A 57,671-nucleotide genomic window follows, 5' to 3' on the forward strand; every position below is an offset into this window, starting at 1 on the left:
GATGTGCGGCGTCGATGTGACGTCCAAGAAGGCGTCGGCCGTCAACTCAGCCCAAGCCATGAGCGACATGCTTGGTGACATCACGCGGACTGTTGAGACCATCAGTGGGTTCGCGCGACAAACGAGTCTCCTTGCCTTGAATGCCGGCATAGAAGCGGCTCGTGCCCAGGATGCAGGACGGGGATTTGCTCTCATTGCCGGAGAGATCAGGAAGCTGGCTGCGAGCGCTGGCGATGCAGTAACGGAGATAGATGCCCTGATCGCCGCAAGCCACGCGAAAGTAGAAGCGATGGGCGGGGCTTCTCCAAGAAGCAAAGTGGCCTAACCAATCCTGCCTGCACGAAACGAATTTAAATCAAGTCCGACGGCTGAGGCTCGTTCGCAACAGGGTAATTCCTTTGTCGAGTGACAAGAACGTCCTGCGGCTGGTCGGCGACAGGGCACGCCGCAGATCTCATTGTCAGGCATCGACAGACTTGCTCTTGCGCCAAGATCGAGGCACGTCACTTTCAAGCGGCCATGGGCCTCAAAGGCGGACGAGATTTCGCCCAGCTGACTTCGCTTCATAGAGTTTGATGTCGGCAATCTTGAAGATCTCTTTGTAGCTCTCCGGCTTGGAAAAACTTGCCCCGCCGATGCTGACGGACAGCACATTCTCACTGGTCCCCTCTGGGAAGATAATGTCACCGACACGGCGCCTGATGGTCTCTGCAAGTTCATAAGCACGCTCACTTTGAACATCCGGAAGGAATACGGCAAATTCCTCACCGCCAATTCGGCCTACAATTTGTGCACCAGTGAGCGTGCCTCTGATGGTGCTGGCAATCAGTTTGAGCGCCCGATCCCCCGATTGATGGCCGTATTCGTCGTTGATCTGTTTGAAGTGGTCCGCATCGACGATCAGCAGTGAGCCAACAGGAGAAAGAGATCCGGCTGCTGCTTTTTCCAGATAAGCCTCGACAAGCATCACGAATGCGCCGCGGTTCAAAACGGCGGTGAGGCTATCGGTTGACGCCAAATGTTGGAGCTCCAGTCTCGCGACCGCAAGCTGCCGTATTTTTTCCAACAAGAAATAGAAGAACGGTCCGCCAATGACGATCGGCAACAGGATGTCAGTTGCGAGCGCCCGCCGGAAATGATCCTTCGACATCTCGGCGAAGTTAAACGAATCTGCGAATACAGCGACTGCAACGCAAACAGCAGTGCCGATCAATGTGCCAGCATACACATGGACTTGCGAGGTCTCAGACCTGATCAGCCGAAGGATTGACAGCATGTTCGCACCTAATAAATGTTGTAGCGCATCCTATCCTGAGGCACTTAACAATTCACCCTTAACGCCAGGAAAGGGCGCTCGAAGCTCGCATCTGCGGTGTCCGATTCATAGTTTCCATGAGGACGCCATGGGCTCGGCGCTCGTACAAGAACAGCGGCCGATATTGTGAACTTATTTGCTCCCTGACAGATTGTCCGTGAAAGCGGATTTTAATGCATCGTCCCGACCCGTGAGGACTAGTAGCTTTTGAACGATTGAATGGTGGAGCGACAGCATGCTACTTGGATTGGAAAACACGGTAGTCTTGATCACAGGCGGCTCAAAAGGGATTGGCTTTGCGTGCGCCCGATTGTTTAGCGAAGAGGGCGCCCTCGTCGTGATCTGTTCCCGTTCTCAAGAGAATATCGACAGGGCACTCGAAACACTGCCGGGCGCGGTCGGCTTTGCTGCGGATGTATCGTCCGACGCAGATGCGCTCAACATGATTCAACACGTTGAAAGGCAGTTCGGAAAAATCGATGTCCTGGTCAATTCCGCGGGTGCCGCGAAAAGAACCGCGCCGGAGGATCTTACGCCGGCGACGTGGCGAGCGGCCATGGATGCAAAATACTTCACTTACATCAATGTGATCGACCCGGTTATCAAACTGATGGCAGCGCGAAAGTCCGGCGTGGTGATCAACATCATCGGAAATGGCGGGAAGACAGCGTCGCCGATCCATCTTCCTGGCGGAGCGGCCAACGCTGCACTCATGTTGGCAACTGCCGGCCTCGCGACAGCCTATGCCGAGCACGGCGTGCGAGTGGTTGGCATCAATCCTGGCTTCACCGAAACCGACCGTGTTACGGAGGGCCTGAAGACAGACGCGAAGCGAAATAATCTTACCGAAGCAGAGGCCCGCGATGCAGCGATCAAGAAGATTCCGATGGGCCGAATGGCAACCCCCGAAGAGGTTGCCCAGGTGACGGTATTCCTTGCCTCAAAGCAAGCAAGCTATGTTACCGGTGTGAACATCGGGATGGATGGTGCAAAGACAGCTACGGTTGTTTGATAGGCGGTTGATAGAGCGGCTGGAAAAAATCCAGCCGCCAATACCGGCATTATCAGCAGGAAAGCGATACCCCTTGGGCCCACAATATCCCCTCTGCTGTATTGGGGTGCGTTCGCAAAGGGGCGGCTTGCATCCGGTTGTCTTTGCTTTTGCATTGGGACATGGATGTCCGCCCCTTCAGAGCGGGGGAGCTATTCTTCCGAAACCTACCGTAGGCACCGGCCTTGGATCACCACGCGATGCTGTCTGGCTGCGCAGAAGCGAGCTACTCGATCAGCGCATCGATCTGAACGCGGCGCGCAGTTCCTCGGCGAAAACCTGCGGCTGCTCCCACGCCGCGAAGTGGCCGCCCTTTGCCGCCTGGCTGTAATAGACCAGAGACGGATAGGCCTGCCTGCTCCAGCTTTCTGGTGCTTTGTAGATTTCCTTTGGAAAGGCGGTGATGGCGACGGGGACTTTGATCTCCTTTGTCTTCTGCGTCTCCGAGCTAAAATTGTTATTGTTATTCTCCCAGTAGAAGCGCGAGGAGGAAGCACCAGCATTCGTCAGCCAGTAGAGCGTGATATCGTTGAGCATTTCGTCTCGGGAAAGCACTCGCTCAGGGACGCCGTCACTGTCGCTCCATTGCGCAAACTTCTCGTAGATCCAGGCCGCGAGACCGGACGGAGAATCGGCTAATGAGTAACCGATGGTCTGAGGACGAGTAACCATCATCGCGCCGTAGGCGGCATTTCGGCCAAAGAAAGTGCTGAGCGATTGATAAGCATCTCGTTCGGCCTGCGTTAGACCTTCGGGTGCTGCATCACCGGCATTGATACGCTTCATGAGGTCGCCCGGAACCGTCGCAGGCATATTGAGGTGAATACCGAGCAGACCTTGTGGAGCTTGCCGGGCCAGCGCATCCGAGATGACCGAACCGTGGTCGCCACCTTGCGAGACGTAGCGTGTGTAGCCAAGCCGCTTCATCAACACATCCCATGCCCTGGCAACGCGTTCAGGTCCCCAACCGAGTTTAGTCGGTTTGCCCGAAAAACCATGTCCGGGAATAGAAGGAATAACCACGTCGAAGGCATCTTCCGCGCGGCCGCCATAGGCAGTCGGATCGGTAAGCGGACCGATGGCTTTGATGAACTCGAACTGCGATCCAGGCCACCCATGGGTCAAAATGATGGGTAAAGCATTCGGATGGCGCGAGCGAATGTGGATGAACTGAATGTCTACGTCGTCTATCGTTGTGATGAATTCCGGCAGTGCGTTCAGTTCCTGCTCCGCCTTGCGCCAGTCATAGTCGGTTCCCCAATACCGAACCAGGTCCTGAACCCGTTTGAGCTGAATGCCTTGAGAGATGTCTTCGACAGTTTCCTCATCTGGCCAACGCGTTTCGGCGATGCGGCGGCGAAGGTCGTCGAGCTGCCACTGGTCCACATGGATCCGGAAAGGCCGGATACTTTCTTCGGCCGTCGGCTCGGTGGCATCGACTGCGACCGTTTCAGCGGCGTTTGCTTGCCTTAGCTGCAAAACCGGTAACAACATTAGGAAGGTCACCGCGCCAGCGGTCATACAGTGCAGATTGCGGCGAGATAAGCTGGTCAGCGAAGTCATTCAACCTCTCCTTTTAAAGTCGTCGGTGACGAAATCTGGGTGCGAGAGAGGACTTACGAGACCGAGGTATCCGGCATATTTCTTGATTGGCACAAATTGTATTTAGACTGTAGCGGGCCCTTTTGGCCGTTGCGGTCGAGCCATCGTATTGAATTCACCAAACGATCAGCCGCATTGGATTGCGTGTATGACAACGAAACCCGCGTTCTCCAGGATGGATAGCTTGGCTGCGCTTGTCACTTAAGCGTTCGGGAAACCCAATATTGGCAACCACTGTCCGTAAGACCGAGACTACAGTGAGATACATGAACGTGCAGCCGCTGAAATAGGCCGGATACGTGGACTGGCCACAAAGGCCCGATCGAAACCAAAACGTGAAGGCTGTCCTATGACAAGCGCATTTCAATACTCCATCGCACTGTCTTTTGCGGCGATTGGTATCGCGGCTCCGTACCCTGGCGCGGCTGAAAAGGGACACGAAAATGCCTCGCCTATTTATGGTGTCACTATCCCAGAAGGATATCGGGACTGGAAATTTATCGCACCGGCTGAGGAGGCGCCTCCACTGGACGAATTGCGAGCCGTGCTGGGGAACGACATTGCAATCAACGCCTACAAAAACGGAGCTCTCCCTTTCCCTGATGGCTCGATCTTGGTGAAACTTGCTTACAAGCGAAAGCAATCGGCCGAGTTCGCGCCAGCAACGGTTCCCGAAGGGCCGACCACGGTTCAAGTCATGGTGAAGGACTCAAAGAAGTATCCCGCAAGCCATGGATGGGGCTTCGGTCGTTTCGTCGATGGCAATCCGGTCGATGGCGCGCAGCATAAAACCTGTCTTTCTTGCCATGAAAGCAAGGTCAAAGATCATGACTACGTTTTCACGCGATACGCGCCGTGAACCATTCCACGCGTGCGGCACGGCAAGCCAGATCTATGTAGGCAACTGACGGGATGAACTGGAACGGATCCACCACCTCAATCTACAAGCGAGCGCATTTATTCGAGGGTGACTTAGCCGGACCGTCATTTGTGAGATATCTGTGGCTTCTACGCCGCATGCGAAGGGGCGGTGAAGATACAGGTCTCGCATTCCTTTCACGCTCAGAAGCTGAATCTCCTCTCTTCGCGATGAAGCGTCGGCAAAGCGCAGTATAAGCAATAGCTGCCGAGAGGACAGGTCCCGGTTCCGGCTTGCAAGCTTTCCGCGTCTGTTCCGACCCATGGTCGGCCAGCGCTCGTGGATTGGGTCACATCCCAAAACCGACGATACCGAGTGCAGCGCCCGCGGCGAGAGCCACGAGAGGATGCATCCGGGTCGTCAACATGGCAACCGCCACGCCTAGCGTGATGGCTGCCAACGCCCAGCTTTGTGCAGTTGCCTCGCCAATCACGATAGCGCTGGCGAGCACCAGTCCGGCGGTCACTGGAACAAGTCCAGCCTGCACGATGCGCCGCCAAGGTCGATCTTTAAACCGTTCCCAGGCCTTGATGACAAAGATGGTGACGAGAGAAGAAGGGACGAACTTTGCGGCCGATGAGACAAGCAGCCCCGCAAGCCCCGCGACATGCCAGCCGACCAGTGGCACGACCATGAGGTTCGGACCAGGTGCCGCTTGCGCCAGTGCGAACAGCGCGCTGAACTCTTGCGGCGTCATCCAGTGCTGAACCTCGACCACGCGCCGCTGCATCTCGGGCAGGATGGTGTTGCCACCGCCGAAGGCGAGCAGGGAAAGCTCCGTGAAAATGAGTGCGAGCGAGAAGAGAACGGATATCATGCCTTCAATTTCCAGGTTGCGAGAATGCCGATGGGTGCGAAAACGAGCATTGTCGGCAAAAGCGGTAGCTTGAGAATGCCGACGGCGATGGTGCACATTGCCGCAATGATGAGCGCCAGCGGTCTTTTTCGGAGTGGCCATGCGATCTTGACCGCCGTCGAGATCAGCAATCCGGCTGCCGCTGCCGCGAGCCCTGCAAACAGATGATGCAACAGTGGATCGTCCTGATAGCGGTCATAAACGATGCCGAGCGCAACCACGATGACCGTCGGTGCTGCGATCAGACCTAGGATGGAAGCAATGGCGCCCGCCCAGCCCCGGAATTTCAAGCCAACTGCAACAGAGATGTTGATGATATTGCCGCCTGGGAGAAACTGACAGAGACCGAGGAGATCTGTGAATTCCTGCCCACTCAGCCAGCGGCGATCCTCCACCATCATGCGGCGAGCGAGCGGCAACACACCGCCGAAACCTGTAAGGCCAAGCATGAGAAAACCGCGAAAGAGTTCGGCGATGGACGGCGGCTCATGTTGCTGCAACAAAGGACGAATATCTGAAGAGACTGCAGGAGAAGATGTCATTATCGACCTCGGGACGCTGATTTTTCATCAATCTAAACGCTCGGTATTCATATATCCAATATATTCATCCAACGATTTGCATATGATACAGATATATCATGATTGAACTCCGACACTTGCGTTACGCCGTAGCCGTTGCCGAGGAACGCCACATTACGCGCGCAGCCGAACGCCTTGGCCTGCAACAGCCGCCCCTCAGCCAGCAGATCAAGGCGCTGGAAGACCAATTGGGCGTCACATTGTTTCACAGGCTCTCACGCGGCGTCATTCCGACGGCGGCGGGAGAAGCCTTCGTTGCGCGGGCGCGCGCTATTCTCACTGATGTCGACAACGCGGTGGAGGCGGCGCGACGCTCAAGCCGCGGCGAGGAGGGTCGATTGGCCATCGGCTTTACCGGATCGGCCGCCTTTCACCCGCTCGTCACGGGCGTTGTACGGGAGCTGAGGGATCGCGCGCCACTGCTCAAGCTGACTTTGGAGGAGGCGAACAGCAGCGTGGCGTTTGAGGCGCTGCGTGCGGGACGGCTTGATGCGGCCTTCGTGCGCGCACTGCCAGAGGCACCCGAGGGGGTAAGTGCGCGACATCTGCTGGACGAAGATATGCTGGTCGCTTTTCCGGACTCGCATCCGCTTCTGGAGGGATGGCCGGAAAACCAGCGCCGACCGCTGGCTGCGCTGACGCAGGCTACATTCATCCTTTATCATCGTCCAAGCGGAGCCGGCCTTTATGATGCGATCATCGCTGCCTGTGATAAGGCGGGGTTTAGCCCGCGTGTCGGTCAGGAGGCGACACAGATGATCTCGACACTCAGCCTTGTCGCTGCTGGGCTCGGCATTTCTATTGTGCCCGTTTCGATGGCCCGTTTAGGGACGACTGGCATTTCGTATCGGCGGCTTAAACAAGAGGAAGGCCTATCCGCGCCGCTATTTCTTATCTGGAGACCCGGCGAAGAGAGCGGTCCGCTGGCGCGGCTGCTCGCGGACGTGCGACGTTACAACCAGGCGATGGGTTCGCGATAGACGTATGGGTGAGCGACGTGTGCAGGCAGGAAGGATACCATTCAGAATTCCTGCTTCCCCCAAAGAAATCGAACGTGCAAGCTGCCTTCAGGCCATGCGCGCGTGGCTGAATGACAATACGCTAGGGGGCAAACCACGCTATCGCACTCCTGGCCTTTCTGTCCCAAGTCTTGGGCTTTTCATGAATTGGCGACTGCCGCATCTCTCGTGAGAGTCTGGAACTCATGCGATTGAATTGCCCTTACATCACCTGCAGGCATGGCCGTTTAGGCGATTGGCATTCGTTTCCAATGCGCTGCTGCACGCCGAAGGGCGAACGTTTTCTTCATCCAGAACCTTATCAGAGTTCTTCTAAGCTTTCATTGAGCGCCTCGATGTTGCGCAACCGCTTGCGCCCTTCCACATCGGCCTTCTCCAGGCAGCGGGTGATCAGCAGATGGCACAGCGTCATGACTGCGGTATGATTGAAGAGCGGGCCGGGGGCGAGTGTCTGGCACTGGAAGTGCCAAGTCGCGCCAGTTTCGAACGCCGCGCCCTCGTCAGTGATGTAGAGAAGCTTGGCTTTCGACTTGCGGATCTGCGCGAGAATGACGTCCACTTGAGCAATTCGGCGACGCAGCGCGAAGAAAACCACTACATCTTCTTCCCTCAGGCTAACGAGATGTTCACCCAATGTCTGTCCCGCCCCGGGGATCGCGACAATATCCTCGATCACTTGCGTCAACTGCCATTGCAGGTAGGAAGCGAAGGGGCGGCTGCTGCGAAAGCCAAGCGCCCAGACCTTGCGGGCCGCCATCATGGCGTCCGCCACGGCTCTGATCTGGTTTTCAGAAATAGACAGAAACGTAGATTCCAGGTTGGATATGGCCTGCGCCACATGCGCTTGCATCGACCGGGCGGTGGATGTATCGGCCGCCTCCGTCAGGTACAGTCGCGAGCCCGTCTGCTTTTCTGCGCGCGCGTGACGGCGCGCTTCTTCATAGGTCTCATAGCCAAGGCGCTGGATAAAGCGCGTAACGGTCGCCTTGGAGACATGCGCAAGCGCCGCAAGTTCCTGCGCCGAATAGCTGGCGAGTTCCCCCGGAAAGTCGCAAACGAATTCGCCGAGCCGCTTTTCAGCGGGATGCAGATCAGGCAAAGCTTGCCTCACGCGATACAGGAACGATCTATCCTTCGGCACCGGCAACTCCGCCAAGACATCAGCGGGGGAGAGTTTCGCGTGGAGCTCTCGGACTTGCAACAGGAAATGTATTCCACCGGCGGCGTGAGGCACTCATCGGCTTGAGCCGGCAATACGGGACAGGAGGAGTTCGACCGCGGAGCGGATCGGTGCGATCACCGGCGCGGACATCAGTCGCTGCAGATCATCGGCCGCTTGTCCGAGCGGCCCGCCGCCAATGATGACGGCTTCGGCTCTATCCATTTCGAAACATTCGCGCACGGCGACCGAGAGTGAGGCAATGAGGCGTTCGGGATCGGAGGCGAGCGCAAACGGGTCTCCGCTCGTCAGCCGCGTACCGGTGAAGAGTTGGGAGATGCCCAGCGTATGGGCCTTCAATGCAAAACTCCGGACAAGTTCGGGCGTTACCGTGGCGATGCCGAACCGTCGTCCACCAGCTGAAGCTTCTAGCATGCTCGCCTCGCAGATGCCGACCGTTGAAATACCAGAAACCTCTCTCAGCCGTTCGACTCCAGGATCCCCGAATGCGCTGACGATCAGCCCATCCGAGCGACCGGCCGCCGCGAGCCCCATCTCTACGACCCCCTGCGATGCTGCCGAAAGCGCGTCCGCATCAAGAATCATTGGCACGCCCCGGGGGGCGGTAACGCCTTCGATCGTGAAGTCATTGGGAAGATATTTTTGCGCAATCTCGATCATCATCGCGGTTGTGGTGCGCGACGTGTTCGGGTTGATCAGCGTGATATGCTTCATTGTCTGGTCAGTACCTCAATGCCCGATTGCGTCCGTTGGCCGTTTTTGACCTCCCCAAACCTGTTCAGGCATACTGGACGCAGGCGACCTTGGAGGTTTCGGCAGTGACGAGTCGGGGAACTTCGGCCCGGCAAAGATCGGAAGCCTGCGGACAGCGCGGCGCGAAGGCGCAGCCTTCCGGCATATTGGCGAGATCGGGCGGTGCGCCGGGGATTGTGATCAGCCGGTCGCGGCCGCCGGCGAGTTCGACGCGGGCGCCGAGGAGGCCTTTCGTATAGGGGTGACGCGGGTTTCTTATGATGTCCGCGACCTTGCCTTCCTCAACGATCCGCCCGGCATACAACACGGCGATCCGGTCTGAGACTTCGGCGGCGACGCCGATATCATGGGTCACGAAAATGACCGACAAGCCATATTCCTTCTGCAGTTCGCGGATCAAGAGCAAGATCTGGATCTGTACCGTGGCATCGAGCGCCGTCGTCGGCTCGTCGGCAAGCAGAACCTTCGGATTGCAGGCGAGCGACATGGCGATCATCGCTCGCTGCAGCATGCCGCCTGACATTTCGTGCGGGTAGTTCTGTAGTCGGCGCTCGGGGGAGGGGATCTTCACCTTCTGGAAAAGCGCAAGCGCCCGCGCCGCCGCTTCCGACCGCGAAAGACTCTCGTGTCGGATGATGGTCTCTTCGATCTGTCTTCCGAGCGTATAAACCGGGTCGAGCGCGAGCCGCGGCTCCTGGAAGACCATTGAGACGACGGCGCCGCGCAAGTCGGACAGCTCACGCGAGGAAAGTCCCATAATGTCCTGGCCGTCAACAAACATGGAGCCGTCGACCTTGGTGTCCTTTGGATGCAGGCGCAGCAGCGAGCGCATGGTGACGCTTTTGCCGGAGCCGGATTCTCCGAGCAGCGCGACTACCTCTCCGGGCCGGACCGACAGGCTGACGCCGTTGACGGCTCTTAAGGGCTTGCGGCCGCGATTGAAGGTGACGGAGAGATTGTCGATATTGATCATCGCATCGCTCGACATCTTAGGCCTCCATAGGAGCGGGCGCGCGGCTATGGCCGGATCCCGGTATGGACATCAAGCAGGCGGCGGCCTGGTTGGCGGATATTCTTGCAAGTGGGGGCATCTTCTCGCTGCAAACGCTTTCGGCGACAGAACAGCGTGTGTGGAAACGGCAGCCGGACGGCGGATCGATCGGGTTGGGCGGGTCACCGAAAAGCGGCGGCGCGGTTGTCCGCTCAGAAGGATTCACCTTTGGCATCGAGGCGAGCAGCGCCGAAGAATAAGGATGCTTTGTATCGTCGAAGATCGCCTCGCGGCTCCCGAGCTCAGCCACTTTGCCGAGATACATGACCATCACCCTGTCGCACATGAAGCGCACGACGTTGAGGTCGTGGGAAATGAACAGATAGGTGAGGCCGAAATCTTGCTTCAGGTCGAGCAGCAAGTTCAGCACCTGTGCCTCCACGGACTTGTCGAGTGCCGAGACTGCCTCGTCAAGGATGACGAGCCGCGGTTCGAGCGCTAGGGCGCGGGCGATGTTGACGCGCTGGCGCTGGCCGCCGGAAAGCTCGTGCGGATAACGGCCGGCGAACCGAGAGGGCTCCAGTCCGACCCGAAAGAGCAGGTCGTGGGCTCTCGCGATGGCTTTCGCCGCGGGCACGCCATGCACCCGCGGGGCAAAGGCGATGGATTCCTCGATCGTCAGGCGCGGATTGAGCGAGGCGTAACTGTCCTGGAAGACCATTTGTACCTGCCGACGATACTCTCCTAGCGCTAGTGCGCCGCCGACCCTTTCGCCGTCGAACAGGATTTCGCCCTGATCCGGGACGATGAGTTGCATCAGGAGACGTGCGGTGGTGGATTTGCCACAGCCGCTTTCCCCGACGACGCCGAGAGTCTCACCCTTGAGGATGTCGAAATCGACACCATCGACGGCGCGGACCACTTTCTTCGGTTTCAGAAAGCCGCTCGCCTTCACCGGAAAATGCTTCAGCAAACCGCGGGCCGAGATTAGCGGTTGGGCCGGGCCGCCGCGTTCGCCGACGGGCAGGTTAAGGGCCGGTTCTTTAACGATAGTGATCATGATTTCACGTCCATGGCCGAGCGCAGCCCGTCTGAAAAAAGGTTGAAGCAGATCGACGTGATGAAGATCATTAAGCCGGGAAGGGCGGCGACATAGGGGTTGTTGTAGATCGCCGTCCTGAGCGTGTTGAGCATCAGGCCCCATTCGGCATCTGGCGGGCGCACGCCAAGGCCGAGAAAGGAAAGGCCAGACGCGAGGATCATCGAGACCGAGATGAGGCTGGTGGTAAAGACAAAGATCGGGCCGAGCACGTTGCCGAGAATGTGGACGCGGATGATTGTCGCCGGCGGGGCGCCGGAGGCTCTCGCTGCATCGACATAATCGAGCTTCCTGACTTGGGTCGTGACGCTTTCCGCAACGCGGGCGATCTGCGGGATAAACACGACGGTCAAAGAGACAAGTGCATTTGTAAGCCCGGAGCCGAGCGCGCCGGAGAGGGCGACCGCCAGAAGTACCGAAGGGAAGGCATAGAATATGTCGATCGTGCGCATGATTAGCGTGTTGACGATCCCGCCTGCATAACCGGCGATGATGCCAATCGCCGAGCCGATCACGAATGCAATCGGGACGGGGACCACGCCCATGATTAGCGACAGTCGTGCCCCATAGATCAGCCGGGAGAGCATGTCACGGCCCAGTTCATCTGTACCGAGAATATAGCCAGGCGTGCCGATTGGCTTCAGCCGGCGGATGACGCTGCCTTTCGAAGGATCGTAGGGCGCGATATAGGGGGCCAGGATCGCGATCAGGACGAGGATGATGAGGATCGCGAGCGCGGTAATCGCGACAGGGTCGCGACTAAGACGGCGCAGAACGCCGCTCCAAAAGCCGGGGGATTTGGCGATGAGGGGTGTCGAAAGGGGTAAGTCTGCGGTGACGACGGACATGCTCAGCTCCTCTGGATCCGCGGATCGATCGCGCTCTGGAGCACGTCGACCAGGAGGTTGAGGAAAACGAAGAACATTGCCAAAACCAGGATTGTGCCCTGCAAGATGGGCAGGTCACGGGTGAAGATCGCTCCGTTCAAAAGAAAGCCGGTACCGGGCCAAGAGAAAACGGTCTCAATCAGAATTGAGCCGCCCAGGAGATAGCCAAGCTGCAGGCCCATGACCGAAAGCGCCGTCGGCGCGGCATTGCGTACCACATGCTGCAGGATTTGCCGTTTCATCAGGCCCTTGGCGGCGAGCACCTGAGTGAAGTCCTGGGAAAGGATGTCGGCCACCAGCGAGCGGATGGTACGTGCGATGATGCCCATGGGGATCACCGACATGGTGATTGCCGGAAGGATGAGGAACTGGAGATAGGACCAGCTGAGGCTGCGCCCCGAAGATCCCTCCGGTCCGCCGCCCATTGCCGGCAGCCATCCGAGCGTCACCGAGAATGCGATCACAAGCACCATGCCGAGCCAGTAATGCGGTACGCTGACGCCGAGCATTGAAACCGCTGAGGCCAGCCGATCGATCCAGCCGCCCCGGAAGACGCCGGCAAGGAAGCCGAGCGTCGATCCCACCAGAAAACCGATGAAAGCTGCGGCAACTGCCAGGATTATCGAATTAACCGAAGCACCCAAGATCTCCTGGAGGACCGGACGGCCTGTGGCGATCGAGGTTCCAAGATCGCCGTGCAGTGCATGCCAGACCCATAGTGCGTATTGCACGGGCAGGGGCTGATCAAGACCATAAAAGGCTCGCATCTGAGCCTGCATTTCGGCAGAAGCGTCCGTTGGCAGGATGGCGGCGAGCGGATCGCCTGGCGCGATATGGATGAGCATGAAGCAGACGATGCTCACGCCAATCGTGACAGGGACGACGTGGAGCAGTCGTTTCAGGGCATAGAGCAGCATGGTGTCCTCACCGAGAAAGGCAATTCGAGCATCATCGGAAGCGACGCGCTGCCGTGGTTCAGCTGGCAGCGCGTTGCATGCTCGACATCATTCCATCGTGATCGGTGAAAAATCCTGGAACCAATTCTGTGCCTGCACGAAGCCCTTCACTTTGGCCGTCATGGCTCGCGGGTTGACATCGTGTGTCACCATCAAAAACAGCGCATCGTTCACATATTTCTCGTGAATTTGCTGCATCACCTTATCCTGTTCCTTGGCGTCAAAAGTATTGCGCACCTTGTCGAACAGCGCATCCATCTCCTTGTCGCAATAGTAACCCCAGTTGGTCCCATTCGGCGGAGCGAGGTTGCATTGCGACTGGCGGATCATTGCGGTGAACGGATCTTGAATAAAGTAGCTGTAGTTGATTGCCGTCGCACCCTTGGCACTCGGATCCTTGGCGCCTGCCCGCCATACATTGATGACCGTGTTCCAGTCCATCACCTCGTATTCAACCTTGATGCCAACTTCCGCGAGCGTCTGCTGGATGTATTCGTTCATCTGCAGCGGAAGCATTTGACCTGAGCCCGACGAGGAGATGATGACCTTTGTCGTCAGCGGTTTTTCCGGCGTATAGCCCGCTTCTTTCATGAGCCTTTTGGCTTCCTCGACATTGTAGTCAAGCTTGAAGGTCGGTTTGCCGAACCATTGGTGACCGGGCGGCATGTAGCCCTGGGCTGGGACCGAGAGGCCGCCAAGCAATTCGTTCAAGCCGGCTCGGTCGACCGCGAGATTAGCGGCCTTGCGGACGCGAATGTCGTTCCAAGGAGAACCCTCGATGCGAGACAGATGCCAGGTCCAGTTATGCGGATAGGAATTGGTGATGATTTTGAAACCTGCATCCTTTAGCGACTGCACTGAATCCGGTGCTGGCGCCTCGATCCAATCCACTTGGCCGGACCGTAGCGCGGCAACACGTGTGTTAGGCTCCGGGAGGGGGATAAGCACGAGCTTGTCGAGTTTCGGTACGCGCGCTTTGTCCCAATAGTCTTTGTTAGGCGTGAGTTCGGCCCGTTCGCGCGGAGTAAAGCCGTTTTCGAGCTTCCACGGGCCGGTGCCGGAGGGCTTTTGAGCGACGATGTCCCAGTTCTTGCCCTGCTTTTCCCAGTTCGCCGGCGAGGACATCAGGATCCAGCTCAGCTGGTAGGGAAGCGTGGCGTCCGGTCCTTTCGTGGTGATTTCCACCGTTAGCGGATCGATCGCCTTATAGGATGCGACGCCTGGTATACGCGACTTTCCCTGGGCCGACTGGCGCTTGTCGAATTGCGGCGCGTCGGTCTTCAAAAGCTTGTCGAGGTTCCAGACGACAGCATCGGCATTGAAAACACTCCCGTCATGGAACTTGACCCCGTCGCGCAACTTGAAAATCCACTTGGTTTTGTCGGTCGCGTCGACCTGCCAGGAAGTGGCAAGGCTCGGGATTAACACGGATGGCTTGTCGGCGCTCGACAGATCCCACTCAATCAGCGAGTTATAGACGGTGTAACCCATGAAGCGCTGGCCTTCGCCGCCTTGGTCGGTCTGACCGGTCGTGAGCGGAATATCGGAGGCCGTCATGCCAATGCGTAGCGTTCCGGCAGCAAATGACGGCCCGGCGGCAACCGCCGTCAGCGAGATGGCCGCAACGCCCGCCGCAATCATCGCCCTGAGGGTCGCAATCATGCCGGTCTCATGTCGGGCGTTCGATGATGGTGTGGTCATGCTGTTTCCCTCTGTTATCCACGACAGCCAAGCTTTCGCTCAGTCGGAACAGGAGAAGCAGATTTCATGCCACTTAATATGAAATTTGAATTTCATATAAATATCAATCTCGTCAGACGATTTTCTAAAATTGCAGCAGACAGATACCCGGCTGAGTTGCTGCTTTCCAAAGCGTAACAAATCCATGTGCTGAAAATTGTGACGCCAATGTCTTGTAGAGTGTCGGCTGCAATAGCTTTCTTCTGTGTTTGACTTCGTCGGCCATGGCGTGTCTTGCCGTCGTTTTAGATCTGCCGCGAAATTCAGTCGGGTGTCGATCAGCCAGTGCGGTGGTTCGTATGAGCGAAAAGTGACATGCTCAGGAACGACGTAGAGACGATTTTCCAGTCGTAGAGATTGGTACGCGCCCCCAACTCTCATAGTTGTTTGGATTTCCTGCTTTCCGATCGCATTGCAGGCGGCCGGCTTCTCGCACCTCCCTCTGTATCAAGCTTGTTCCGGCAATTTCTTTGACGTTGTTCCATGGTTTGGAGGGACGGATCCTGAGACATACACGGCGCGAAAGGAAATCTGTGCCTCGATACTTCAAGGATGGGCCTCCGATGATTTGCGGCGTTTGCTCTCGTGGCTTGGCTCGCTGTTACCTAACCTTTTCGATTGTCCTGCTGCCGATGCTGATGATCAACGGAGGAGGTTGATGCGATTTCGCGATTTGATGTCTTTCCGTCGCTTTGACTTTTATAACAAAATCCTTCGAGGCAGGTGACATCGCTTAGCCGGACTAAGTAGACTGCAGGCCGAGCCCCTGCGCACCGAACATTGCAGGGGGATCACGATGAGGAATAACGATGAGCGATACTTCCAACTACACGCCACCAAAGGTTTGGACTTGGGACCAGGCAAGCGGTGGTGCTTTTGCGAATATCAATCGGCCGATCGCCGGTGCTACCCACGAAAAAGAACTGCCGGTCGGGCGGCACCCATTGCAGCTTTATTCGCTCGGCACGCCCAACGGCCAGAAAGTGACGATCATGCTGGAAGAGCTTCTCGCTCTCGGTCATTCTGGCGCCGAATACGACGCCTGGCTGATCAAGATCAGCGATGGCGATCAGTTTGGCAGTGGTTTTGTAGACGTCAATCCGAATTCCAAGATACCGGCTCTCATGGATCGCAGTGGTCCAAAGCCTGTCAGAGTTTTTGAATCCGGCGCTATCCTTTTGTATCTTGCAGAAAAGTTTGATGCCTTTCTTCCGAAAGATCATGCGACTCGTGCCGAGTGCCTCTCATGGCTTTTCTGGCAAATGGGGAGCGCACCATATCTCGGCGGCGGTTTTGGTCACTTCTATGCCTATGCGCCCGTGAAGATCGAGTATGCGATCAATCGCTTTGCAATGGAGGTAAAGAGGCAGTTGGACGTGCTGGACCGTCGTCTGGCTGAAACCGAATATGTTTCTGGAAACGATTATACCATCGCCGACATCGCCATTTTCCCTTGGTATGGGGGTCTTGCGAAGGGTTTGCAATATAATGCGGGAGAGTTCCTGTCTGTGCAGGACTACAAAAATGTTCAGCGCTGGGCTGATGCCGTCTTGGATCGGCCAGCTGTCAAGCGCGGCAGGAAGGTCAATCGGTTGAGCGGCGATCTGTCAGACCAACTCCACGAACGGCATGATTCTGCCGATTTCGATCATAAAACGCAGGATAAGCTTCAGCCGCCAAAAGTTTGATGACAAGAAGATCGAAGCTTTGAGCCGCGGACATCGCTCGACCCGTGGGCGATGTCCGCCATCCCTACGAAGGAGGATCTATGGGCGCTGCTCCTGTCAGCCGCCCTGTTGGCGGAGCAGCTCACAGTCCAGGAGCTATTTGCTGCGGGGGTCGCATTGTCTGGCGTAGCGCTCATGTTGAGAGGTCCATCTGTCCGAAAAGAGCGCGCGCCGGGTGCAAATTAAACACGTGGTCAGCGAGCTCCCCGTCGATCAGCATCGAGGTCTTTCGCTCTGCGGTTTTTTACTCGCCTTTATTTCTTGAGAGATCATCCTTTGGCACCTATTCAGATCGCCATAGGCAAATCGGTGATAGCGCCGTCTTAAGATTTATCTCGAACCGTAGCTCTGCTTTGCTACTGCAGTCATATCCAGTTTAGCACGTGTTAGTTCCAGAAACTTATCCAACGGACACGCGCCATCTCGATCGAGCGTTTCGCAGCCCGGCAGGGAAATGTCAGCCTCTATCGGCGGCGTCGTTCGGGTCAAAGCGGAGGCATCGCGAATTTGATCGAGCGACGGCGCAATAAACTTCAGACGGACGTAAAATTTTCCTTCTGCATCGTGAAGCCGTTCGAAGACGAGTGTACCGGTTGGCGGCGTTTCGTCATCGAGGTATGGCGGGATGTGCCAATGAACACCCAGTATCGCGCCAATTTCCGCTTGCTGGGTGTCGGAGCCCGCAAAGAGAATAAACTTCCCGTTCGGCGGGCCATCTGCTGTCGTTGCGCCTGGGGCGCTAGCAACCGCGAGAAGCAGTTGGTTTAGAATATTGGAACCGTCACGGGCCGCGAGATAGGGGACACGCACGCTGAGATCGTACTTGATCTGCCTTAGTTCCGAGAGGCGGATGATGTCCTGCGCCTTCTTCACTGTGCTGAAGGCAACCTTATCCAGTGGAAAACCATTAGCATATTGCAGCAGGAAGACCTGAACCACCGTCGCGGCCTCTTTGAGAGGTCCAACGACTTCGACCGAGGCTGGCCTATCGCCTTTCGCTTTCTTTTCCTTGATTTTCCAAGGGCGGTTGCTCAGGGAGCAAGCAGCTTGCTCCGTGTTTTCGCATAACGCGGGAGCACAACAATTCAGGATCCCATCCAGCTCATGCATCAGCGCTGCTGCCTTTGCGCGCGGTTTGTCGAGGCTACCGCCTGCAGCCTCCAATATGGCGGCCTTTGCTTTCGCCGGATCCACTGCTCCGAGCGAGGTATCACTCGGTGCATAGAGAGGATCGACCGGATGAGCGTCATCTACCTTATTGAAGCCGACCCTCAGACCGCAGCCTGGAAACATAGTGGCAAGCATGACATTACCGGTGTCGATCGTCCGTTGAACGGAGCCATTGGCCCAGCCAAAGACGTCACCGGGAGCCGGACATCCTTCCTTTGGCAGCAGGCCTCGGCTGCGAAGCATGCCGCCTTCCCAGCGTGCAAGTTGCGCGGCAGCCTTCGCACCATGTGGGGTCAATTGACCGTCGGCAACCTCCCATGTCGGCCAAGTCCTGGACGACAAGGCTTCGATTTCCTTGCTATCGGTCTGCGGCCTCACGCCGTGGCGCATCAAGACGACATATTTGTCAAGCGTCAGATCTTGTGCATATGCAGGCGCACAAAGGGTCACCAAGACCAGCAATGCCTTGCAAAGAAACGTTTTCGAAATCAATTTCCTCTCCCGCGCAAAGCCGAGTGTGTCTTGACGGATGGACTGGCAATACCCCACCGCTTATAGACCGACGAGGCAGAAACCCTCAACGGCTTTAACTTTCCGAACAGAAGACCGACCACAGCGCTCCTATGGGAAGGCTTTACGGCAGTTTGGTGAAGGAGTCATAGAATCCGGCGAGCAAAGTGCTTGGCCTATTTGCTTACGTAATAACCGTCTCGTTCGATCGATGTCACGATCTTGCCCGGCTCAATGTCCAGCGGTGCCTCCTCCAAATTCACAGGTTTCCAGGGGACCCACGATTTACCATCTGGATGGCCAGGCCTTGGCGCATTTTGATCCTTCACGACAAGGTAAGGCTCATGCGGCCCCGCGTGATCTGTTGAGAACAGATAAGCGTTCATGAAGACACCTGCAGTTGGTTTTTCGGGCAGCGAAAGGGAAGCTGGAGCGACATAGGCGCAACCTCACAATTCAATACGAACAGGTACTGCTTTCGACGCTGGCGTTTTGGATAGCGCGTCATGATGGTCAATCGCGACAAGAACATTTGCCTCCGGATAATAGGCTCCGATCGTTCCTCTCGGCAGGTTGTGTTCGGTGACCGTGAGGCCGGCAAGCTCGCGCCTTACCCCATCCCTGAAATCGCTGACCAGTGTGACCTTCTGCCCTTCCGATAGCCCGGCGTCTTGAATATCGTCAGGACACATCAAGACGACGTCACGTGTACCCTCGATGCCGCGAAAGCGATCTGAGTACCCGTAGATGGTCGTATTGAACTGGTCGTTCGACCGCATGGTAATAAGACGGTAGCGACCATCGGCATCATCAAACGTCAGCGCGTTGAGTTGACTGGGCGTGGTGAACACGGCCTTCTTCTCTTCAGTCTTCCAGACCCGCTCGTGAGCAGAATTACCGCGGTAGAAACCGCCTGGTTGAAACATACGCTCGTTAAAGTTCTTGAATTGATCCGGATAGGTCGCTTCAATGAGATCGCGGACGAGACTGTAATCGCCCGTCCACTCGTCCCATTTCAGTTTGGGATGAGGGTCTAAGACCGCTTTTGCGATTCCGGTGACGATAGACAACTCGCTCCGCAAATACGCTGAGGCTGGCGTTCTCTTTCCGAGCGATCCCGAAATATGCGAGAAGCTATCCTCAGTCGTGATCGCCTGCGCACCGCTCAATTGATCATCGCGCTCGAGCCGCGAAAGGCATGGAAGGATGTATGCCTTTTTCGCCGGAAATAGATGGCTTCGGTTCAACTTCGTCGACACGACCACGGCCAAGTCCTGCTGGGCCCACGCAAGCTCCATCGCCTTTTGATCAGGAACGGCGCGAACCAGATTGCCACCTAAGGAGATGGTCGCTTTTATCTTTCCGGACATCATTCCTTTTACGGCATCCACAATCGTTACGCCGTCTTCCATCGGCGGATCGAAATCGAACAGGGCCTTGAGCCTATCCATCGGAATGAGTTTGGTCTTTTCTGCTATGCCAACTGTCCGCTGCCCCTGAACATTGGAGTGACCGCGCACCGGACAGCATCCTGCTCCCTCACGGCCGATGTTACCCCGTAAAAGGAGGAGGTTGACGACCATCGCTATGTTCAGAGCACCCATCGAATGCTGGGTCAGCCCCATGCCATAGACACCGATAACTCGTTCTGAGCGGATATAGATGTCACCAGCGCGTCTGATCGCGTCTTCGGTCAAGCCGCTTTCCATCTCGATGGTTGGCCAGTCGGTGCTGCGAACGAGATCGATGAAGCTTTCCAGACCGACCGTATGCTCTGCGATAAAAGCAACGTCGAGAATGCGCGATGCGCCGGTTGCCAAGGCGGCATCGTCCGCTTCGATCACGACCTTACAAAGACCGAGGATCGCGGCAATATCGCCGCCCGCGCGGACTTGAAGATACTTGTCGCTGATCTGTGTCTCACGTCCCGTCAGCATGTCGACCGGGCTTTGCGGGTTGACGAAGGAGACAAGACCCTGCTCGACAACGGGGTTGAACGTGACGATTTTCGCGCCGCGCTTCTTTGCCTCCTGCAGCGGGTGCAGGAAGCGTGGGCTGTTCGAGCCTGGATTTTGGCCGAAGAAGAAAAAGGCATCTGCCTTTTCAAGATCATCCCAGATGATCGTTCCGACCGGAGATCCGATGACCTTCTGCAATCCAACGGAGGTCGTCTCATGGCACATGTTGGAGCTTTGCGGCAGATTGTTGTTGCCATAGGCTCGCGCAAGCAAGGCATAGAGGTAGGAGGCTTCCAAGCCGGCATGCCCAGATGCGTAAAACACCACGCTATCGCGCTGAAGCGATTTCAAGGTGCGGCCGATATCCGTGAAGGCATCTTCCCAGGAAACTTCCACATAGCGATCCGTTGCGCTGTCGTATCTCAGGGGATGTGTTAGCCGTCCGGTCTGCTCAAGGTCATAATCTTTCCAGTTACGGAGTTCCGAGACCGTATGATCGGCCCAGAACTCTGGCGTGCACCTCGCGCTTGTCAGATCTGAGATCGTGGCTTTCGCGCCGTTCTCGCAAAATTCGAAGGGGTGATAATTGACGGGTTTCGGCCAAGCGCAGGAAACGCACATGACGCCACTCGGCTTGTTTTGCCGGGCCAGTTCTTCGAGAATCATGGGCGACGGCCGGTCATCACCGATGATGCGCGCGATGGATTTGACCGATCCCCATCCGCCCGAGGGGCCTTCAGATTCCGGATTTTGCACAGTGTCTGTCATAGAGGCTTTCCATCAAGTACAAAAAGGAAGGCGCTCCCGGAAGGAACGCCAGTGGAAGAAACGCGGAGGGCCGATCACTGAGTGGGTTCGTGCATGGGGCAGCCATTGAACCGTCGCCGGAACTCAGCCGAGTGCAGGTAAGGTTCCCTGCGTGCTCGATTGATGTTTCCTAGGGGGCGATGAGCGTCCAAGCCGGTCCAAACGCTGAATCGCATCTCTTCATCTACCTTCCGCACGTTTGCTTCATCCCAACTATCCTGTTGCATGGCGGTAACCGTCGCGACGGTCACAAACGGCGCGTCCTCCTCAGACCACTCAACAGTGGGGTCTTCTATTGGCTGCTTTTCAAGATCGCGACAGAGTTGGACCTGGAATTCCCAGACAGCCTTCGTTTCCTGCATCTCAGCCCGCACTGTCTCCCGGATGGCATCGTCGCCAAGACGGCGGTTAATTGTGGCTCCCGTCCGCTTGGTCAGGTCACGTGACATCGGCCTCAATTTAAACTTGGCGATGTAGTTTCCATAGCGAAACGGTGTGACGCTGAAATAAGTCTCACCCAGCGGATCAACGTTTGGCGCGCCGCCAAGCGACTGAATAGTCGGGCTCGAAACGCCAACCGCTTCAAGCCCTTTGTTGACGGTTTGGAGCACACTCGACATCACAGTCTTGGTGCCTTCCATCCTGTCGGTGGTTTTGGCAAGGAGCTTCAGGCCAGACAGAAATTTAGCGGCGTTCGGAGCCTGGAATACGGGGCCATTGACCATGATGAAGTCCTGGGTAGAGCCGTCCGCGCCGGGAAGGCGAGGGCCGGTTACATCCAATACCTTCATGGCGAATCCGCGTGGCAGGGAAATGGCGTCAGGCAGGACATCGCCAGCATTGGTCGACAGGCGTATATAGACCTTATGCGTTGCAGGGACCGAAAACAGCCCTTGCTTCAGTTCCTGGGGCAAGTCCGCCGCGATCGTCAATTCTCCTTCGATTATGCCGTGCGCTTTGGCATGAACAGATCGCACAGCACGACCGTAATCCTCGGATGTTGTTCGCATGATAATATCGAATTGGTCGTTCAGGCCGGAAATCGTTTTCTGTTCATCCTCTTGGATGCTCTCGAGATCAGGCGAAAAGCGGATGGGATGCGGTATCGACATGAGGCGCTTTCAATCAAAAATCTGAAACGCCTGGATGGAAGCGAAAGTTCCGCTCGGAAAGAACATCGGAGTGGTCATAAAAAAGCGGCGTATTCGCCAGAATTGCTCCAGCGGCTCCGGTAGGTTCGGTGAGCCCGATGGGTCAATGCAATCGCGACGACGTGGAGGCTTCCGCAGGGGAGCTGAACTTTTTCCCAGCTCCCAAAGATTTGCTGCTCGCACTGCCTATCGCTTAATTACTGATGGCAGCGGAACTTGTCTTGCTGTGGTGCTTTATCGAAAGTCAATCGTGCATGCCAACATCTTCGAGCAAGCGCCCCAAGCGCAGTTCTCGCCCGCCTTAGCTTTCACAGTGTGAGTGGTCAGTTGCCTAAAATTGCCGTTATCGGAGCCGGACCCACCGGCATCTACACTCTAAAACGTCTGCTAGAGAGTGATGTTTCGCTATCCATTACCATCTACGAGGCCAACGCAGATCCAGGCAAAGGCACTCCTTATCATCCTCGCGCTAACGATCCCGCCATGCTTGCCAACATAGCCAGCATTGAACTGCCACCTGTGCGGGAAAGTCTTACCGACTGGCTGCGTCGAAAGACCCCGGCTGAGCTCACGATGCTGGGTATTCAGTCTCAAGGGATCGGAGAACGTGAGTTCTACCCCCGAATTGTTCTGGGTGAGTATTTTCAGGCCCAGTTTCAGGCGCTTGTCATGAGCGCTGCCGAGCGTGGCCATGTCGTGCACGTCAAGCCAAACCATCGCGTCATCGATGTTGAACTCGGCGAGCACGATATCACGGTGAAGGTAAAAACCGCGGTGAATGAGGAAGTCCAGCAGGCTTTCGACCATGTGGTCATGGCAACCGGTCACGATTGGCCCGAGAAAACCGAAACCAAGCCAGGATTCTTCATTTCCCCATGGCCGGCCCGAAATCTCGATACGATCGGGGATGTTTCGGTTGGTGTGCTTGGAACGTCCCTCAGCGGTATTGATGCGGTTGTATCTGTTGCCACATCGCACGGCGCGTTCATGCTCGATGACGAGGAGCAACTTCAATACTTCACAGGGGCAGAGCCAAATTTCCACATCACGATGATGTCGCGGAAAGGCCTCCTGCCTGAAGCTGACTTCTATTGCACTATCCCATACGTTTCACTGACCATATTCACAGACGCTTCCGTTGACCATCTGATAGAGACAGCGGGGGATCGCCTTCTCGACAAATTGTTCGACCTCTTTCGAGCGCAGCTCTTCGCCGATGATCCGGAATATGCTGAACGAATTGGCCTTGGAATGCTGACTGTCGAGACCATCGCAGACGCATATTTCTCCGATCGCGAACGCTATGATCCTTTCACTTGGGCGTCGCTTAATCTTGGCGAGGCCAAGGCCAACAAGGCAAGCAAAACGACGGTTGCTTGGCGCTACTCGATCCTGAGGATGCACGAAGTGCTGCTCCGCGCCGTGCCACGCCTTCAGAAAGATGATCTCAAGCGATTTCATAGGTATTTTAAGACAATGTTCGTCGACGACTACGCGACCGTGCCGCACCAATCGATCGAACGGTTGCTGGCGCTTCATCGCGCTGGACGGCTCTCAGTGCGCAAGTTGGGATCGGACTACGAACTTGAAAGGGAAGGTGTCGACCGGGGCGCTGTTGTTCGCGTCGGCGAGACCGCATATCGGTTCGACGCCTTTATCGATGCCACCGGCCAACACGCCGTATCAGCCTGGGACGTCCCCTTCCCGACGCTCATCCGCCAGGGTGTGGTGCGCGAGGCGCTGACGCAGGAGGCTTCCTCGGTACTAGCGGCCAAGCAGGATACTGCCGTGGTGGCCACAGGAGGGATCGATCTTGATAGTCAATTCCGTCCGCGCTTCGATAAGCCCTTAAGCCACAATCTCTATTGTGTCTCCATTCCCTTTCTTCTTCATAAACTGCCCTTTGTCCAAGGGATCACCAGCGCCGAACAACTCGGTAATACAGTCGCCTCGGCGATTATCGACGAGATTGCTGCAAGCTAAGCTGGGCTTCGCGCTGAAGCAGTTTGAACAAGGAATGGAAGCCGATCGGATGGAAGAAGAGACGTTGAAGCTTTACATGTTCTATGTTGGAGGTGACTGTGGCAACTCGAACATAGAATTGCACGATGTGCGCTTTTCAATCGGCCAGACGGCGGAAGATTGCCGAGACGACCTGCGTCGGCAATGGTGGGGAGACCCCAAAAGCCTGCATCTGGATTGCTGGGGCGAAGTTGAGCAGGCCGATGGCTACGATGTCATTGTCGGCTCGAACACATCTATGCCTGATAACCAGGAAAAACTGTTCTTCCTGAATCTTGGCGGATACGATCGCAGCGAGTTTGGCGAACTTCACAAAAATGTTCTCCTCGTGGCACCTGACGCGAAATCCGCGACGAAGAAGGCGTTGCAGCAGGTTCGCAGTTGGACGTTGCCCCACAAGGACAACGTATTCGAGGTCGAGAAGGCGATCGATCTATCCGCACTCACCATGAACTACGGTCGTCGTCTTCAACTGATGCCCGCCTTGAGAGAAAAGCCGTTCCAGTTCACTTGTGCCTATATCCGTATTGGGACGGAAACATGAGAAACAACGGTGATCGTGATGGCAGGTTGCTGACGTCGCCAGCGACAGCCGTTGAACGGCCGGACATCGGTGAAACGGGGCTTTCTTCCTCTCATTTCCTAGCGCGGCGGTCTTCGCTGTCTAAGCTTCTCTCACTTTCGTTTCTACGAAAGGTTGAAAAGAAAACATTAATTCGCGCGTCCATTGCCGAACATCCTTTTCAACATATGTCGTTACCGATCGATGCAACCAGGAGGACGATGACATGGCTGACACCAACGGGTTTGAGACCAACCGAGGAAAAGGGGGCGAGACCCATCAGCAACTAGCGTCTGAAGGCTCGCATGCTGTGCAAGGCCGTCTGACCACTAATCAGGGCATTCCGATTTCCGACAACCAGAACAGCCTAAAATCTGGTCACAGGGGTCCGACCTTGCTGGAAGATTTTGTTCTGCGTGAAAAAATCTTTCACTTTGATCATGAACGTATTCCCGAGCGCATCGTCCATGCACGTGGCTCAGCCGCACACGGATATTTCGAACTGACGGAATCGCTGAGCGACGTCACATCGGCGGATCTATTTCAGCGCGTCGGTGACAAGGTGCCCGTTTTCGTCCGTTTCTCCACTGTTGCAGGTGGTGCGGGATCAGTAGATACCCCACGCGATGTGCGAGGCTTCGCAGTCAAGTTCTACACGCAAGAAGGAAACTGGGACCTCGTCGGCAACAACATCCCGGTGTTTTTCATTCAGGATGCGATCAAATTTCCGGATCTCATTCATTCTGTGAAGATGGAAGCTGACCGCGCCTATCCCCAGGCGGGAAGCGCCCATGGCACATTCTGGGACTTCGCATCACTCATGCCTGAAACCACGCATATGTTGATGTGGGCGATGTCGGATCGTGCCATTCCACGATCCCTGCGGATGATGCAGGGCTTTGGTATTCACACCTTCCGCTTCGTCAATAAGGAAGGCAAATCGACCTTCGTCAAGTTTCACTGGAAGCCCAAGCTTGGCGTACAGTCAACCATCTGGGATGAGGCGGTGAAGCTGCAGGCGGCAGACAACGATTACCATCGTCGTGACCTGTGGGAAGCGATCGCCACGGGCAATTTTCCGGAATGGGAGCTCGGGGTCCAACTGTTCGACGAAGACTTCGCCAACAAGCTTCCCTATGACGTGCTCGATGCGACTAAAATCATTCCGGAGGAAGTCTTGCCGCTCAAGGTCGTCGGCCGACTGGTCCTTGATCGAAACCCGGACAATTTCTTTGCTGAGACAGAGCAGGTCGCCTACTGTCCAGCCAACATTGTGCCAGGGATCGACTTCACCAACGACCCGCTTTTGCAAGGAAGGTTGTTTTCGTATCTCGACACGCAGAAGTCCCGCCTTGGAACGGCCAATTTCCATCAATTACCAATCAATGCGCCGAAGTGTCCAATGCACAATTTTCAGCGCGATGGCATGATGCAGATGACGGTTCCGAAGGGACGAGCGAATTACGAGCCGAACAGCCTTTCTGCTGCCGGCGAGGAAGGCGGCCCACGCGAGTGTCCCGTGACCGGCTTTCGATCGTTCGAACCTGCGTCGGGTCAAAACGAACAAGGCGACAAGCTGCGGGTACGCGCAGAGCTCTTTGCCGATCACTACAGCCAGGCGCGGTTGTTCTGGAAATCTCAAACCGTATCGGAGCAGGCTCATATTGCATCTTCCTTCGTCTTTGAGCTTTCGAAGGTGGAGTTCGAACACGTGCCGCCACGGGTGATCGCCAATCTCATGAATGTTGATATGGACTTGGCGAAACGTGTTGCCGATGGGCTCGGGATTGATCTTCCAAAACCCAATCCAGCCGCAAAGGAGCCCATGGATCTTGATCCATCTCCGGCTCTGTCGATCCAGAAGAACATGCTCGAAACGCTTGAAGGTCGGAAGATCGGGATCCTTATCGCCGACGGCACGGACGCGGGTGTGCTCACAAAGCTGAAAGATGCTCTCACCAAAGCTGGAGCAACGCCGTTCGTCGTCGCGCCGAAGGTCGGCAAGGCACAGCTTTCCGACGGGAAGGCAATCAAAGCCGATGGCCAGCTTGCCGGGTCGCCCTCTCAGATGTTCGACGCTGTCGCAGTCCTCCTTTCCAAGCAAGGCAACGACATGTTGTTGCGCGAAGCGGCCGCGATTCAGTGGGTCATGGATGCGTTTGGCCATCTGAAGGCTGTTGGTCATTCTCCTGAGGCCATGCCATTGCTGCAGAAGGCGGGGGTCGAGCCTGATGATGGTGTCTTGGAATTAGGTGACGCGTTCATGGCGGCCGCCACCAAGCGATACTGGGATCGTGAGCCGAAACTGCGACTTCTTGCCTGACCTGATACCAGATCGCGCCACCGTTGATCGGTGGCGCGATGACGACAAAGAACTTTGTAGGCCAGTGAATAAGCCTCGACGACGTTCGGCTTTCGCTGCCTTTCCTGTTTGAGGGTGAGGTGGTAACGCCAGCGATGCTTTCATCAATGCGCGCACTCGCTTATGAGGCAACGGCGATCGACGCGCCAAAAGCCGACGTTTGAGCGGTCTTCGGCAGACCCGACGGATGTGTGAGCATGATTTAACCTGAAGCGCTGATAAGACGTATCGGCTTTGACGGCATCGAAACGAGAACAGTTTCGTCGCGGCACAGGCCTGGATTGTTCTCGTTTCTTCCGCAAGCTACAAACAAGCTCACCGAACATAAGATGCATCTAATTCAATCGTATCTCGATTTGTCGAGATCCTAGAATTGGGAATCGGTGTCTATCATGCGCATTGCTGCATGCCTTTCGGGAATGGGTCGGACGGCGGCCTACTGCAAGCCCTATCTTGATCGGTTCTTCCGTGGCCACGCGGTCGATTATTTCATTCATGCCTGGCCAAATGACACGGATCATCTGGCCTTATACGCCCCAAAGGCCGTTTCTCTGAGAGAGCCCTGGGACATTGCGCAAAAAGAGCGCGCGGTCATTTCTGCCTTCCGTCAATATGGCTTCATCGGACGCATTCCTATGTATTGGGGGATCAGCCAAGCTATCGGTTTGGTCCCGGAAGAAGGCTATGACCTGATAGTTCGGCTCAGACCCGATGTCGTGCCGCTGATGCGGCTGAATGCATCCCTGTCGGATGTCGGCGAGGGAACCGTTTCCTTCGCCTACTGGATGCAGGATCCTATGCATAGATGGTCTCCACCATCGGATTTTCTGCGTGTGAACGACGAAACGCTTGCGGGCTATCACGATCATCTTTTCTTCGGCAGGCCTGCAGCCATGCGCCATTTCGAACGAGCATATGACCTGATCGAGGACTATTGTGCTTCGGGCCTCGGTGTTCGCTTCACGCCAGCGCAATTCATGCACTATCTGATTGCAGCAAGTATTCCCAATCCTCGCCGCGCGCCGATCAGCTTACACCTCATCGATGAGCAGCACGCAAAGAGCGCTCTTGCGCTTTATGAATTCCGGCCGCGCTCCGAGCGTACCCGCCCCCGTGATCTGCAGCGTGTCGCCGCTTACCATCCCGATCTTGCTCCTATCTTCGCCGCCGAGAGGCCGAAGATGGCGCCAACAGAAGACTGGTTCGAACGTTCCTGGGCCGGCTCGCAAGGCAGCCCCAATTTGCGCGGTGGAGCAAAGCGGATGGCACAACGCATTCACGGAGGCGCACTATGAACATGTTGGTACCCGTCTCCTTCTTCAAATATATCCCGGGGGACACTCGACAACTCGATCTGATTTTCAGTCAATGCTTCGTCGCGCCGGGTCAATTTGCGATCGAACGATTGCTCACTGATAACCGGCACCACTGCGTCTTCCTGAACACGGCGAACAACGATTTTTACCAGCATGGCGTGCCCGGATTGGGCACGAGCGTGGATGAGACCGCCGCGACCCTCAGGCAATTCGCTAGGCAGATCGGCGTGACCCGGATCCGCTGTCTCGGTATGAGCATGGGCGCCTCTGCCGCCATCCTTTTCGGTTCGTTGCTGGGCGCCGATCGGGTCGTCGCCGTGGGACCGGAGATCGAGATCGGTTTGCCATTTCATCGCAGCGAATATCACAACAGGGACAAGCGCTTTCACCTAAGCCACCGCCTTCTTGCGCCCCATGTTGCCGCACTGGGCGACAGGCTGCACCTTACCTTTCCCGCCTACGACATGGGCGATTGGCTGCATGCAGCCATGGCAACCGAAATTGGCGCGCCCTTCCTGTGGATCCGGCAGTTTCACTCAGGCGGTCAATCCATCGATTGGCCTGCGCTTCTGGCAGCCGATGCCTGCGAAAGCCCGCTCAGGATGTTTCTAACGACAGGCACCGAAGAACCTCTGCCACCCGCGCAGCTGCGCTTTGGCGCGGCAGCGCATATCGCCTTTTGTCGTAAGGACCATAAAGAGGCCGTCCGGATTGCAGCACACCTCTTCGACATCAAACCTCTGGCTGGACTGGCTTTCTTCATTGCCGCCAACTTGTATTGCCAAGGGCTGATTGCAGAGGCGGATATCTGGTTGCGCAGGACACTGGCTCTCGATCATGAGGGGCTCGCGAGGCCCATCCGCTTTGATTACGATTACTCCCATTGGCTTCCCAATCGGGAGCGCGCCTTGATGCGTGAACGGCTGTCCATATTACGCGGGCTGACACGGCCGGATCCATCGTCGTAATGAACGCAAAAGACCTACCTGATCACTCTGAAATAATCGATGGCGCCGGTGCGCTAGAAAAAAAGCCTTGTCAGGACGAGGCCGCCGATGGCAGACACCATTTTGAACGCGGGGACATGGACATAACGCCAAGCTCGAGGTCACGCCATTATTAAGGGTGCGCAGTTAGGAAAGGTGGGTCACAGCGCCGAAACCGAACCTACGCTTGCCTCACGACGCGGTGTAATCCACGCTCGCCCCGGCCCAGCTTTGCTCGACCGACCGAAGTCCTTTTCATGGGGAAGAATCAGCAATAATTAATATATCGTAGTAATGAGTTAACCAGGACGCATGCTCTGTTCACGCGTTGTAACAAATTATTGTATATTTCCGACGAGTGTCTCCCGATCTCATCCGGGAGCGTTAGATGTTTTCTGAGCAGGTTTCCCAAAAGTCATTTAGCGGCGAGCGGTTTACACGGCATATTGTCGTACCAACGGCCGCATTACTCATTATTGCCATTACCCTCGTCCTTGCTTTTCTAATCATTTCAGCTGACCGGCAAAATAAACTCGAGGTTGTCGCTTCGACCCGGCTTGCTCACACAGCTCTGGCCGTCAAGACGAGAGAGGTCGCACGCAACCTCAAGGACTATGCCGTCTGGGAAGACGTTTATAACAATCTCTATCTGAAGGTTGATACGCAGTGGGCTGGAACCGATGGAAACATCGGTAAGAACATCTTTGAAGGCCTCGGTTACGAGGCAGCCTTCGTCATCAGCAATACAGGCAAAACCGTTTACTCCGTCATTGAAGGAAAGCCACAGGAAGCTGACGCCTTTGCAGTTCTCTCCTCAGGTCTTCCTGCTCTGCTTCAACGCGCGCGTACTGAAAACGAGCCTCTTACCGGGATGCTCAAAAACGGAAGTGATGTGGTCATTGTCGCCGCAACGCCTATCCTGCCGCCATCGATTGACCGCAATAGCGTTGACCGCAATTCCCTCTCCATTTTGGTCTTTTCCAAGAAGATCAACGAGTCGTTTCTGAGCCGCATGGGCCAAGACTATCTTCTGAATGATCTGGCTATCAATCCTCCGGGGAGCCATCCAAGCGCTGCTCATTTCGACCTCAACTCCATTGATGGTGAGGATCTTGGTGCAATCAGCTGGGTGCCGGCCAAGCCCGGTTACCAATTGCTCCCTCTTCTTGCGCCGCCGCTTGCCATCTGCGCCGTGATCCTGATGGCTTTTGCTGTTGTCGTGGTTCGCAACATTCGCCGCTCCTCATTGGCGCTGGAAGCCTCCGCCAAGACGGTTGCAGCCTATGCGCAAACCCTGCAAGAGAGCGAAGCCCGCTTCAAAGACGTCGCAGAGGCATCGTCAGACTGGATATGGGAATGTGACTCCCAGCTGCAAATCATGTTTCTATCGACACGTTTTTCCGAAGTCACAGGCATTGCTGCAGCCAATGTGCTTGGCAAAACCATGCAGAAGTTCTTCCAGAGCGAAAGCGATAGCGGCGGCTGGACGAGCCTGATGGAAGATATTGCCGAGGGGCATGCCTTTCGTGATCTGCGATGCCTCTATAAGGACGCTCGCGGCATGACGCGCATATGTCGTCTGGCGGGTAGACCGATCAAAAATACGGATGGAGCTTTCATCGGCTTTCGCGGCACGGCAACCGACATTACCAAGGAAGTGGAGGCTCAGGCGCGCGCAAGCCATTTTGCACTTCATGACGCGTTGACCGGTCTGCCCAACCGCGTTCTTTTCAGAGAGAGGCTGAATAGTGCTCTGAACGAAACCAAGAAGGCCAAGTCTAGTGTCTCGGTTATTTGTCTTGATCTCGATCATTTTAAGGAGGTGAATGATACGCTCGGCCATGGAGCTGGCGACATTCTCCTCCGGCAACTTTCGCAAAGATTGCTCGAGTGCGTTCGTGCAAGCGATACCGTGGCGCGGCTCGGGGGAGATGAGTTCGCCATCATCCAGGTCGGTGTCGACCAAGCCTTCGAGTCCGAGCAGCTGTCTCGCAAGTTGATCGAAGTCGTCAAGCAGCCGTTCGAGATCGAGGCACAGGAGTTACATGTCGGTGTGAGCCTTGGGATTGCGTTTGGCGATACAGCCGACGGTGATGCAGAACGCCTTCTCAAAAACGCGGATATTGCACTTTATCGGGCAAAGCAGGCCGGCCGTGCGACATTCTGCGTATTCGAACCGCAGATGGACCAAGAGCTGCAGGAGCGTAAAGCGCTAGAACATGACCTGCGCCAAGCTGTACTGAAAAACCAGCTTGAACTGCATTATCAGCCGCTGATCGATGTCACGACCAAGAAAGTCGTCGCCGTCGAGGCACTCGTGCGCTGGCGTCATCCGAGCAGAGGTCTCGTCCCGCCATCCGATTTCATCCCAATGGCAGAAGAGACTGGTCTCGTCATTGCAATTGGCGAATGGGTTCTCGACACAGCTTGCCGCCAAGCATTGCAGTGGCCGGATATCCGAGTGGCCGTCAATCTCTCGCCCGTGCAATTCAGGAGTCGTGATCTTATAGGCCTCGTCACGGACGTTCTGGCGCGTACGGGTCTAGAGCCTGGTAGGCTTGAGCTTGAGATAACCGAGAGCGTTCTGATCAATGACGTTGACTCCGCCTTGTCGATCCTGAACGCCTTGAAAGACCTTGGCGTGAAGATTGCGATGGACGATTTCGGAACAGGCTATTCCTCGCTCGGCTATCTGAATTCCTTCCCATTCGACAAGATCAAGATCGACAAATCGTTCATCGGCGACATGAGCGAAAAAGATAAGTCCGGCGCCATTGTAAAGTCGGTGATCAGCCTTGGTCAGTCGCTCAACATGATTACGACCGCCGAAGGTGTCGAAACCGCCGAACAGGCGAGTTTTCTCAAAGAAGAAGGTTGCCATCAGCTGCAGGGCTACTTGTTCAGTCGTCCTGTCAGTGCCAGCGAGCTCGAAAGCTTCATATCGAACTGGAGCGGGGACGAAAACCAATTCCCCACCGAAGCGGCAGCCTAAGAAACAAACAATACAACGAATAAGGACCTAAAATGAACGCTCATAAGATGCGTCTGAGCGACTATGCCTTTAACGGCGTCCACGAATTCCTGGAGCGGGTCGAGACCGCAAGGCCGGTTATTGAACGGTCGCGTGTGGTGGGGCCGGCGCTGCCGAGTTTCGAAAATGTTGATGCAGTGATTGCAGAGCTTCAACCTGCAGAGCCTGTCTTCTGCATTGAGCCATCGAAGTTGCGTGAAGCAGCCAGGCGCTTCAGTGCCTTTCCGGGCCGCGCACTTTATGCGGTCAAATGCAACCCACACCCGCTTGTCCTTGAAACCTTGTTCAATGCTGGGATTGCCGACTTTGACGTTGCTTCGCTTGAGGAAGTGCGTTTGATCGACAGTCTGTTCGGGTCTGCCGCCGGCCAGTTCTTCAACAATCCGGCCAAGTCACGGCCCGCCATTCGAATTGCTTCGTCCACTCACGGCATCAGATTTTATACGGCCGACTGTGAAGACGAGATCGAGAAGATTCTACAGGAAGCAGACACGGGAAGCGACCTGATCATCGCGGTGCGTCTTGCGACCAAACCTGCGGACGCAAGATATGTGTTGTCGACAAAATTTGGCGCTCAGCCAAACGAGGCTGTGCGTCTCTTGAAAATGATCCAACAGCGGGGTGTTAAGGCCGGTATTTCATTTCATGTTGGCTCACAGTGCTTGTCTCCTGTCGCATTCTCAGCCGCTATCGCTCTTGCCGGTAAGGTGGCGGACACTGCCGGTGTGACGCTGAGCGTTCTGAATGTCGGTGGCGGTTTCCCCGCTCCTTATCCGGGGGATCGGGTCCAGGGAATCGAAAGCTATTTCGCGAGCATTTTCCACGCAAAGGGCGGTATCAATCTGCCAGCCGGCTGCCTCCTGCTTTGCGAACCTGGTCGATCTCTCGTTGCAGAGGCGGGCACCACAATTGCCCAGGTCGTGGTCCGGCGTGGTAAGTCGATCTATATCAACGACGGAGTTTTCGGGACGCTGCAGGAATTGACCCATCCAAAGGAAAACCGTCCCGTCAGGCTTGTTCGTAGTCACTCAAGGCCGGCCGGCGTGACTGCAGAGTTCAAGGTGTATGGACCCACCTGCGATTCCAACGATGTACTCGGTGCACCAATTTCCCTCCCAGGCGATGTTCAGGAAGGCGATTGGATAGAATTCGGCATGATGGGCGCTTACAGCCTTTCAATGCGGACTAAATTCAACGGTTTCCACACCGATAAGCTCGTGATGCTCGGAAACTAGCGATGTCGACCCGTCATGCCACTTCCAATCGTGCCATCGCAACGCTCGTCGGTGCGGTTGGGGTGGTATTGTGGGCGACAGAAACGATGCTCGTGACACTGACGACGTCGATCCCGCCGCTACAGACAGTCACGCTTTCGTTCTTTTTCGCCGCGGCCATGTCTCCCTTCGTATGGCTGATCACCGGTGCCCATCCGCTTGAGGCGTTTCGGCAACCCCCACGGGTCTGGGTGCTGACAGTTGGTTCGCTCGTCGGCTATCACGGCTGCATCTACTATGCGACGCAACAGGCACCGCCCACCGCTGCCGCTCTGCTACAATCAACCACCCCTTTGATCATCGTCCTTGCTTCGGCATTCCTCCCGGGCGAACGGCTTCGGTGGTGGCATGTGGTGGGTGCCATGATCGGTTTTCTCGGTGTGCTCCTGCTTGTCGATACAGCTGAAAGCACCTCAGTTACCCACTCGTCGGTCTTCTACCTCGCGCTCATCGGCATAGCAGCGGGCTTTTGGGGTCTTTACTCTGTCATTGCCAGACTGTTGCCGGACGTGCCCTCGACAGCACTTGGAATGTTCTACGCAGTCTCTGGGCTGATCACATTCTTTGCCCATCTGACGCTTGAGACCTGGGTGGCTCCAACCCCATTAGAATGGATCGCGATCGCCGGGCTAGGCGTCTTTCCGATGGGTTTGGCGATCTACTTGTGGGACTACGGCCTGAAAAAAGGCGACATGCAGGCGCTCGGCGCATTTTCCTACGTGGAGCCGTTCATCGGAGCAGTTTTTGTCGCCATATGCACAGGTGTGGCTCTGACGCTATCACTGCTGTGGTCTGGTCTGTTGGTCGTCGCTGGTGCAGTTATTGCAAGCGCCAGCCTGTGGGAAAAACGCAAAGCTGCACCTACATTGCGGAAGACTGAAACTTCCGAGTGGTTAGCGCTCGTCAGCAAGATTTCATCGGAAGACGAGCTGCAAGACGTGAAGACGGCGGTTTTGACGCGACTTTCGTGGTACGGTCAAGATGAACAAGCCGCGCTAAAGGTTGAGCCGGAATTGCGCGCATTGCTTCAAGCACTCATGTATATTTTGCAAATCGAAGAAGGCTTATCCGAGAATTGTGAAGCGGACAACTGTCAATCCGGTCGGACGACTGCCGATATTTGCGATGTTGCAGCTTGATGCGCGAAAGCCGGGGAAACGATCTGGCCTTTCTCTGACATGTCGCCTTGTCAGCCTGCCATGGCATAGAGTTCCAGCGTCTCCTTAAGGCCCTTCAACTTTTGCGGGCCGATCGAAATGGCATCGTGGAGGCATGCGTTTTCACGGAACGAGCCCGACATCAAAAGCTCTTTTCCGCTCTCGCTACAAATCCCTTGAATGCGGCTGACAATGTTGACGTCCGGCCCGATAAGCGTGAAATCCATGCGACTGCCAGATCCGACATTACCGTATCGAACCTCGCCGTAGTGAAGCGCGATGCCGACCTTGATGCGAATGCCCTCATAGGCGAAGGTTTCAATTTCAGCGAGGATCGTCTTTGCAGCCACCAAAGCGGCGTCGCATGCCCGTGCAGCATCGATATTCGGGAAGAAAGCGAGAACGGCATCGCCCATGAATTTCAAGACCTCACCGCCTTCGCGGGTAATCGCTGGCACAGCCTTTTCGAAGTAACTGTTCAGCAAGCCGATGACGGTGGTACCAGGCAGCTGATTAGATAATTCAGTGAAGCCACGCAGATCGCACAGCAGAAGTGCGGCCTTTATCGACTCGATGTCTCCGCGGCGGATGTGGCCAGCGAGGATGCGGCTTGCCGTCATGGGGCCGATGTAGGTGTCCAGCAGGCTAAGCTCGCATTGACGCAACACGCGCAACTCGCAGGCGTTGCGCAACGCTGGCACAATGCGCTCGATCAAGTCCTGCTCGAGCACGGAGAAACCACCCGGGCGACGGGTCGCAAATACGGCCGTGCTGATCGGCCCATCCGCATTGCAGAGCGGCGCGATCAGCAGTTGCACGAGCTTTCGTTCGGCAAAAATGTCGATATGCTGCCACGGACCATGCGGACTTTCGCCTGGACCGACGATTAACGGTTCGCGCATGCCCTGAGCCTTGAGAAGGGGCGTATTGGCAAAAGCAAGCCGTGATGCATGTTCCCGGTCGTGGATCTCGATCGGCTCTCCGGGCGCCCAGGCAAAGGTGCGGCCAACGAATTCGGGATGTAGCGTGGTCAGATGCAAGCTCAGTCTGTCAACGGGAAGGCCGAGCGCCTGCAAGCGGCGTCCGAGACCGGAAACAAGGCTTGCCTCGTCGAGAGCATGGCACTCGTCTCCCGTCAGCCACTCGATAAGGCCCAAGCCGGCCGGCGCGTTGTTTCGGATGTGTCGCGAGCGAACGCTGCGGCTTGAACTTTCAGGTGTGTCGTGAAACGACATCATTGCGCTGTCCACTTCTTGCTAGTTTAGTGGGCGCCGCCTGCTGAGACGGGGCCACCCTTTTTGAGGAACAGGCTGGCCAGCAAGGCAATGACAAGCGCCACCCCAAGCAGATAGAACGTGTCGCTGAACGACATGATGTTCGCCTGCTTGCGCAGGCTTGCAGCCACGGCGACGATGGCCTTATGCGTGGCCGCCGACTGATCACTTACACCATGGCTCATGAAGTAATTGGTGAGTGCGGCGACACGGGCTCGCGTTGCCTCTTCGAACATGGAGACCGAGTTGGTGAGGATGTTCGAATGGTACTGCTCCCGCTTGGCTTGAAATGTCTGAAGCATCGCAATGCCAACCGCGCCGCCTAGGTTTCGCATCATGTTGAAGAGCGCCGAGGCAGAGCCTGCATTTTCTTGCTCGATGCCGGCCGTTGCGATGGCGGTCAGCGGTGTGAAGGCCAGTGCCTGGCCGACGGCGCGCACGATATTCGGCCAGAAGAGTTGATCGCTGGCATAGTTACCGGTCATATGAACATTCATGAAGTTCGAGATGGCAAAAAGCGCAAAGCCGGCGACGACGAGCAGCCTGGCATCGAAACGCTTCATCACCCGCGGAACAAGCGGGATCAGGATCAGCTGTGGAATGCCCGTCCAGGCAAGCACTAGCCCAATCTGTTCCGAATTATAGCCCTGAATCCGCGTCAGATAGATGGGCAGAATGAACACGGAGCCGTAGAGGGCAACGCCCATCATAAAATTCGCGATGATTCCGAACCCAAAGTTGCGGCGAACCAGAAGACGCAGATTAAGAAGCGGATGAGCGGCTCGAAGCTCAACGATCAGGAACAGGGCCAGCGAGACCGCTGCGATGACGGAAAGGCGGACGATGAAGGGTGAACCGAACCAGTCATCCTTGTTGCCCTCTTCAAGCACGGTCTGCAGGGCGGCAAGGCCTATAGCCATGGTGATGATGCCGGGCCAGTCGCCCTTGGCAAGAAGGGAAAGGTTCATTGGTGCGCGGTCCAGCGAGATCCAGAGCATACCGATCATCAGCACACCTGGTACGAGATTGACGTAAAAGATATATTCCCAACCCCAATTTTCGGTGAGATAGCCGCCTATGGTCGGGCCGATTGCGGGCGCGAAGGTCGCCGAGAGGGCAAAGAGGGCAAGACCCATCGGCTGCTTGGGTTTCGGTAGCAGCGTGATGATGATCGTGAAGGCCATCGGGATCAGCACGCCGCCTGAAAAGCCTTGGATGGCTCGCAGCGCGATCATCTGTTGCAGGTTTGCCGCAAAGGCGCAGGCGACCGAAAAGATGAGGAAAAGGACGGCATTGGCCAGCAGATAGTTGCGCACCGAGAAGACCCGGGCGAGCCATGCACTAAGCGGAATGACAACGATTTCGGCGATCAGATAGGAGGTGGATATCCAGCCGCCATCATCTGTGCCGGCGCCGATTGCACCCTGGATATCGGCAAGCGAGGCGTTGACGATCTGGATATTCAAAACCGCCATAAAGGCGCCGAGCGTGGAGCCGATCACTGCCGTCCACATACGCAGCGGACTCATAGTGGGGCGCGCCGCCGCCGGTGGGGCAGTTCCCGCGGGTGTGAGATTGCTGTTAGCGGCGGGCTGAATGGTGTTCACGATGCTTCTCCTTCCGGCAAAGCCGGAATAATCTCATGCCGGTGCTAAGTTCGATGACGTGAAGATCAACCGGCGTGGCCAGACGATCCTCCTGCGTTGGCGGTTGAGGTCTGGAAGGCCTTGGTGTCGATCTCTGGTTCGACGGACATGCCCGAGCGCAGCAAACCGGCAAGATGCTCGTCGTCGATTACGATCTTCACCGGAATGCGCTGTACGATCTTGGTGAAATTGCCCGTCGCATTGTCGGGCGGCAGCAGCGCGAATTCGAGCCCGCTTGCCGGTGACACGCTGTCGACATGACCCTTGATTGTCACGTTTGGAAAGCTGTCCACTTTGATATCAACCGACTGTCCGGGGCGCACAAAGGTCAACTGCGTTTCCTTGAAGTTGGCGACAACATAGACCGAGTTCAGCGGCACGACAGCCATCAGCTGTGTGCCTGAAGTGACATATTGCCCGATGCGGATTGAGCGGGCGCCAATCGTGCCGTCGACGGGGGCGACGATATTTGTATAAGAGAGGTTAAGCTCGGCCTGCTGAACCGCAGCGGCCGCACGGTCGCGTTGGGCAACGGCCTGATCGCGCTGTGTCTGCAAAACCGGAACCTTGTTCTGCGCAGCAACGAGCGCTGCCTGGTCCCGTTCGACGGCGGCTGCGGCTTGCTTGCTCGCCGATTGCGTTTCCTCGGCCCGCGATTGCGTGCCGGCCCCGTTGCTGATTAGCCGGGCTTGACGGGCGGCATCGGATTGCGCGTAATCGAGGGAGGCCTGCGAAGCGTCGACCGTTGCCCTGGCCTGTCCGATCAGCGATTGCTGCAGGAGAATTTGGGCGTCGATATTGGAGATCGCCGCGTCTGCTGCTTTCAGGTCGGCCTTGGCCTGTGAAAGAGCAGCTTGAAAGTCGCGGTCATCAATGCGGGCTACAACCTGTCCAGCCTTGACGCTGTCGTTGTCATTGACAAGCACATCCTTGATGTAGCCGGCAACCTTCGGAGCTACGGTGGTGTAGTCGGCTTTTACATAAGCATCGTCGGTCGATTCGATGAAACGGCCGACCGTCCAGTAATGATAGCCGAAATCGGCGCCGAGAGCGACGCCGGCAACAAGGGCGGCAATCAATAAGCCGCGCTTAACAAGCTTGCGGCCTTGTCTGGGCTTACCCGTCGCAGCAGGGGCCAGCGCGTCCACCACAGGCCCCTTTGGAACCTCGGTCGCAGGGGATTTTGCTACCTCGCCGACAGGGGCAGCATCGGCTTGGTTTGCATTCTTGAACGCCTGTTTGCGGGGAAGTTCGACCATCGTCCATTTCCTTCGGTGTCTTCACCCCAATCCTGGGGTATTTTTGATGGTGAGAAGATGCGCTGGAAACGGGCTTCTGATAATCTCTGTAAATCTGGAAGCATCATCAACTCACAGTGGATAATCAGAATGGATCGGCTGACCAGTCTCACAGTCTTTGGTCGGGTCGTGGAGTGCGGTGGATTTTCCGCCGCGGCACGCCGGCTCAATATGTCCGTCACTATGGTCGGCAATCACGTGCAGTCGCTGGAAGATCGCCTGGGGGTGCGATTGTTGAATAGGACAACCCGCAAGGTCAGTCTGACGGAAACAGGGAAGTATTACTATGAACGCTCCGCACAAATTCTCGCCGATCTCGACGAGGCCGACCGAACCGCTGGCGCCCTCAGCACGACGCCGCGCGGCACGCTGAGGATTTACACCGCTGGCGCCATCGTTCGTTTTCTTCTTCCCGTAATCAGTGAATTCATGACGCTCTATCCCGCGATCTCACTGGACTTCAGTGTCGGCGAACGTTCGATCGACATGGTTGAGGAGGGCTATGATCTGATGATCCGCACCGTGCCGGCGCCAGAATCAGCTCTTATCTCGCGGAAGCTGACGCCTTGGCGGCATATGTTGGTCTGCACCCCGGACTATCGTGATAGCCACCCAATACCAAAGGTGCCAGCGGATCTCCTCGCGCATAACTGCCTGCAATATGCCTATTATCCTTTTGGCGACGAATGGCGCTTTGTGGACGTCAACGGCAAGCAGGAAAGCATCAAGATCTCGGGCAACGTGATGACCAATAGCGCCGAGACGCTTCGATATCTGGTTGAAAACGGGCGAGGCATATTTCTAGCGCCTAGCTTCGTCGTCTTCGAGGACGTGGCGGCCGGGCGCCTCGTACGCATGATGCCGGATTATGAGGCAGTTGAATTCACCATCAGCGCCATTTATCCAAACCGCAGCCATCTCCCGACCAAGGTCAGACTGTTCATCGACCTTTTGGCAGAACGCTTCACCGAACATCGCAAATGGATGTCATGATTGTGCCGCCTTCCTTCTCATTCCACAATCGCGGCAGCTAAACGCTGGGCTGGCCTTTTCCCTGGGCTGGCTAGTAGGTTTGGAGCTCAGCTGGGAGTGTTTGCACAAGACCCTGGGGGTTTCGGCGAAGAATGACCAGCCAATACGGTTGGTCCGACTGGGTCGCGATAGCAGGGACTTCGGCTTAAACCTTGGCTCGTGAGCTCTCGTCTCGTTGAGAGCGATTGATTTGTTGATTTTCGGAGAGACGATATGCTGTTTGACCTAGCCAACGCAAAAGCGCGCGAAGGCGATGTCGAGGCGACAACTACGCTTTAGCGAACACTCTGACCATGTCGAACGACACCGGGCGGCGCCGATCAAGAGCCAAGCCATCGCGAATTTCAAGGATATGCTTGCGCATAAGGGCCACAGCCTTTTCAACGTTACGATTTTTGCAATATTCAATTAGCTCGTCATGATGGTGATGCCAACCGGCCATGCCCGATTGATTGTCGAACAGATTGACGATCAGGCTGGTACGCGCGACAAGAAGTCTAACCTGACTGGCGAGGATCAGGTTGCCGGACAAATCTGCCATCAGCGTGTGGAACCCACCAGATAGATGGATAGCCTCGCGAATGTATCCCTGCTCGCGAAGTTTGTGCTCCTGCTCAATGTTTTCGCGCAGTTTCGCGATCGCTCTCGGATCTGATGCCTGCGCCACCGCCTCGGTCGTACCGGCTTCGATGGCGACACGCGCGGCGAACACCTGCCGTGCCTCGTCAGCATCAGGAGCGGCAACAAAGGCGCCGCGGTTGGGAATGAAGACGACGAGCTTTTCCCAGTGGAGCCGTTGCAGGGCCGTTGCTACCATGCGGCGTCCGATCCCGAAAGCCTCCACAAGCGCCAATTCCGTCAACTTGGTGCCCGGCATAAGCCGCTGATCGACGATGGCGTCGAACAGATGTTGATAGGCAGCCTCCGCGTTGTCCGTGCGCGGCCGGTTGCGTTCGTTCATCACGCCCACCAAACGTGTTTTTTGGCTCATCTTTGTGCTCCCACGCTTAAACGATGCACACAAAATTGCGCACAATTTTGAGCGCAGCATTGTTTTTCTAATGTTTGTCAGATTGGCATGTCCCTTGCAAAACCTTCTTCGAGGCTTCAGCAACATGAAGGGACTGAAATGTTCGACTTGCAAACTTCCAGACGGACCATCCTGCGGGCAGCGCTCGCCGCTCCTTTCGTTCTGACAACAGAGCGTAGCTTTGCATCCGAGCCGGTAAAGTTCTCCTTTGCCGTGCCTTTTGATGGCTCGATCGCGATGTATCTTCTGGCTGCTCAGAACGGTTGGTACAAGGAAGCTGGCCTCGACTGCCAGTTTGATACCAGCGGTGGTTCGGGCGAGGCAGCATCCCGCACAGGCTCGGGTGTCTATGACGGCGGCACCGTCGACATCAACAACCTCGCGGAGTTCAACTCGAAGAATCCGAGCGCAGAGGTTCGCGCCGCCTATATGCTCTACTTCAAGAGCCCGCTTTCGGTCGTCACCCTTACGAAGTCCGGTATTTCCAAGCCAGCGGACCTCGAGGGCCGCACCATCGGGGCTGCGGCAGCGGATGGTGCTTACCGCTTGTTCTCGACCTACGCTAAGACGACATCGATTGATGGGTCGAAAATTAAGTGGAATATGGTTGGTCTCCAGCTGCGCGAAGCCGTCCTCGCCAACGGCAGCGCCGATGCCATTCTCGGCTTCGACTCGACAGTTTATTTTGGCCTTCAAAAGGCCGGGGTCGCGCCTGCGGACATCAAAATCCTGTACTATTCTGATGCTGGCCTTGATCTTTACGGCAACGCCATCGTCTTATCGAAGAAGTTCCGTACCGAACGTCCAGACGTCGCCAAGTCATTTATCGCTGTGAGTGCGCGCGGTTATCAGGCCGCAATTGCAGATCCGAAGGCAGCGATCGCAGCGTTGAAGGCGCATTCGCCGCTGATCAACGCCGAACTGGAAGAGCAGAAGCTTCGCTGGCTGATCAAGAACCAGTTCACCACTGAAGAGACGAAAAAGAATGGCATGGGTGGGATCGATTCCGCACGCCTTTCGAAGTCAATGGAAGCTGTGGCTGCCGGCTTTGGCCTGCCCTCCATGCCGAAGGTGGAAGATCTGTTCGATCCGTCATTCTTACCTCCTGCTAAGGTCAGGAAGCTGCCGGCATGACGTTTGAATTGGTAATCCGCGGCGGTACGATCGTGACGGCCTCGGATGTGACGAAAGCGGATCTTGGCGTGCGAGACGGTCGCATTGTCGCGATTGCGGACCGGATTGCGGGTGGCGACCGGATTATCGATGCTGCCGGGCGGCTTGTACTGCCTGGCGGCATCGATGCACATTGCCATCTTGACCAGCCGCAGGCCCCTGGTCTAGCGGCAAAGGGTGCCAAGATGGCTGATGGGTTCCGTTCCGGCAGCATAAGTGCAGCATTCGGGGGAACGACAACAATCGTACCCTTCTGTGTCCAGCATCGCGGCGAATCCGTGACTGCCGCCGTTGCAGATTATCACCGAAGAGCAGAAGGCCAGTCCGTAACGGATTACGCCTTCCATTTGATCATCAGTGATCCGACCCCGGGAGTGCTCGGTCAGGAACTGCCGGCGCTGATCCGCAATGGCCATACCAGCCTCAAGGTCTACATGACCTATGATGCGATGCAGCTGAGCGACCGGCAGCTTCTCGACGTCTTCGAGACGGCGCGACAGGAAAGAGCAGTCATGCTGATCCACGCCGAGAACCACGAAATGATCGGGTGGCTTGCGGATCGTCTGGAAATGCAGGGCAGGACGAAGCCCGCCTCGCATGCCGCCTCGCGGCCGCTGTCCGTCGAGCGAGAAGCGACGCACCGTGCCGTCACGCTTGCCGAGATCGCAGGCGTCCCTCTTGTCATCGTCCATGTGTCGGGCGGTGAACCACTTGAAGAAATCCGGCGCGCCCGCGCACGCGGCCATGTTGTGATCGCCGAAACTTGCCCGCAATATCTGCTCCTAACGGAGGCCGATCTGGAAATGCCGGATTTGCTGGGCGCGAAGGCGATGTGCAGTCCCCCGCCGCGTGACACAGCGGCGCAGGCCGCTCTCTGGCGGGGGATCGAGGATGGCACGATCGATATATTCAATTCGGATCATGCGCCTTACCGTTTCGATAGCGAAGGCAAACTAAAGGCCGGCCCTGCCGCATCGTTCCGCGCGATTGCCAATGGCATACCGGGACTGGAGACACGAATGCCCATCCTCTTCAGCGAGGGTGTGGTTAAAGGCCGTATCGATTTGTCCCGCTTCGTGGCCTTGACCGCAACTAACAATGCCAAGCTTTACGGTCTTCATCCGCGAAAGGGAACGATTGCGGTAGGGACCGATGCGGACCTTGCGATCTGGGATCCTGAAAAGCGCGTGAAAATCACCAACGCGATGCTTCATCACAATGTTGATTACACGCCATTTGAAGGGCTTGAGGTGCAAGGCTGGCCCCAGACCGTGATCAGCCGCGGGGAGGTGATCATGGAGAACGATGAACTCAGAGCTATCCCCGGACGCGGGCAGTTCCTGACGCAGCAGACATCATCTGCCTGGAAGGCAAGGGAGATTTCTGCATGGATTTGAACATCAATGGCAAGCGCGCGCTGGTGCTCGGCGGCAACCGTGGTATGGGCCTTGCAATAGCCAAGGCGCTGGCCGCTGAAGGTGTCTTGGTTCTGCTGGCTGCCCGTGACAGACAGGTGCTGGCGGCCGCCGCCGCAGAGGTGGGAGCGGCAGGATCCTATCCGGTTGATTTCTCGGACACCGGAGGTCTTGATGCTTTTGCGGCTGAGGCGGGCGATGTTGATATTCTGATCAACAATACCGGTGGGCCGCCCTACGGGGGTGTCATCGGCCGCGAGGCTGCCGACTGGGAGGAGAGCTTTCGGTCAATGTCGCTCTCCGTTATCCGCCTGACCGACCTCTTTCTTCCGGCCATGCGCAGAAAAGGCTGGGGTCGCATCGTGACTGTGGTCAGTACCGGTACAGTTCAGCCAATTCCTGTTCTCGGCATATCCAACACAATACGAGCTGGCCTGATCGCCTGGTCGAAGTCCCTTGCACCCGAGGTTGCTATGGACGGTGTGACAGTTAATGTTCTCATGCCCGGACGTGTTGCGACCGAGCGCGTCGCTATGACCGATGCGGCGACGGCAGAGCGAGAGAACGTCCCGGTGGAAGACATCCGCCAACGGTCTTTCTCGCAGATTCCTGTGGGTCGATATGCAATGCCCGAAGAAATTGCGGCAGTCGCTGCCTTCCTTTGTGGCAGCCCAGCATCCTATGTGACCGGCAGCGTTTACCGGGTTGACGGAGGATATGTGCGCCATGTTTGAGCCAGCCTTGGTAATACCTGTTACGGAATACGAACGATGACGATGACGTTGACGAGATCAACCGTAAAGCTCACACACAAGGGCGCCTCTTTTGTTCTTGCAGCAGCCGTTGAAGCTGCCGAAGCGATGGGCGTGCCGCAATGCATCGCCGTTGTCGACGAAGGCTGCAATCTCATGGCCTTCATTCGTATGGACGGCTCACGTGTCCTCTCGATCGAGAGTGCCACTCGTAAAGCCATGACGGCTGCCACGACCGGTCACCCGACAGGCAACATCTCAGCCGACAAGGCAATGCTGCTTGCCGAGGCTACCTCTGGGAAAATGACCAATCTGCTCGGTGGCGTGCCGCTCATGGTCAATGGCCAGATCGTCGGCGGGATCGGCGTTGGGTCTGGGACGGGAGAACAAGATCTTGATATCGCCAGGGCGGCGGTGGCGGCGTTCGAGCAGCAGACCAGACAGGGACAGGTGACATGACGACAGCAGTCACGGCGCCTGAGCAGGCAACGGCTAGGATTGCACAGCTTGAGAATGTTCAGGTGCGCTTTGGCAAGGGGCAAGATACCTTCCTGGCCCTCGACCGGACAAATTTAACAGTTCGGCCGGGTGACTTCGTTGCCATGGTGGGGCCATCTGGCTGCGGAAAATCGACTATCCTGAAACTCGTAGCGGGCCTCCTTAGACCTACAGAAGGCGTCGTATTTGTCGCCGGGCGGGAAGTCGGAGCGGAGCAGGTGGGGATCGGTATGGCATTCCAGAATCCGACCATGCTTCCCTGGTTGACGATCCGACAGAACATCATGTTGCCGTTGAAGATCGTCAAACCCTATTCTGACACCTTTAGCCGTGACAAGAATTCGGTGTTTCGGGAGCGGGCCGATGCCCTTCTGGCGAAGGTAGGGCTCGCTGGCTTTGGTGATCGCCGTCCTTGGGAATTGTCGGGCGGCATGCTGCAGCGGGCCAACCTCTGCCGCGCGCTCATACACTCCCCGAAGCTGTTGATGCTTGATGAGCCATTCGGCGCGCTCGACCAGTTTACGCGGGAAGAATTGTGGGCCATCCTTCAGGATCTTTGGATGGATCACAAGCCGACCGTCTTTCTCGTGACCCATGACCTGCGCGAGGCGGCGTTCCTTGCAAGCCGCATTCTCGTGATGAGCGCCCGCCCCGGACGCGTGACCGAGGATCGCGTGGTCCACTTTGCACGACCACGGACGCTTGAGACCACATTCGAGCACGAATTCACGGATCTGACCAACGATTTGCGGCGACTAATTTTTGCGGCTCGCCAAGAAGTGGGGAAGCCCTGATGCTGTCGCCTCATGTCAAGGAAAACCTGAAATCCGTCTCGCTCATCGTGCTTGTCTTCATCGCCTGGGAATTCTCATGCGTGATCTTCAAGATCAGCCCCATTGTGCTGCCGCGTCCGAGCGTCGTGTTCACAACGCTTATCGTCCAGATGCCGGCTCTCTGGCCAAACATCTTGCAGACGCTTGCCACCACTATGGTGGGATTTTTGCTCGGGACGATTGTCGGCGTTGCACTCGGCGTATTGGTCGGCGTGTCGCGGACCGCTTACAAAACGGCCTATCCTCTTCTCGTGGGCTTCTCGTCGATCCCGAAGGTTGCGGTCGTTCCGATTTTTGTCTTGTGGTTTGGGTCAGGGACGGTTCCAGCCATTCTTACTGCCCTTACAACCTGTGTTTTCCCAATTGTCGTGAACGTGGCCACCGGTCTTGCAACAACCGAGCCTGAGATGGAGGACGTCTTGAAAGCGCTGGGCGCCACCCGCATGCAGGTTCTTTGGAACGTCAGTCTTCCGCGTGCCATGCCCTACTTCTTTGCCTCGCTGAAAGTGGCTGTGACGCTTGCATTTGTTGGCACGGTTCTGTCCGAAACAGTGGCGTCGAACTTGGGGATCGGCACGGTCATGATGATGGCGACGTCGAGCTTCGATGTACCGCTTGCCTTTGCCGGCCTCTTCGCTCTCGCCTTTCTTGGTATTGCCCTTTACTCGGTCTTCGCCGTCATCGAGCAGCGAGTGTGCGGCTGGGCAAACCGGAGGCAGGAGCTTGCTGTAAATTGAGTCGGTACAACGCACTGAAGCAAAAGGTTACGAAGTGGCTGCGGGCCGCAAGGCGGTCGCAAAAGCAAGGCCTCCAGGTGGTGTAATCGCGTCGACAGAGAATGCGGATCCTATGGAAATTGACTTGACCCCGGCCTTAGAAAGCGGGTCATGAAGATTCATATTTCATACGTGACATCTGCGGCGAGGCCTTCGCCGGCATCTGATGTGCCGGCTTATCTGCAGCGAACGCCGGTTTTCAGGAAATCCGGCCGCGCTCCCCCAAAAAATCGAGCAGCGCCCGTATGCGCGAGGGAAGCGGTCCGCCTTGGCCGAGATGGATGGCGTGGAAGGTTTCGCGATCACCGGCGTTTAGCTGTTCCAGCACTGGTACAAGACGCCCGGCGGCAATATCCTCGCGAACCGTAAATTCGGCGAGACGCGCCAAGCCAATACCGTTCAGTACCAATCGGCGCAGCCCCTCGCCGTCACTGGCTTGGACCCGTCCCACCGAGGGAACAGTGATCGTTTCGGCTCCCTTCTTCATCGGCCAGCCATCCACCGAGCGGACATATCCGAGGCCCAGTCGATTATGCCCTTCCAGATCCTCCAATGTTCGGGGCTTGCCGAAGCGAGAAAGGTAGGAAGGCGAGGCGACGACGACCATCGCCGTGTCTCCCAGCTTACGCGCGACGAGAGTGGAGCTTTTGAGCGGACCGGCACGCACTGCCACATCGGCCCGCTCCGCTAGCAAATCGACGACTGTATCGGTTTGCACGAGATCGAGCGTCACGCTTGGATAGCGATCCAGAAACTCCGGCAGGATCGGGGCCAGAACGTGAAAGGCGTAAGAGGCGCTGGTGTTGAGCCGAATACGTCCGGTCGGCTGCTCCCCAATCCCAGCGCTTTGTTCTGCTTCTGCGATATCTGACAGAATGCGTGTCGCACGTTCATAGAATGCACATCCTTCCGGCGTGATTTGGAACGCTCTTGTAGAGCGATTGATCAGCCGTGCGCCGAGCCGTGCTTCGAGGCGGCTGACAAGCTTGCTCACGGCGGACGGCGTCATGCGGCAAGCGCGTGCAGCCGCCGAAAACCCACCCCTTTCAACGACACAAACGAATACCTCCATTTCGCCGCTACGATTGATTTCGGATCGAGCCATTTGTCTTTCAGTTCATAAATGATGTGACGCATGGGAGACTATATCATCAAAGGTGCCAGGTTTATGTCTTGTTTCGTACTTCAATGTTGCGAGACGGATCGTGGCGTTGGCGCTCCGTCTCCTGGCGACGGAAGCCTCCGCATTCGATAGCGTGCTCGATTTGATTGGCTTCTGCTTGCTCAGCACATTCATCCGTGATGCCGGCAATACGGCGATGGGCAACGCTCAGCGCTCTGCTCGTTTGCAACCCTTCAGCTTCTGATCGAAAGGATCATACAATGGACTATCGTTTTCTCGGTCGATCAGGTCTCAAGGTTCCCGTGTTAAGCTTTGGCGCCGGCACCTTCGGCGGAACCGGACCTCTCTTTGGCGCATGGGGAACCACGGATATTCAAGAGGCGCGCCTGCTGATTGACATCTGTCTAGAGGCCGGCGTCACACTTTTCGATACTGCCGATGTCTACTCCAACGGCGCATCTGAGGAAGTGCTCGGCGCGGCCATCAAGGGGCGGCGCGACAGCGTACTTATTTCCACCAAGACGAGCCTTCCTACGGGGGATGGTCCGAATGAGGCTGGCTCGTCGCGATTCCGCCTGATCAGGTCTGTGGAGGTAGCGTTGAAACGGCTGGGAACGGATTATATCGACCTTCTGCAACTACATGCCTTCGATGCCCATACGCCGATGGAGGAGGTTCTCTCCACGCTTGATGCTCTCTTGCGAGATGGAAAGGTCCGCTATGTCGGCGTATCAAACTTCTCCGGCTGGCAGATCATGAAGGCGTTGGCAATCGCTGACTGGTATGGTTGGCCTCGCTATGTCGCCAATCAGGTCTATTATTCGCTGATCGGCCGAGATTATGAATGGGATCTCATGCCGCTTGGCGCCGACCAGGGGCTTGGTGCCCTGATCTGGTCACCGCTCGGCTGGGGCCGTCTCACCGGCAAGATCAGACGTGGCACGCCCCTTCCTGAAGGCAGTCGGTTGCACAATACGGCGAGCTACGGCCCGCCCGTCGAAGACGAACATCTGTTTCGTGTTGTCGATGCGTTAGAAGCTGTTGCAGCCGACATGGGCAAGACGGTCCCACAAGTGGCGCTTAACTGGCTGACATCGCGGCCGACGGTCTCCTCGGTAATAATCGGCGCGCGTAACGAGGAACAGCTTCGCCAGAACCTTGGTGCAATCGGCTGGACGCTGTCGCCGGAACAGATCGCGAAGCTGGATGAGGCCAGCGCCGTTACCCCGCCATATCCTCATTTTCCCTATTACCGTCAGGAGGGGTTCGCGCGGATCAATCCACCGGTTGCAGGATCGCAATATTAAGGGGGCCAGCATCGGGGCTACATTTTCAAGTGGCAGCAAGACCGACACCCGAAAGACATGGGAGGACTTGCGTCCATGCCTGCAGCCTGAAGGCAAGCTCTCCACTAAATTGGATGATCAGCGCGACGAGTTCTTTGACCATTCACAGGTCGCGCGTTCTTATTTTTTCAAGGCGCTCTCGTCTAAAAGCGCAACATCGAATCAGGACACTCCTGTCGCCACTACCCGCAACTGATGATGCAAGGGATTGGCTGAGGGGTACTGCAGCAATTCGCTTGGCCGTGCCGTCTCAATGCGATTCCGCCCAAGTGCTTTCGCGCGGTACAACGCGCCATCGGCGCTTGCAAGCATCTCTGCCAGGTCGTGGCAGTCTGGTGTCGCAAGGCCGATACTGACAGTGGCATGGGTTTCCAAGCCCTCTGCCCGAGCGGCTGCTTCGGCAAACCGGCTTGCGATCGCAGAGCCACGACTGAGAGCTTGGGAATGGTTGCAGCGTGGCAGAAGCGCAGCGAATTCCTCACCGCCAAGCCGGGCAACAAGTGCGCCCGGCCCCGCTTCCTCGCGGGCTGCTTCGGCGAACAGCTGCAAAACCTTATCTCCGGTCGGATGTCCATGACGATCGTTGATCGCCTTGAAGTGGTCGAGGTCGAAGGCGAGAAGTGAGACTGGGTCGCCATGCCGCTCTTGGAGCATCCGCAACGCCTGCTCAAAAAAGGCGTGACGGTTTGCAAGTCCGGTCAACTGATCGGTTTGTGACATGCGGAGCAGGTGGAGCTTTTCCTCTTCGCGAATGATCATCAGGAAGGACATCGGCATAGCTACCGAGTACAAGACGGCCTCGTACATCGTCGCCTTCGCGACGATGGTGATAATATCTTGTCCGTACCGCTCAACGAGAACAGGGGCAATGAAAGCACGGCCAAAGTAGAATAGACCATGGACGGCCGAGATCGATACTGCGATCGGGCGTGAGCGCAATCGCTGGACCGTGCGGCTGCGCAGAAGTATCCATGCTGTCAGGCTACAGGTCACCGCGATGGGGATAGACGAGACGTAGTTCCAGAAGGCGGCCGGGAAGTGCGTGCCAGCAATTCCCCAGGCGATTGCTATGAAGCTCAGCGCTGCAACGGACGACCAGAGATACCGGTTCCCGTCGAGGCCGGCGATGGCATTAAGGACCAGAAGGTAGCCCAACATCATTAGGAGGTTGATCGCCCCCATGCCGAGTGCGACCGGAAAGTAGGCGCGGTTCATTGCAAGCACGCAGCCGAGAATAAATGCGAATAGTGCCGAGGCCAGAACACCGAGCACGCCTGCGCGACCTGGATGAGCCTGCCTTTCCCAAAGGAGAAGCGACGCTGACACCAGGAGCGTTCCGACGGTTAAATACCAAAGGGTTTGTAAATCGATCTGCATTGCTTTGCCTGCCTTACATCAAAGCCTACAGGGTGGTCTTTATAAGTTCCTTCATGTTGCCTTTAATATTGCCGATATGGTTTGCGTAGCGTTAAGAGTGCTGTCGAGTGCCGGCACTAAAGCTAAGGGTGCGGCAATAATGGGCAGGGCATGTGCAGCGATCGCGAAGACTATGGTGCGAAGCAGGCGGCGCAGAAGACTCGTGGATGGTCCGATCCGCATTTGCCGCCGTCATACTGCTAGCGTTTGCCAAGCCGGGAACGGACAAGATATCCTGCTAGCGTTCCGCGCGTTTTCGGTGCTCTCCAACGCGCTTGCATCCAGCTCTGTCCGAATAGCCGCTTGTTCTTGGGATCCGCGCCGATGAAGACGATCTCCTGCTGTCAGTCATCCATTGGAACAGAAGCTAAATGACAAGCCGACCGACCCTGGGCCCGCTATACGGGGCGATAGCCGCTCACTACAAAATCGCTGGAGCGAGTCCAAAACTTAGAAAGGTCAACATCACCTGCTATTTGAACCGTGAGGTTATGATCGTATTTTTTGACGTGCCACCCACGACGGCAATTCATGCTGATGACCGGCTTGTCGAACCGCGCCAACCAAATGAAATGCTCAAAGTTGAGGAAGTAGCTGTCGCTCCGTAAACGAGAAGCGTAGGCAGTTTCAGGTGGTTAGAGGGTCAATTCGAACGCCGAAGGTTCAAACTTCATCAAGAGCAGTTTATTGGTCCATTATGCCAGTGATTTTTCCGAGCAGCACCAAGCGTTACAAGAGTTTTTCAGCCTCAGGCAGATGACGTGCTAACAGTCGCTTACGGCCATTGCCTCGTTTCGAATCCACTTCTGGAACAGGGCTATGGTTTGGCTCGTCGGCAAGTTGCTGGGCCGCGTAAACCAATAGCCGTAGTCGCTCCGATAACCAAGACCTGATGGGTTGATGAGTTTTCCCGCCGCAAGATCATCGACGATAAGCCCTCGCGGAATGAGCGCCATGCCCTGCCCGGCGAGTGCAGCGCGTATCACCATCGTGTAATAGCCGAAAAGGGTCGTATGGCGAGCCTTCAAGGTAGGTTCACCATGGGAGGCAGCAAGGAAGCGCCAGTGAAACGGTGTTTGCGGGTGCTCCAGCATAACCCCTGTCGCCGCAGCAGAAATTGTCTCTGGCTCTCCGTGTTTTTGCCAGTAGAATGGTGCGCTGACAAGGCGGATGTCACGGCCAAAGAGATAGTCACCTTCCTCACCATTAGGCGGTTCGACGACGAAACGGGCCATCCCATCCGGCACCTCAGTTTGCGTCTTCGATACGAAGGTGGTGAACTGGACCTCGATCTCTGGATGGGCCTCGGTGAACCGTGCGAAACGCGGCAGAAGCCACCGGTCGCCAAAGATCGGGGGCACTTGGAGGCGCAGCACGCGCGGGCCCGGTTTCAGCCGCGCTACCTTCAGCGCCGCATCCTCCATCGCCTTGATCGCCGTACGCGCATGCTCGATGTAGATTGCACCGAGTTCGGTCGGCACCATGCCGTTCGGGGTTCGCAGGAAGGCCGGTCCGCCGATCAGATCCTCCAATCCCAGCAACTGCTTGCTGACGGCACTCTGCGACAATGAAACCGGCTCGGCCGCAGCACTTGTGGATCCTCGTTCGGCAACAGCCAGCAGGACCTGTAGCGCCGTCATCGACGGAAATTGTTTGCGACCCGACACTTCAAACCCACGCGGAACATTAGTCCAATCCAGATTAAGGGTGAGGCAGTGCCATGCCTAGTCGTTTTTGTCATAGCCCAAGTCATTTTCTTCGTTTGCTGCAAATGCGGCCACGTGAAATCCTTGCCTCAATTTACAACAATAAGGGAACACATATGTCGGAGCCGACACAGCTCTGGGGTGGACGTTTTAAGTCCGGCCCATCCGAAGCGCTTGCCAATCTTTCCCGCGCGCACCCTTCCTATTTCCGCCTGTACCGTGAAGATCTGGCCGGTTCCCGCGCTCATGCGTCCGAACTGAAGCGTGCCGGCGTGCTGGATGAGGCGGAATTCGCCACGATCCGCGAAGCTCTTAACCGGATTGAGGCCGATATCGCGGAAAAGCGAGAACACCCGATCGCCTCCGACGAGGATATTCATACTTTCGTCGAACGCCTGCTGATGCAGCGTCTCGGCACGCTGGGCGGCAAGCTGCGCGCCGGCCGATCGCGCAACGACCAGACGTCGAACAATACCCGCCTCTACCTGCGCCGCATGGCCCGCGAACTCTCCAGCGGCATCATCGAGGTGGAGAAGGCGCTCGTCGCGCAATCCGCCAAGCATGTCGAGACGGTTATGCCGGGCTTCACCCATCTCCAGCCAGCGCAACCGATCGTGCTCGGCCATCACCTGATGGCGCATGCCCAGAGCCTGCTGCGTGATCTGGAGCGCTTCGAGGAATTCGATCGCCGCTTCGCCCGCTCGCCGCTAGGTGCCGCAGCACTTGCAGGCTCCGGAATTGCATGTCGTCCTGATCTTTCCGCGGTCGAACTTGGTTATTCGGCGGCCTGCGAAAACTCGATCGACGCTGTTTCTGCCCGCGACCATGTCGCCGAATTCCTGTTCATCTGCTCGCTTGCGACGGTCAGCCTGTCGAGGCTTGCAGAGGAAATCTGCATCTGGGCTTCCAAACAATTCAGCTGGGTAAAGCTGCATGACAGCTATTCGACCGGCTCCTCCATCATGCCGCAGAAGAAGAACCCGGACATAGCCGAACTGACGCGCGGCATGACCGGCACGCTGATCGGCAATGTCACCGGCTTTCTGGCTACGATGAAGGCGATGCCGCTTGCCTACAACCGCGATCTCGCCGAAGACAAGCGGGTGCTGTTCGAGAGCATCGACGTGCTCGAACTGATCCTGCCGGCATTCGCCGGCATGGTCGAGACGCTGGAATTCGATGTCGCCAAGTTGCGCGAAGAGGCGCCTAAGGGCTTCACGCTTGCAACAGAAGTGGCCGACTGGTTGGTATCCGAGGGCGTGCCTTTCGCACAGGCGCATGAAATCACCGGCGCGGTCGTACGCTACTGCGAAGAGCATGGCCACGATCTGGCCGGACTCCGCGCCGAAGATCTGCGGAAGATCGACGACCGCCTGAGGCCCGGCGTACTCGATGCAATCACCCTCGAAGGCGCGCTAGCAAGTCGCACCGGCTATGGCTCGACCTCGCCAGCCCGCGTGCGCGAGCAGATCGAACGCTTCAACGCCGCCCTTGAAGACAAGGCGCGTTTTGCTTCGTTCGAGATGCTGCCGCCAAGTGCCGCGTCTTCTTCTGAACCGTCTAGAGGTATCCGATGAGCATGGCCGAAACTTCGCCCACGACGTTCGAACAGAAATACGAGATCGCTCACCTAAAACTCGTGCCGAAGCGGCATGTCGGCCGCACCGTCGCGGCCGGCATCGTCATCCTGCTGCTTGCCGCCCTCATTCGCGCCTTCAGCGTCGGCCAGATCGAGTGGTCCTATGTGAGGGACTTCCTGTTCGCGCCGGTGATTCTTGAAGGCCTCGTCAATACGCTGGTCATGACGGTCGCCGCCATCATGCGCATTTCGGGCAACCCCGTCCTGTCATGGATCGCGATCGGCTATGTCTGGCTCTTCCGCGGCGCGCCGGCTCTGCTGCAGCTGATGATCTGGTTCAATCTGGCGCTGATCTTCCCGACGCTCGGCGTTCCGGGCCTGTTTGAATTCCGCACCGTTGACGTTATGACGCCCTTCGTGGCCGCCATGCTCGGCCTCGGCATCCAGCAGGGCGCCTATACGTCCGAAGTGGTGCGAAGCGGCCTCCTGTCGGTCGATTCCGGTCAGTATGAAGCTGCCCGCACGATCGGCATGACGCAGATGAAGATGCTGCGCCGGATCGTGCTGCCGCAGGCCATGCGCGTCATGGTGCCGCCAGTCGGCAATGAGGTGATCGGCATGGTCAAGCTCACCTCGCTTGCCAGCGTCATCCAGTTTTCAGAGATCCTGCACAATGCGCAGGTCATCTACTATGCCAACACCCGCGTTCTCGAACTTCTGCTGGTGGCAAGCTTCTGGTATCTCGTCGTGGTGTCCGTTCTGTCCGTCCTCCAGCAACGCATCGAGCGCTATTATGGCCGTGGATCGAAATCCATCAGAGCATCGATGTGAGGTGGACATGACAAAGGATATTCTGGTCAAGGCGATCGGTGTTGGTAAGAACTTCGACGCGTTTAGGGCGCTAGACAAGGTTTCGATGGAAGTGAAGCGTGGCGAAGTCGCCTGCATCATAGGCCCGTCGGGTTCAGGCAAGAGCACGTTCCTGCGCTGCATCAACCTTCTGGAGCGGATGGACGAAGGTGCCATCTGGGTCAATGACGAGCTGATGGGCTATCGTCGCGATGGCAATAACCTGCATGAACTGAGCGACAAGGAAATATCCAGCCAGCGGCGCCACATCGGCATGGTGTTCCAGCGCTTCAACCTCTTCCCCCATCTGACGGCGGTCGAGAACGTGATGGAGGGCCCTATCCAGGTTCTCGGCCAGCCGGCAGCCAAGGCGCGCGAGGAGGCGGTGGCGCTTCTCGCTCGCGTCGGTCTCGGGGACAAGTCCAACCACTACCCATCCGAGCTTTCCGGCGGCCAGCAGCAGCGTGTGGCGATCGCCCGTGCCATGGGCATGCAGCCTGATCTCATCCTGTTCGATGAGCCGACTTCGGCACTCGATCCGGAACTGGTGTCGGAAGTGCTCGACGTGATGAAGGATCTAGCGGCCTCGGGCATGACCATGATCGTCGTTACCCACGAACTCGGCTTTGCCCGCAACGTCGCCAATACCGTTACCTTCATGGAGGCGGGCAAGGTGGTAGAGACCGGGCTGGCCTCGGAAGTGCTGAGCGCGCCGAAGAGCGCGCGCACGGCCGAATTTATCAAGGCCGTCCACGTTTGATTAGACTGGCGGGCGTAAACGCCGGGAAGCAAAGCAAAAGCAGACAGCAATCCAGCCAAACTAAGAAGAGGGAACTTTCATGAAGACTGCTCTTATTGCCCTGGCGGCAATTCTGGCCGCGACCGCCGTAGGCGCCGAAGGCCTGCCGGAGCGCATCAGGTCCGCCGGCAAGGTCGTCGTCGCCAACACGCCGAACTACCCACCAATGGAATACAAGGATCCGGCGACCAACACGCTGATGGGCTTCGACATCGATATAGGCTTGGCGCTTGCCAAGCAGCTCGGCACCACGGTCGACTGGACCGACATCGGTTTTGAGCAGATGGTCCCCTCCGTCACCACCGGCCGCGTTGATCTCATCCATTCGGGCATGAGCGATCTTGAGAAACGTCGCGAGACGCTCGATTTCGTCGACTACATGAAGTCTGGCGCCCAGTTCTACACGGTCGCCGCCCGCAAGGACGAGCTGAAGACCGAAACCGATCTCTGCGGCAAGTCCGTCGGCATGAGCCGCCGTACGTCCTTCCCCGATGAAACGGCAAAGTGGAGCGCCGCCAACTGCGAAGCCAAGGGGCTGCCGGCCATTAAGGTCGTCGGCACCCAAGGTTCTGCCGACGCCCGCACCCAGCTGAAGCAGGGCCGCGTCGATGCCGCTGTGCAGGGATCGGAAACGGTTCCCTACCTGATGAACCTGGAAAGGGACGCCTATGTGGCGATCGGCAAGCCTTATACCGCCGTCTACCAAGGCATCGGCTTCGCCAAGAAGGATACCGAACTGCGTGACGCCTATATCGCTGCAATGAAGGCGATCATGGCGAGCGGCGAATACAAGACGATCCTCGCAAAGTGGAACCTCGAGGCAGCAGCGCTCGACGGCATCTACGTCAACGCCGAAGCCGTGAAGTAAGCCAGCCATTCGGCACGACGGGTGCATGCCCCATGCCGGACCGGCCGGGGCAGGTTGGCGGACCAGACCCGTCACCGCATTAGGAAACGGGCCACCGAATAGTATGGCGCGTCTCCAACCACACCATCACTGGGGTGTCTTTCATGGCCCATGACGTTTCTCCCCGCCCACTCAATCCAGCCCCCGCGACGCCGCCGATGATCTGGCCGAATGGCGCGAAAAGTGCGCTCTTCATCGGCTTCGACGTCGATGCCGAGACCGCCTGGATCGGCAACAACCCTTCCAATGTCGAACGCATGGTGACGACCTCCCATGGCGGCTACGATGCCCGCGTCGGCATTGCGAAGATCGTCGAACTGATGGACGAGCTTTCTCTGCCGGCAACCTTCTTCATTCCCGGCTGGACGGCGCTGGCGCACTCGGCGCAATGCGAAGCGATCCTGAAGGCGGGCCATGAGATTGGCCATCACGGTTATATCCACAAATGCCCCGACCGCGAGAAGCTCGACGAAGCATTTGAGGAGATCGACCGCGGCTATGAGGCACTGCGACAGGCTCTCGGCGTGAGACCTGTTGGCTACCGCGCGCCCTCGGGCGAGAATTTCCCGGAGCTACTTGCCTATCTTGCGAAATCCGGCATGCGCTATTCCAGCTGCTTCCGCGATGATATCCTGCCCTATCGCCACGCTGAGCACGGCGGTGAGCGGGGGCTGATCGAGATCCCAGTCAACTTTGCCTTCGATGACTGGAATTTCGGCATGACCAGTCGCACAAGTTCGCGGCCGATCTTCGGCCGGGAAACGGTGTTGCAGATGTGGATCGACGAATTCGAGGCAACCCATGCCTGGGGCGGCATCACCACGCTGGTCCTGCATCCCCAGGTTTCCGGTCGACCGATGCGCTGGCACCTGCTTTGCGACTTCCTGAGATACGTGCAGGCGAAATCTGATGTGTGGATCGCCATGGGCGAAGAGATCGCCGACCATTTCGAAGCGTTGGAAACGGCGCGTGCCCATCCTTAAGATATTGAGGGAGAGACGGACATGACTTTCGACAAGAACAAGCTGGAAGAGTTGCGGGCGCGATATGGCGAAGGCCATGGGGGCACCATCCACGATCCGGAATTTCGTGCTATCGCTGATCGTATCTTCTCGGCGAGCGGCACGCGCGCAGCACCCTATGCGGGCGTCTCGACATTCCTCGACGCGCCACTGGTTGCAGTCGATGCCGAAAATCCTGATTTTGGCGGCCTGCAGGTAGCGCTGATTGGCGTGCC

Annotated in this window: 49 protein-coding genes (2 of these 49 running past the window's edge); 28 read left to right on the plus strand and 21 right to left on the minus strand. The window is 56.9% G+C overall.

Features of this window, described 5'->3' with window-relative positions:
• Positions 1–325, plus strand: the final stretch of a protein-coding gene (locus VQ830_RS18465) for a methyl-accepting chemotaxis protein (RefSeq protein ID WP_337269625.1). It extends 1,787 nt beyond the left edge of the window; only the last 325 of its 2,112 coding nucleotides appear in the window; its start codon lies beyond the left edge, outside the window; it ends in the stop codon at positions 323–325.
• Between the two features lie 201 nt (positions 326–526).
• Here the strand turns inward: VQ830_RS18465 and VQ830_RS18470 are convergent, their stop codons facing one another.
• Complete coding sequence (locus VQ830_RS18470) at positions 527–1,276, minus strand: GGDEF domain-containing protein (protein ID WP_337269626.1); 750 nt, start codon at positions 1,274–1,276, stop codon at positions 527–529.
• A 274-nt stretch (positions 1,277–1,550) separates the two neighbouring features.
• Between VQ830_RS18470 and VQ830_RS18475 the strand changes: the two genes are divergently transcribed.
• Complete coding sequence (locus VQ830_RS18475) at positions 1,551–2,327, plus strand: SDR family oxidoreductase (protein WP_337269627.1); 777 nt, start codon at positions 1,551–1,553, stop codon at positions 2,325–2,327.
• 273 nt (positions 2,328–2,600) lie between these two features.
• Here the strand turns inward: VQ830_RS18475 and VQ830_RS18480 are convergent, their stop codons facing one another.
• Entirely contained in the window at positions 2,601–3,887 is a 1,287-nt protein-coding gene (locus VQ830_RS18480) for an epoxide hydrolase family protein (RefSeq protein WP_438618229.1), read from the minus strand.
• Between the two features lie 430 nt (positions 3,888–4,317).
• Between VQ830_RS18480 and VQ830_RS18485 the strand changes: the two genes are divergently transcribed.
• The gene (locus VQ830_RS18485; RefSeq protein WP_337269629.1) at positions 4,318–4,827 is read left to right on the plus strand and encodes a cytochrome P460 family protein; all 510 of its coding nucleotides are present in this window, start codon (positions 4,318–4,320) and stop codon (positions 4,825–4,827) included.
• A gap of 349 nt (positions 4,828–5,176) precedes the next feature.
• On the opposite strand, the gene VQ830_RS18490 is transcribed toward VQ830_RS18485, so the two are convergent.
• Positions 5,177–5,704, minus strand: a complete 528-nt coding sequence (locus tag VQ830_RS18490) for a chromate transporter (protein WP_337269630.1) — start codon at positions 5,702–5,704, stop codon at positions 5,177–5,179.
• Positions 5,701–6,285 carry a chromate transporter gene (locus VQ830_RS18495; RefSeq protein WP_337269631.1) on the minus strand — a complete coding sequence of 195 codons (585 nt, stop codon included), beginning with the start codon at positions 6,283–6,285 and terminating at the stop codon, positions 5,701–5,703. The genes VQ830_RS18490 and VQ830_RS18495 overlap by 4 nt, the downstream gene beginning before the upstream one ends.
• A 98-nt stretch (positions 6,286–6,383) precedes the next feature.
• Here VQ830_RS18495 and VQ830_RS18500 point away from each other — a divergent pair, with 98 nt between their 5' ends.
• The gene (locus tag VQ830_RS18500; protein ID WP_337269632.1) at positions 6,384–7,304 is read left to right on the plus strand and encodes a LysR family transcriptional regulator; all 921 of its coding nucleotides are present in this window, start codon (positions 6,384–6,386) and stop codon (positions 7,302–7,304) included.
• A gap of 340 nt (positions 7,305–7,644) precedes the next feature.
• On the opposite strand, the gene VQ830_RS18505 is transcribed toward VQ830_RS18500, so the two are convergent.
• From VQ830_RS18505 to VQ830_RS18535, 7 genes are all read right to left on the minus strand, one after another.
• Positions 7,645–8,484, minus strand: coding sequence for a MurR/RpiR family transcriptional regulator (locus VQ830_RS18505; RefSeq protein WP_337269633.1), 840 nt, complete (start codon positions 8,482–8,484; stop codon positions 7,645–7,647).
• Positions 8,485–8,577: 93 nt separating this feature from the next.
• On the minus strand, positions 8,578–9,237 hold the full coding sequence (locus VQ830_RS18510; protein WP_337269634.1) for an aspartate/glutamate racemase family protein: 660 nt from the start codon (positions 9,235–9,237) through the stop codon (positions 8,578–8,580).
• Between the two features lie 64 nt (positions 9,238–9,301).
• The gene (locus VQ830_RS18515) at positions 9,302–10,264 is read right to left on the minus strand and encodes an ABC transporter ATP-binding protein (RefSeq protein WP_337269635.1); all 963 of its coding nucleotides are present in this window, start codon (positions 10,262–10,264) and stop codon (positions 9,302–9,304) included.
• A gap of 1 nt (position 10,265) precedes the next feature.
• Positions 10,266–11,327, minus strand: coding sequence for an ABC transporter ATP-binding protein (locus VQ830_RS18520; RefSeq protein ID WP_337269636.1), 1,062 nt, complete (start codon positions 11,325–11,327; stop codon positions 10,266–10,268).
• The gene (locus VQ830_RS18525; protein WP_337269637.1) at positions 11,324–12,214 is read right to left on the minus strand and encodes an ABC transporter permease; all 891 of its coding nucleotides are present in this window, start codon (positions 12,212–12,214) and stop codon (positions 11,324–11,326) included. The genes VQ830_RS18520 and VQ830_RS18525 overlap by 4 nt, the downstream gene beginning before the upstream one ends.
• Positions 12,215–12,216: 2 nt before the next feature.
• Positions 12,217–13,170, minus strand: coding sequence for an ABC transporter permease (locus VQ830_RS18530; protein ID WP_337269638.1), 954 nt, complete (start codon positions 13,168–13,170; stop codon positions 12,217–12,219).
• 87 nt (positions 13,171–13,257) lie between these two features.
• On the minus strand, positions 13,258–14,850 hold the full coding sequence (locus VQ830_RS18535) for an ABC transporter substrate-binding protein (RefSeq protein ID WP_337269720.1): 1,593 nt from the start codon (positions 14,848–14,850) through the stop codon (positions 13,258–13,260).
• 908 nt (positions 14,851–15,758) lie between these two features.
• Here VQ830_RS18535 and yghU point away from each other — a divergent pair.
• A complete protein-coding gene (yghU, locus tag VQ830_RS18540) occupies positions 15,759–16,637 on the plus strand; it encodes a glutathione-dependent disulfide-bond oxidoreductase (RefSeq protein WP_337269639.1) in 879 nt (292 codons plus the stop codon).
• A gap of 369 nt (positions 16,638–17,006) precedes the next feature.
• On the opposite strand, the gene VQ830_RS18545 is transcribed toward yghU, so the two are convergent.
• From VQ830_RS18545 to VQ830_RS18555, 3 genes are all read right to left on the minus strand, one after another.
• Positions 17,007–18,338, minus strand: a complete 1,332-nt coding sequence (locus tag VQ830_RS18545; protein ID WP_337269640.1) for a histidine-type phosphatase — start codon at positions 18,336–18,338, stop codon at positions 17,007–17,009.
• Positions 18,339–18,805: 467 nt separating this feature from the next.
• A complete protein-coding gene (locus VQ830_RS18550; protein ID WP_337269641.1) occupies positions 18,806–21,082 on the minus strand; it encodes an FdhF/YdeP family oxidoreductase in 2,277 nt (758 codons plus the stop codon).
• Positions 21,083–21,156: 74 nt separating this feature from the next.
• On the minus strand, positions 21,157–22,233 hold the full coding sequence (locus tag VQ830_RS18555) for a catalase family protein (RefSeq protein ID WP_337269642.1): 1,077 nt from the start codon (positions 22,231–22,233) through the stop codon (positions 21,157–21,159).
• Between the two features lie 366 nt (positions 22,234–22,599).
• Here VQ830_RS18555 and VQ830_RS18560 point away from each other — a divergent pair, with 366 nt between their 5' ends.
• The 8 genes from VQ830_RS18560 (at position 22,600) to VQ830_RS18595 (ending at position 34,964) form a co-directional block, all read left to right on the plus strand.
• Complete coding sequence (locus VQ830_RS18560; protein WP_337269643.1) at positions 22,600–24,255, plus strand: FAD/NAD(P)-binding protein; 1,656 nt, start codon at positions 22,600–22,602, stop codon at positions 24,253–24,255.
• 49 nt (positions 24,256–24,304) lie between these two features.
• Complete coding sequence (locus VQ830_RS18565; RefSeq protein WP_337269644.1) at positions 24,305–24,838, plus strand: DUF1543 domain-containing protein; 534 nt, start codon at positions 24,305–24,307, stop codon at positions 24,836–24,838.
• 244 nt (positions 24,839–25,082) lie between these two features.
• Complete coding sequence (locus VQ830_RS18570) at positions 25,083–27,179, plus strand: catalase (protein ID WP_337269645.1); 2,097 nt, start codon at positions 25,083–25,085, stop codon at positions 27,177–27,179.
• A 431-nt stretch (positions 27,180–27,610) separates the two neighbouring features.
• Complete coding sequence (locus VQ830_RS18575; RefSeq protein WP_337269646.1) at positions 27,611–28,513, plus strand: hypothetical protein; 903 nt, start codon at positions 27,611–27,613, stop codon at positions 28,511–28,513.
• Positions 28,510–29,502, plus strand: a complete 993-nt coding sequence (locus tag VQ830_RS18580) for a hypothetical protein (RefSeq protein WP_337269647.1) — start codon at positions 28,510–28,512, stop codon at positions 29,500–29,502. The genes VQ830_RS18575 and VQ830_RS18580 overlap by 4 nt, the downstream gene beginning before the upstream one ends.
• Positions 29,503–29,908: 406 nt before the next feature.
• Positions 29,909–32,512, plus strand: coding sequence for a bifunctional diguanylate cyclase/phosphodiesterase (locus VQ830_RS18585; protein WP_337269648.1), 2,604 nt, complete (start codon positions 29,909–29,911; stop codon positions 32,510–32,512).
• 32 nt (positions 32,513–32,544) lie between these two features.
• Positions 32,545–33,786 (plus strand): type III PLP-dependent enzyme, encoded by a 1,242-nt coding sequence (locus VQ830_RS18590; RefSeq protein WP_337269649.1) that lies wholly within the window; start codon positions 32,545–32,547, stop codon positions 33,784–33,786.
• Between the two features lie 2 nt (positions 33,787–33,788).
• Positions 33,789–34,964, plus strand: a complete 1,176-nt coding sequence (locus tag VQ830_RS18595) for a DMT family transporter (protein ID WP_337269650.1) — start codon at positions 33,789–33,791, stop codon at positions 34,962–34,964.
• 50 nt (positions 34,965–35,014) lie between these two features.
• Here the strand turns inward: VQ830_RS18595 and VQ830_RS18600 are convergent, their stop codons facing one another.
• The 3 genes from VQ830_RS18600 to VQ830_RS18610 all read right to left on the minus strand — a co-directional run bounded on the left by VQ830_RS18600 (position 35,015) and on the right by VQ830_RS18610 (position 39,161).
• Entirely contained in the window at positions 35,015–36,220 is a 1,206-nt protein-coding gene (locus VQ830_RS18600) for an adenylate/guanylate cyclase domain-containing protein (protein ID WP_337269651.1), read from the minus strand.
• 23 nt (positions 36,221–36,243) lie between these two features.
• Positions 36,244–37,785: an MDR family MFS transporter gene (locus VQ830_RS18605; protein ID WP_438618231.1), complete on the minus strand. Its 1,542-nt coding sequence runs from the start codon at positions 37,783–37,785 to the stop codon at positions 36,244–36,246.
• Positions 37,786–37,928: 143 nt separating this feature from the next.
• Complete coding sequence (locus VQ830_RS18610) at positions 37,929–39,161, minus strand: HlyD family secretion protein (RefSeq protein ID WP_337269653.1); 1,233 nt, start codon at positions 39,159–39,161, stop codon at positions 37,929–37,931.
• 129 nt (positions 39,162–39,290) lie between these two features.
• On the opposite strand from VQ830_RS18610, the gene VQ830_RS18615 reads away from it, so the two are divergent.
• On the plus strand, positions 39,291–40,193 hold the full coding sequence (locus tag VQ830_RS18615; protein ID WP_337269654.1) for a LysR family transcriptional regulator: 903 nt from the start codon (positions 39,291–39,293) through the stop codon (positions 40,191–40,193).
• A 307-nt stretch (positions 40,194–40,500) separates the two neighbouring features.
• Here the strand turns inward: VQ830_RS18615 and VQ830_RS18620 are convergent, their stop codons facing one another.
• Entirely contained in the window at positions 40,501–41,223 is a 723-nt protein-coding gene (locus VQ830_RS18620; protein WP_337269655.1) for a GntR family transcriptional regulator, read from the minus strand.
• A gap of 138 nt (positions 41,224–41,361) precedes the next feature.
• On the opposite strand from VQ830_RS18620, the gene VQ830_RS18625 reads away from it, so the two are divergent.
• From VQ830_RS18625 to VQ830_RS18650, 6 genes are read left to right on the plus strand one after another with little or no spacing between them, the layout of a single operon-like run.
• Positions 41,362–42,396, plus strand: a complete 1,035-nt coding sequence (locus VQ830_RS18625; RefSeq protein ID WP_337269656.1) for an ABC transporter substrate-binding protein — start codon at positions 41,362–41,364, stop codon at positions 42,394–42,396.
• Entirely contained in the window at positions 42,393–43,832 is a 1,440-nt protein-coding gene (gene hydA / locus VQ830_RS18630) for a dihydropyrimidinase (RefSeq protein ID WP_337269657.1), read from the plus strand. Before VQ830_RS18625 ends, hydA begins: the two co-directional genes overlap by 4 nt.
• Complete coding sequence (locus VQ830_RS18635) at positions 43,823–44,584, plus strand: SDR family oxidoreductase (RefSeq protein ID WP_337269658.1); 762 nt, start codon at positions 43,823–43,825, stop codon at positions 44,582–44,584. The genes hydA and VQ830_RS18635 overlap by 10 nt, the downstream gene beginning before the upstream one ends.
• 36 nt (positions 44,585–44,620) lie before the next feature.
• Positions 44,621–45,061: a GlcG/HbpS family heme-binding protein gene (locus tag VQ830_RS18640; protein WP_337269659.1), complete on the plus strand. Its 441-nt coding sequence runs from the start codon at positions 44,621–44,623 to the stop codon at positions 45,059–45,061.
• Positions 45,058–45,894 carry an ABC transporter ATP-binding protein gene (locus VQ830_RS18645; RefSeq protein WP_337269660.1) on the plus strand — a complete coding sequence of 279 codons (837 nt, stop codon included), beginning with the start codon at positions 45,058–45,060 and terminating at the stop codon, positions 45,892–45,894. Before VQ830_RS18640 ends, VQ830_RS18645 begins: the two co-directional genes overlap by 4 nt.
• Positions 45,894–46,670, plus strand: a complete 777-nt coding sequence (locus VQ830_RS18650) for an ABC transporter permease (protein WP_337269661.1) — start codon at positions 45,894–45,896, stop codon at positions 46,668–46,670. The genes VQ830_RS18645 and VQ830_RS18650 overlap by 1 nt, the downstream gene beginning before the upstream one ends.
• 238 nt (positions 46,671–46,908) lie before the next feature.
• On the opposite strand, the gene VQ830_RS18655 is transcribed toward VQ830_RS18650, so the two are convergent.
• Entirely contained in the window at positions 46,909–47,814 is a 906-nt protein-coding gene (locus VQ830_RS18655) for a LysR family transcriptional regulator (protein WP_337269662.1), read from the minus strand.
• Positions 47,815–47,914: 100 nt separating this feature from the next.
• Here VQ830_RS18655 and VQ830_RS18660 point away from each other — a divergent pair, with 100 nt between their 5' ends.
• Complete coding sequence (locus tag VQ830_RS18660) at positions 47,915–48,076, plus strand: hypothetical protein (protein ID WP_337269663.1); 162 nt, start codon at positions 47,915–47,917, stop codon at positions 48,074–48,076.
• 16 nt (positions 48,077–48,092) lie between these two features.
• A complete protein-coding gene (locus VQ830_RS18665) occupies positions 48,093–49,139 on the plus strand; it encodes an aldo/keto reductase (RefSeq protein WP_337269664.1) in 1,047 nt (348 codons plus the stop codon).
• Positions 49,140–49,340: 201 nt separating this feature from the next.
• Here the strand turns inward: VQ830_RS18665 and VQ830_RS18670 are convergent, their stop codons facing one another.
• Together VQ830_RS18670 and VQ830_RS18675 are read right to left on the minus strand one after the other, a co-directional pair.
• A complete protein-coding gene (locus VQ830_RS18670) occupies positions 49,341–50,555 on the minus strand; it encodes a GGDEF domain-containing protein (protein ID WP_337269665.1) in 1,215 nt (404 codons plus the stop codon).
• Positions 50,556–51,358: 803 nt separating this feature from the next.
• On the minus strand, positions 51,359–52,234 hold the full coding sequence (locus VQ830_RS18675) for a LysR family transcriptional regulator (RefSeq protein ID WP_337269721.1): 876 nt from the start codon (positions 52,232–52,234) through the stop codon (positions 51,359–51,361).
• Between the two features lie 182 nt (positions 52,235–52,416).
• Here VQ830_RS18675 and argH point away from each other — a divergent pair, with 182 nt between their 5' ends.
• The 6 genes from argH to speB all read left to right on the plus strand — a co-directional run.
• Complete coding sequence (argH, locus tag VQ830_RS18680; protein WP_337269666.1) at positions 52,417–53,877, plus strand: argininosuccinate lyase; 1,461 nt, start codon at positions 52,417–52,419, stop codon at positions 53,875–53,877.
• Complete coding sequence (locus VQ830_RS18685; RefSeq protein WP_337269667.1) at positions 53,874–54,710, plus strand: amino acid ABC transporter permease; 837 nt, start codon at positions 53,874–53,876, stop codon at positions 54,708–54,710. The genes argH and VQ830_RS18685 overlap by 4 nt, the downstream gene beginning before the upstream one ends.
• A 7-nt stretch (positions 54,711–54,717) precedes the next feature.
• Positions 54,718–55,488 (plus strand): amino acid ABC transporter ATP-binding protein, encoded by a 771-nt coding sequence (locus tag VQ830_RS18690; protein ID WP_337269668.1) that lies wholly within the window; start codon positions 54,718–54,720, stop codon positions 55,486–55,488.
• Positions 55,489–55,567: 79 nt separating this feature from the next.
• A complete protein-coding gene (locus VQ830_RS18695) occupies positions 55,568–56,395 on the plus strand; it encodes an ABC transporter substrate-binding protein (RefSeq protein ID WP_337269669.1) in 828 nt (275 codons plus the stop codon).
• Between the two features lie 143 nt (positions 56,396–56,538).
• A complete protein-coding gene (locus VQ830_RS18700; RefSeq protein WP_337269670.1) occupies positions 56,539–57,417 on the plus strand; it encodes a polysaccharide deacetylase family protein in 879 nt (292 codons plus the stop codon).
• Positions 57,418–57,438: 21 nt separating this feature from the next.
• Positions 57,439–57,671 carry the beginning of an agmatinase gene (gene speB / locus VQ830_RS18705; RefSeq protein WP_337269671.1) on the plus strand. The gene runs 826 nt beyond the window's last position, so the window shows 233 of its 1,059 coding nt (coding positions 1–233); its start codon is at positions 57,439–57,441; its stop codon lies off the right edge, out of view.

This window comes from Oryzifoliimicrobium ureilyticum (assembly GCF_037199735.1).
Taxonomy (GTDB): domain Bacteria; phylum Pseudomonadota; class Alphaproteobacteria; order Rhizobiales; family Rhizobiaceae; genus Rhizobium; species Rhizobium ureilyticus.

Coding starts and splice junctions, on each gene's coding strand:
- VQ830_RS18470 (WP_337269626.1), bottom strand. CDS start 1,276: ATGCTGTCAATCCTTCGGCTGATCAGGTCTGAGACCTCGCAAGTCCAT.
- VQ830_RS18475 (WP_337269627.1), top strand. CDS start 1,551: ATGCTACTTGGATTGGAAAACACGGTAGTCTTGATCACAGGCGGCTCA.
- VQ830_RS18480 (WP_438618229.1), bottom strand. CDS start 3,887: ATGACCGCTGGCGCGGTGACCTTCCTAATGTTGTTACCGGTTTTGCAG.
- VQ830_RS18485 (WP_337269629.1), top strand. CDS start 4,318: ATGACAAGCGCATTTCAATACTCCATCGCACTGTCTTTTGCGGCGATT.
- VQ830_RS18490 (WP_337269630.1), bottom strand. CDS start 5,704: ATGATATCCGTTCTCTTCTCGCTCGCACTCATTTTCACGGAGCTTTCC.
- VQ830_RS18495 (WP_337269631.1), bottom strand. CDS start 6,285: ATGACATCTTCTCCTGCAGTCTCTTCAGATATTCGTCCTTTGTTGCAG.
- VQ830_RS18500 (WP_337269632.1), top strand. CDS start 6,384: ATGATTGAACTCCGACACTTGCGTTACGCCGTAGCCGTTGCCGAGGAA.
- VQ830_RS18510 (WP_337269634.1), bottom strand. CDS start 9,237: ATGAAGCATATCACGCTGATCAACCCGAACACGTCGCGCACCACAACC.
- VQ830_RS18515 (WP_337269635.1), bottom strand. CDS start 10,264: ATGTCGAGCGATGCGATGATCAATATCGACAATCTCTCCGTCACCTTC.
- VQ830_RS18520 (WP_337269636.1), bottom strand. CDS start 11,327: ATGATCACTATCGTTAAAGAACCGGCCCTTAACCTGCCCGTCGGCGAA.
- VQ830_RS18525 (WP_337269637.1), bottom strand. CDS start 12,214: ATGTCCGTCGTCACCGCAGACTTACCCCTTTCGACACCCCTCATCGCC.
- VQ830_RS18530 (WP_337269638.1), bottom strand. CDS start 13,170: ATGCTGCTCTATGCCCTGAAACGACTGCTCCACGTCGTCCCTGTCACG.
- VQ830_RS18535 (WP_337269720.1), bottom strand. CDS start 14,850: ATGATTGCGGCGGGCGTTGCGGCCATCTCGCTGACGGCGGTTGCCGCC.
- yghU (WP_337269639.1), top strand. CDS start 15,759: ATGAGCGATACTTCCAACTACACGCCACCAAAGGTTTGGACTTGGGAC.
- VQ830_RS18550 (WP_337269641.1), bottom strand. CDS start 21,082: ATGACAGACACTGTGCAAAATCCGGAATCTGAAGGCCCCTCGGGCGGA.
- VQ830_RS18555 (WP_337269642.1), bottom strand. CDS start 22,233: ATGTCGATACCGCATCCCATCCGCTTTTCGCCTGATCTCGAGAGCATC.
- VQ830_RS18565 (WP_337269644.1), top strand. CDS start 24,305: ATGGAAGAAGAGACGTTGAAGCTTTACATGTTCTATGTTGGAGGTGAC.
- VQ830_RS18570 (WP_337269645.1), top strand. CDS start 25,083: ATGGCTGACACCAACGGGTTTGAGACCAACCGAGGAAAAGGGGGCGAG.
- VQ830_RS18575 (WP_337269646.1), top strand. CDS start 27,611: ATGCGCATTGCTGCATGCCTTTCGGGAATGGGTCGGACGGCGGCCTAC.
- VQ830_RS18580 (WP_337269647.1), top strand. CDS start 28,510: ATGAACATGTTGGTACCCGTCTCCTTCTTCAAATATATCCCGGGGGAC.
- VQ830_RS18585 (WP_337269648.1), top strand. CDS start 29,909: ATGTTTTCTGAGCAGGTTTCCCAAAAGTCATTTAGCGGCGAGCGGTTT.
- VQ830_RS18590 (WP_337269649.1), top strand. CDS start 32,545: ATGAACGCTCATAAGATGCGTCTGAGCGACTATGCCTTTAACGGCGTC.
- VQ830_RS18595 (WP_337269650.1), top strand. CDS start 33,789: ATGTCGACCCGTCATGCCACTTCCAATCGTGCCATCGCAACGCTCGTC.
- VQ830_RS18600 (WP_337269651.1), bottom strand. CDS start 36,220: ATGATGTCGTTTCACGACACACCTGAAAGTTCAAGCCGCAGCGTTCGC.
- VQ830_RS18605 (WP_438618231.1), bottom strand. CDS start 37,785: ATGAGTCCGCTGCGTATGTGGACGGCAGTGATCGGCTCCACGCTCGGC.
- VQ830_RS18610 (WP_337269653.1), bottom strand. CDS start 39,161: ATGGTCGAACTTCCCCGCAAACAGGCGTTCAAGAATGCAAACCAAGCC.
- VQ830_RS18615 (WP_337269654.1), top strand. CDS start 39,291: ATGGATCGGCTGACCAGTCTCACAGTCTTTGGTCGGGTCGTGGAGTGC.
- VQ830_RS18620 (WP_337269655.1), bottom strand. CDS start 41,223: ATGAGCCAAAAAACACGTTTGGTGGGCGTGATGAACGAACGCAACCGG.
- VQ830_RS18625 (WP_337269656.1), top strand. CDS start 41,362: ATGTTCGACTTGCAAACTTCCAGACGGACCATCCTGCGGGCAGCGCTC.
- hydA (WP_337269657.1), top strand. CDS start 42,393: ATGACGTTTGAATTGGTAATCCGCGGCGGTACGATCGTGACGGCCTCG.
- VQ830_RS18635 (WP_337269658.1), top strand. CDS start 43,823: ATGGATTTGAACATCAATGGCAAGCGCGCGCTGGTGCTCGGCGGCAAC.
- VQ830_RS18640 (WP_337269659.1), top strand. CDS start 44,621: ATGACGATGACGTTGACGAGATCAACCGTAAAGCTCACACACAAGGGC.
- VQ830_RS18645 (WP_337269660.1), top strand. CDS start 45,058: ATGACGACAGCAGTCACGGCGCCTGAGCAGGCAACGGCTAGGATTGCA.
- VQ830_RS18650 (WP_337269661.1), top strand. CDS start 45,894: ATGCTGTCGCCTCATGTCAAGGAAAACCTGAAATCCGTCTCGCTCATC.
- VQ830_RS18655 (WP_337269662.1), bottom strand. CDS start 47,814: ATGGCTCGATCCGAAATCAATCGTAGCGGCGAAATGGAGGTATTCGTT.
- VQ830_RS18665 (WP_337269664.1), top strand. CDS start 48,093: ATGGACTATCGTTTTCTCGGTCGATCAGGTCTCAAGGTTCCCGTGTTA.
- VQ830_RS18670 (WP_337269665.1), bottom strand. CDS start 50,555: ATGCAGATCGATTTACAAACCCTTTGGTATTTAACCGTCGGAACGCTC.
- VQ830_RS18675 (WP_337269721.1), bottom strand. CDS start 52,234: ATGACGGCGCTACAGGTCCTGCTGGCTGTTGCCGAACGAGGATCCACA.
- argH (WP_337269666.1), top strand. CDS start 52,417: ATGTCGGAGCCGACACAGCTCTGGGGTGGACGTTTTAAGTCCGGCCCA.
- VQ830_RS18685 (WP_337269667.1), top strand. CDS start 53,874: ATGAGCATGGCCGAAACTTCGCCCACGACGTTCGAACAGAAATACGAG.
- VQ830_RS18690 (WP_337269668.1), top strand. CDS start 54,718: ATGACAAAGGATATTCTGGTCAAGGCGATCGGTGTTGGTAAGAACTTC.
- VQ830_RS18695 (WP_337269669.1), top strand. CDS start 55,568: ATGAAGACTGCTCTTATTGCCCTGGCGGCAATTCTGGCCGCGACCGCC.
- VQ830_RS18700 (WP_337269670.1), top strand. CDS start 56,539: ATGGCCCATGACGTTTCTCCCCGCCCACTCAATCCAGCCCCCGCGACG.